The organism is Aurantibrevibacter litoralis (assembly GCF_034651555.1).
Classification (GTDB): Bacteria; Bacteroidota; Bacteroidia; order Flavobacteriales; family Flavobacteriaceae; genus Aurantibrevibacter; species Aurantibrevibacter litoralis.
In genome coordinates this window covers 1-57,671 of record NZ_JAYEEQ010000016.1, presented here as the reverse complement: position 1 = coordinate 57,671, position 57,671 = coordinate 1, and the positions used below count along the sequence as shown (strand labels likewise).

The window sequence follows — 57,671 nt, the reverse complement described above, 5'->3', positions numbered from 1 at the left end:
ATAAAATTAAACGGATAATTGTATTTTACGTGTCCAAAAACGACCACATCATTGGGTTAAAAAATAAAATCAATACTAATCGCATAAAAAGAAATACATGAAATTGATACGATTTGGAGCACCGGGAGAGGAACAACCGGGCGTACAACTAGAAGACGATACCCGGATAGATGTTTCCGGCTTTGGTACAGATTTTACCGAAGATTTTTTTGGTTCTAATGGTTTAGAACGATTACAAAAATGGGTTGCAGAAAACAGAGCAACCTGCCCTGTAATTGGTTCAGAAATACGTCTTGGCGTACCATTGGTAAAGCCTTCTAAAATTGTTTGTGTGGGCCTTAATTATGCCCAACATGCGGCAGAAAGCGGTATGGCCATCCCGTCCGAGCCTATTTTGTTCTTTAAGGCAACTTCGGCTTTGGTGGGTCCAAACGACGATCTCGTTATTCCAAAGAACAGCAAAAAAACGGATTGGGAAGTAGAATTGGCAGTTGTTATTGAAAAGAAAGCATCCTATGTTTCAGAAGAGGAAGCCTTAGACTATGTGGCGGGCTATGTATTGCATAACGATTACAGCGAACGTGCTTTTCAGTTAGAACGTGGCGGACAATGGGTAAAGGGTAAAAGTTGCGATACCTTTGCTCCTGTTGGACCTTTTATTGCTACAAAGGAAGAAATTAAGGATCCTAACAACCTAAATTTATGGCTAAAGCTCAACGGCGAAACCGTGCAGAATAGCAGTACCTCCGATTTTATTTTTAATGTGCAGAAAGTTGTAAGTTATATTAGCGAGTTTATGACGCTTTTACCCGGCGATATTATCTCTACAGGAACTCCGTTTGGGGTGGGTCTGGGTTTTAATCCACCCAAATATTTGAAACCGGGCGATGTAGTGGAGTTGGGCATAGAAGGGTTAGGAACATCCAAGCAAAGAGTTAGGGCTTATACAGAATAGCGTTTTATTGTAATAATACCGAGGTAGAAGGGCAACGGTCATGGATTTATTTTTAAAAAACAAGGTCATTATTGTTACAGGCGGATCCAAAGGGATCGGCTTGGGTATTAGTACTATTTTGGCTCAAGAAGGTGCCATTCCGGTGATTGTAGGCAGAGATGAGGAAAGTATGAAGCAAGCAGTAGCTCATATAAAGCAGTCTGGAGGAACATCGGATTATGTTATAGCAGAGCTTACCGATCAAGAGCAATGTAAAAATGCGGTGCTTCAAGTACTTGAAAAATTTGGCTGCATAGAAGGTTTGGTAAATAATGCGGGCATTAATGATGGGGTTGGTCTAGAAAATGGAACCTATGCCGATTTTCTCCGATCTATCAACAGAAACCTAACGCATTATTACCTTATGGCGCAATTGGTTTTACCGGAACTAAAAAAATGTAAGGGAGCCATTGTGAACATCGGTTCTAAAACTTCCTTTACGGGACAGGGAGGCACCAGTGGGTACACAGCAGCAAATGGTGGAAGAAACGCATTAACGCGGGAGTGGGCTACAGAATTGTTGCCCTACGAAATACGTGTAAATGCAGTTATTGTTGCAGAATGCTACACACCATTGTATGAGAAATGGATAAAGACATTTCCGAATCCTGAGGCAAAACTAAAATCGATCACAACAAAAATTCCTTTAGGAAAAAGAATGACCACCGCAGCGGAAATTGGAGATACAGTGGCATTTTTGTTATCGGAAAGGTCGAGTCATACCACCGGACAGCTCCTTTTTGTAGATGGTGGTTATACGCATTTAGATAGAGCAATTTCATAATCATATCAATATACGCAATCCCAGCTTTTACATGGAAAAACCACCCATTATTCCCAAGAAATTCTTGATTCCTTTTATATTGGTTACCTCATTATTTGCTTTATGGGGATTTGCAAATGATATAACCAATCCCATGGTATCGGCTTTCAAAAAAATTCTGGAATTGTCCAATACGCAGGCATCTTGGGTACAAGCAGCGTTTTATGGGGGGTATTTTACGATGGCACTCCCTGCGGCCTATGTGGCCAAGAAATATTCTTATAAAACGGGCATTATCGTCGGGTTACTCCTATACGCGGTCGGTGCCTTATTGTTTTATCCGGCCGCGGCCAAGGAAAATTATTTTTTCTTTTTACTGGCATTATACATTCTCACTTTTGGTCTGGCATTTTTGGAAACCACTGCCAATCCCTTTATTTTGGATATGGGACCAAAGGAAACAGCGACGCAGCGCCTTAATTTAGCGCAGGCTTTTAATCCCCTTGGTGCGTTATCGGGTTTATTCGTAGCCCAAACTTTTATTCTGGCCGCATTACAGTCTGATGATGTAGATGCCCAAGGAAACAGTATTTACGAAACCTTAACAGATACCGCCAAAGCAGCAGTAAAAACCTCAGATTTAGGCATTATCCGCAATCCGTACGTAGCATTGGGGTTGGTAGTACTAGTCATTTTAGGTGTTTTTTTGCTCGTAAAGATGCCCGAAAAGAAGGTAGAAAATAAAGATCAGGGTACCTTGTGGGATTCCATTGTACGTATTTTTAAAAAGAAATCGTTTGTGGGTGGCGTCATAGCACAAATGTGTTATGTAGGTGCTCAGATTATGTGTTGGACGTATATCTATCAGTATGCCGAAAATTTGGGTATCTCCAATACTACTGCGGTGAATTATGCGTATTTGGCTTTAATTATTTTTCTGTTAGGTCGATTTTTATGTGCCTATTTATTAAAATTCATTCAACCCGGAAAATTATTACTGTTTTTGGCTTTGGCAGCTATGGTTTTTTGTTTAGGTACCATTTTTATACACGGCATGGGTGGACTGTATAGTTTGGTATTTGTTTCTTTATGCATGTCGGCCATGTTCCCCACCATATATGGTATTGCCCTTTATAACTTGGGTGACGATGCCAAGGCGGCTTCGGCGTTTTTGGTTATGGCCATCGTTGGCGGTGCTTTTATGCCCATTTTACAAGGATCTATTTTGGACATTGGAGGTAGCGGATATTCGGACACCCTAATTCTTGGGGTTCCTGAAGTAAATTTTTCGTTTGTTTTACCATTATTATGTTTTTTAATTGTTGCGATGTATGGCTATGGGACACGCAGGGGTGAAAGGGTAACATAAAGATACGGCATGATTGGGTTGGTATATTTTTCTATGGTCTTATAAAATATAATTGTATCTTTTAGTTTTGATATATGTGGAGTATGTTGATGGCGCATGCTATGAGCATGTTGGTATTTGATAAAAAAAAAGCTCCAGAACGGCTGGATTTTTAATGTGTATTGCATTTCAAGTTTTGGTTGTCCAGATGTACCACATAAGATAACCTGCTATTTCGAAGTTTAAAAAGCCCCAAAAAAGGCAATTTATAGGATGAATTCTTAAAATTACAATGAATAAAAAAGGCAACATAACTAGAAGGGGGTTCATAGAGAAGACGGCATTAACTGCCACAGCCCTAATGTCCTTACCGTCTTTCGGGTTTCATATTTTAAAAAAAAGCACGACAATGGATGATACCATCATTGGTCACGGAGACTATACCTATAAGGTAAACCGAAATTGGGCAAAAATAAGCCCCAACTTTAACCCTATTCTAAATTGCCACGAAATGCAAATGGACAGCAAAGGTCGGCTTTTAATGATTGGGGATCACACAGCGAACAACATCTTGATTTTCGACAAGTCGGGTACATTGTTAGATCATTGGGGTACCGGCTATCCCGGGGGGCATGGACTTACCTTGCAAAATGAAGGAGGCGAAGATGTCCTGTTTATTGTCGATTGTGGTTATTTTACGGATAGATTTGGTAAAGGTCAGGCACAAGCGGGTCAAGTTTTAAAGACCACTATAGACGGCCGCCTTATTTTTCCCCTACCACATCCCCAAACTATAGGCGTATATACTTCGGAACAGCCCTACAGACCCACGGAGACTGCCATAGGCCCTAATGGGGATATTTACGTGGCCGATGGTTATGGTTCCGACTATATTTTGCAGTTTAACCACAAAGGTGAATTTATACGCAAGTGGGGCGGAAAAAATAATGCCGATAAAAATTATAATTTGGACAATGCCCACGGCATTGCAGTAGATTACCGCGATAAAAAAGCAGCGGTTTTGGTTGTTACATCGCGAACAGAAAATGCATTTAAGTTTTTTACGCTCGATGGAAAATACCTCAAAACGGTAGCTTTACCCGGTGCTTTTGTGTGTAGACCCGTACTGGATGATGACAATATTTATGCAGGGGTTTGTTGGTCCGAAACACGTTCAGGGGAAAAATGGGTGAGAGATACCGGTTTTGTCACCATTTTAGACGGCAACAACAAGGTAGTATCCAATCCGGGTGGGGAAGCACCACAATACATCAATGGCGAATTGCAGAAAATGCACCATCTAGAAACACCGATTTTTAATCACGGGCACGATGTTTTTGTAGATAATGATAAAAATTTGTACGTATGCCAGTGGAATGCGCACAACACCCCACCTATAAAATTAGAACGGGTTTAAAACGTAAAACAGAATCTAGGCAAAGGGTTACAAGGCACTTTAGTAAGTGTAAGCCGATTCAAAAGCAAAACACCTAGTAGACATTTAAAAAGGATGGACATTGTAACAAACACAAACAAAGCCTTAGCATTGGCTTTAAATTTTTTATGTAGATGAAGCAGGGCATCGTACTAGGTATTATATTAACGAGCGCACTAACATTGCTATATGCAATACATGTGGGTATGTTTCAATCAACCTCCGCGGAATATACCACAGTAAAACTGCCCGACGTTGTCGATTACAATTTTCATATTAAGCCCATTTTATCAGATAATTGTTATACCTGTCATGGTCCGGATGCCAACAAGCGCAAGGCTGGCTTGCGTTTAGATTTGGAGGCGGCAGCCTTATCCGAATTGCCTGAAAGTCCCGGGAAATTTGCCATTGTACCTGGAAAGACCGCACAAAGTCTATTGTACCAACATATTATGGCAGACGATCCCGAACAACGAATGCCGCCTCCGGAATCTAATCTAACCCTTACGCTTCACGAAAAAAGACTATTGGCGAAGTGGATCGACCAAGGTGCTAAATTTGACAGGCACTGGGCCTACATTCCACCTAAAAAAGGAGCACTGCCGAACAATACGTCGTCGGCATGGGAACAAAATGAAATTGATGCCTTTATTTTAGCAAAGATGGAAGCTAACGGACTTGTACCCTCAAAAAAAGCATCTAAAGAGACACTACTGCGGCGCCTAAGTTTAGACCTAACAGGCCTACCGCCAACAGCGGAACAGATACAAAAGTTTTTGACGCCTATAGGAGATACATTAGATATTGCGCAAGTGATCAATGAGTTCCTTGCCATGCCGCAATACGGAGAGCGTATGGCGCAAGTGTGGCTCGATGTGGCTCGGTATGCCGATTCTCATGGCTATCAGGATGATAGTTATCGGACAATGTGGCCCTGGCGGGACTGGGTTATCCATGCGTTTAATAGGAATATGCCTTATGATGAATTTATTACCCTTCAATTGGCGGGCGATTTACTTCCCAACGCTACCCTAGAACAGGTGCTGGCTACGGGTTTCAACAGAAACCATCCCATTACTCAAGAAGGCGGGGTAATACAAGAAGAGTACCAATCGTATTATGTTACCGATAGAACCAATACCTTGGGGAAAGGCATTTTAGGTATCACGTTAGAATGTGCCAAATGCCACGATCATAAATACGATGCTTTTTCGCAACGCGACTATTTTGAAATGTATGCATTTTTTAATAACGTAAATGAAAAAGGGCTTCAGATGGATGCGGTACAAGCTGCGAATCAAAAGTATTTTGCCGATGCACCCTTTATCACCATTACAGATAAGGAAACTGCCGATGTACTCTCTTTTATTAACAAACCCAAGGGAAAGGACGTTAAAGTTATGGTAATGGATGAGGCCATGCCACGCCCTACTTTTATCTTCGATCGTGGCCAATACGATGCGTTGGGAGAGGAGGTAGTACCAGCTACACCCGAAGCCATTTTGCCGTTTCCGGAATCCTACCCTAAAAACCGGTTAGGTTTGGCGCAATGGGTTAGCAGTACCGATAATCCGCTTACGGCTCGGGTTTTTGTAAACAGAACTTGGGCCATGCTTTTTGGGAAAGGGCTGGTAGAAACTGCCGAAGATTTTGGGGTACAGGGTAGTCTGCCTACGCATCCGGAGTTGTTAGATTGGCTTTCGAAGGACTTTATGGAACACGATTGGGACATTCAGTACCTTTTGCGAAAAATCATGAGTTCGGCCACCTATCAGCAAAGTTCTATAGCTACAGAAGAAATTAAATTGGCCGATCCTGAAAACAATTTCTATACCCGTGCATCCCGCTTTCGGATGAGTGGTGAAATGATACGCGATTATGTATTGGCTACGAGTGGTTTGCTTAACCAAACCATAGGAGGCGAAAGTGTATCGCCTTACCAACCGGAAGGCTTGTGGGAAGAAACCAATGCCGGAGGCAATAGAGGCGTTTTAACCAGCTATGTTCAAGACGAAGGAGACAAGTTGTACCGACGTTCGCTGTACACCATTTGGAAGCGCACCCTTCCCCCGCCAACAATGACTCTTTTTGATGCACCCAATCGGGATATTTGCGAAGTGCGCCGACAGAAAACCAACACGCCATTACAGGCTTTGGCATTGCAAAACGATGTGCAAATGTTGGAGGCTGCTCGAGTGCTGGCACAGTATATCCTGTTAGAAAATAAAAATGAAAACGACGTAGTACGCTACGCTTTTCAAAAAATAATGATCAGAAATCCAAAAAAGGAAGAACTCGAGGTTTTAGAAGGTTATTATCAAGATGCCTTGCAAACATTTTTGAATAACCCGGAAAATGCGGAGAAGTTGATAGCGCAAGGTGCTTACCAGCTGCCTAGAACAGATCCATCGAAAACCGCCGCTTTAATGCTTACGGCTCAGGTTATTTATAATCTGGATGAGACCATTACCAAAGAATAGCACTATGCAAACAGACAAAACAAATCCGGAAAACCCATTAAAAGTAAATCGAAGGCATTTTTTTTCGCAGTTAAGTGTGGGTATTGGGTCGCTGGCCTTAGGGTCGTTACTAATCCCCGATCTCTTTAAGAACCCTACACGACTCTTAACCGAACAACCCTTGGGAATACCCCATTTTGCACCAAAAGCGAAAAGGATTATTTATCTTTTTCAATCAGGAGCACCTTCACAATTAGAATCTTTTGATTATAAGCCCACCTTGTTAAAACGAATGGGGGAAGACTTACCAGATTCCATACGAAATGGACAGCGCCTTACCGGGATGACCTCCGGTCAGGATAAATTTCCATTGATGCCCTCGGCTGCCGGTTTTAAGCAATACGGAAAAAGCGGAGCGTGGGTTAGCAATTATTTTCCGCATATTGCCAAGATTGTAGATGATATTTGTATTGTAAAAAGCATCCACACGGAAGCCATTAACCACGATCCTGCCATTACATTTTTCCAAACCGGCAATCAGCAATCCGGAAGACCAAGTATGGGCTCATGGATGAGCTATGGGTTAGGGAGCGAAAATCAGAACTTACCGTCTTTTGTGGTGTTAACCTCAAGAGGAAAAGGAAACAGTCAGGGACTGTATTCTAAATTATGGTCCAGCGGATTTTTAGATTCTAAGCACCAAGGGGTATTGTTGCGCTCGGGAAAGGATCCGGTGTTGTATTTAAATGATCCTGATGGCCTTTCCCGATCAGACAAACGCCATTTGTTAGATCATGTAGCATCACTCAATAAAATGCATCATGTAGAAACAGGAGATGACGAAATAGAGTCCCGTATCGCCCAATACGAAATGGCGTATCGAATGCAAATGTCCGTACCCGATGTAATGGATATTAAAAAAGAACCGGAATCGATTATAAAATTATACGGAGAAGATGCTCAGGTACCGGGAACGTATGCCGCCAATTGCTTACAAGCCCGAAGATTGGCAGAAAATGGAGTACGCTTTATACAGTTGTACCACCAAGGTTGGGACCAACACGGAAATTTACCCAATGAAATGGCCGGGCAAGCCAAAGATGTAGACCAAGCCTCGGCGGCGTTGATTTTGGATTTAAAACAACGAGGTATGCTAGAAGATACCTTGGTTATTTGGGGAGGAGAGTTTGGAAGAACCAATTATTGTCAAGGAAAGTTCGATCCTAGTAATTATGGCAGAGATCACCACCCTAGAGCATTTAGTATTTGGATGGCGGGCGGAGGCGTGAAACCCGGAATTTCATACGGACAAACGGATGAATTTGGGTATAATATTATTGAAAATCCGGTGCATGTAAATGATTTTCATGCCACCATGATGTACAGTCTTGGCTTAGATCACGAAAAATTGACCTATAAATACCAAGGGCGCCGGTTTAGACTCACCGATGTAGCCGGAAACGTGGTAAAGGACATTTTAATATAACCCATGAGAAAGGCAACCTATAACACTTGGGCGAATCTCATTATTTTAGGATTAAGTGTTTTTTTAGTGTTCTGTTTGGTATTTGAATCCTTTTTAGAACTACCCGATATGGTCGTGTGGCTGGGGCATTGGCATCCGGTATTACTTCATTTCCCTATCGTGATCTTATTGGTTTTAGGTGTGATGGGCCTTATAGGAAAGCAGATTAACCATCATGTTTTGGCCTTGACCACCATTATCGCGCTGCTTACTGCCGTAACCGGATTTTTTCTTGGAACGGCACAAGGACCGAAAGCAGATATCCTCTTTTGGCACCAATGGCTGGGAGCATCTCTTGCGTTTTTGGTAGGAGTATGGTACCTGCTTCATGAACAAGCCGGCATAAAAAGCATAGTGCTAAAAGGAATCCAAATAACCATCATTGTCCTTATAGTTTTTACGGGACATTATGGCGGAATGCTTACACATGGAGCCGATTTTTTGGCATTCCCGAGAAAATCGGATACGGAGATATTACCGGACAATCCTCTTATTTATGAAAATATCGTGGCGGGAGTACTAGAAAAAAATTGTGTGAGCTGTCATAATCCCAATAAAAAGAAAGGAGAATTACTGATGACGCGTTTTGAACACCTAAAAAAGGGAGGTTCATCCGGTGTTGTGTTTGTGGCAGGACAGCCGGAAGATAGTGAACTCATTCGCCGCCTTAACTTACCTACAGAGGATGAGGAGCATATGCCTCCGGAAGGTAAGAAGCCCTTGAATGCTACAGAAATACAAATCTTAGAACGCTGGATTGCATTGGGTGCTTCGGATACAATGCGGCTAAGTCATCTGGAGGAAAGCGAACCGCTGGCATCCCTTATTAAAATGCGGTTGAATCGTGAGGCAACCCCCAACTGGGACTTTTTACCCAAGGTGGCGGACAGCACGCTGCATGCGTTGACTTCCGATTATATTACCCTAAAACGTATCGCTGGTGGCTCTAATGCGTTATCGGTATCTGTATATATGCCACCGAACTACGATGAGAATTTGGTTTTGTCTTTACAAAAAATATCCCAAAACATTGTGGAATTGGATCTAAGCGGACTTCCGCTTGGCACCAAGGAAATGGAGCTGGTAGCACTTTGCACAAATCTGGAGCGTTTAGAACTAGATCGTACGGGTATTGATGATACGCACATGGCTTACATCCAACAGCTGGCAAAGCTAAAATCGATAAAATTATATGCCACTTCAGTTTCGGACAAAAGTATCACCGGGCTAGCCGCAATGCCAGTTTTAAAAAGGATTTATCTGTGGAATACCAAAATAAGTGATTTAGGGGTTCAGGAACTAACGAAATCCAGACCGGACATCACCGTGAACTCCGGATTATCTAAAGCACTGGAAACTGATTTTGTTCAAAAAGATAGTTTGTAAAACATCACATAAACCAAGAGAATAGCAGTTTGATGTGAGTCTCATCACTTTACCAATATCCATTTACTAATTTGACGAGCCGTAGTAGAAAGTAATGGACACCCTAATTTTTAATGCAATAGCAAAGGATGCTAGCCTATTTTAAGTGAGACTGACTCCAGGAAATAGTCAGTTTTATGTATTTGCTAATAGCCTATTCTAACGAAAAGGGAAGCGTATACACCCGTTTTCCGGTAAGTTTATAATAGGCATTAGCCAAAGCAGGTGCTAAGGGAGGTACAGGAGGCTCCCCAACGCCGGTGGGCTTTTTGCCGTTTTCAACCAAATGCACATGAACATTTTTGGGTGACTCAGACATGCGAGCCAATAGGTAACCGTCGAAGTTGTGTTGTGCCACTTCTCCGGACTTTAGTGTTATGGCCGAGGTGTTGGCAATACTGGTGCCGAAAATGGCTCCACCCTCAAACTGCGACCTTACCCGATCTGTATTTACAGCGATTCCACAATCTACCGCATAGTGTACTTCAGGAATGGTTATTTTGCCATTGCTGTCTTTCGTTATCGTAACAATGCAGGCTACATAGGTTAGGAAACTTTTGTGTACTGCAAATCCCATAGCACTTCCTGAGGGCAAAGGAGCACCCCAGTTGGCCTCCTTGGCTACGCGACGTATCACCTCTTTAAGTCTTTTAGTTTCCCAGGGGAAATCGTCTAAAGGTTCACCATAATTTTCAAAACTGCCTTTTAGTTCTCCGGCAAAGTCCAGCTTTGCATCATCTGCCAATAATTCGAGTGCATGTGCAACGGGGTCTACGCCCCTTGCTTCGGCAATTTCGTCCATCATGCTACAAATGGCAAAGGCGTGGTGTATGTTACTTACCGAGCGCATCCAACCAATCCGGGTATGCGCAGTAGATTCGTGAGTTTCTATTCGTATATGAGGTACTTCATAAGGAAAATCAATACAGCCCAAACCTAATTCCCCATCCGAGGGCTGCCGTTCTTCGGCACTAGAGGTTGCACCAATGGAAGGAAAAACCGTATGATGGTTCCAACCGGTAAGTTGTTTTTTTGCATCCAGAGTAGCTACAATACGCTGCGCACTGTGCGCATGGTAAAAATCATGATGCAAATCATCTTCCCGTGTCCACTGCACCCGTATAGGTACGCCGGCTTCTTTGGCGAGTAACGCCGCCTCTACCACATAATCGGGTTTCGATTTTCTGCCGAAGCCACCACCTAGTAGCGTAACGTGTATCGTTACATCGGCTACATCTAAGCCGCAAGCCTCTGCGACAGAACCACGAGCCCACTGCGGATGTTGTGTTGGTGCCCATAGTTCCATTTTACCATTTTTATATTCGGCAATGGCTGCCGGGGGTTCAATTGTTGCATGGGCGTAAAAAGGCACTTCATAGGTTCGATCGAGCACTTTGGAAGCTGATTTTTTGGCAGCGGTAAAATTGCCGCGTACACGTCTTTCCTGTCCGTCCGATAGGGTGCTTTTTTTCATAGTTTCCATTTGTACTGCGGAGTCATACGACGCATTAGCACCTTTTTCCCAAACGATTTTAAGAGCTTCACGTCCTTTTATAGCGGCCCACGTATTGGTAGCGATCACTGCCAAACCTTCAAGAGGTTTGTTAAGACCAGGCGGATTCCCGGAACCATTGATCTTCATAATTTTTTCGACACCAGGAATCGCAAGCGCAGCAGTATCGTCGTAGGATGCTAGCGTAGCACCTACTATGGGAGTTCGCTGTATAACTGCAATTTTCATTCCGGGAAGTTGCACATCGGCACCAAAAACAGCTTTTCCGGTTACGATATCGGCTAAATCAATTATGGGGACATCTTTGCCTATTAATTTGTAAGAAGAAAAATCTTTAAGGGTTACGCTTTCGGGATCGGGTAGGGGCAATTGTTGTGCGGCAGTGGCAAGGGCACCAAAAGAGAGTGTTTTGCCACTATCGGCATGGGTAATTTTACCATTTTCAGCAGTACAAGAAGATGGTGAAACGCCCCACTCTTGCGCGGCAGCCTGGAGGAGCAAATATCGGGCCGTTGCTCCTGCCTTACGCATAGGTTCATAAAACATTCGTACAGAAAAAGAACCATCAGTGTTTTGGTTGCCGTAGGTTTCTTCGTCTCCATCGGCTTGTACAACCTGCACCTTGCTCCAGTCGGCTCCCATTTCATCCGCAACAATCATAGGCAAAGAAGTGCGAATGCCTTGACCCATTTCGGAACGATGAGCTATAATGGTAACCCTATTGTCGCTGCTGACACTAAGGTAGACATTGGGCGCAAAGGTGACTTGTTTAACGTCACTTGTGCATTGGAAGTTTACCCCCAAAAGAAGACCGCCGCCTGCCAAGGAGCCAATTTTTATAAAATCTCTTCGAGATGGCACAAAAATTTCGCTATTATCTTGCGTAACCTTATTTTTTTTTAGAAATGTAAAAGTGGGTATCATGGTGCTTCGGTATTAGAGCAAAGTTAATGGTCGTTGTTTGCTGAGATTTGGTTACGGTAACCAAATTTGGTACTGCAGTGTGGCAATGCATAATGAGACACTTTTATCTGTGTCTTTTTTTGAATTGCTTTCACTTTAGCCATAGTATCCATAATGGTTTTGGTTAGCGTACCTGTAGTAGCCTGTTTGGAGTACTTTACAATGCTAAATATACACTATTTAAAGCATAATTGCAGCTCAAAATAAGGCTAATTTTGGTTAACTGTTTTTTAGGTAACAAATTTTTACGTTGCGGCAAATGCAAAAAAGCCGTCCTAAAAATTGAGAATTATTATTCCGTAAATTTGGATCAAACTAATTAAGATAACGGACTATGACTTCTCAAAATTAAATGACAGAGAATTTGAAATTTTAGCAGCATCTGTTATTGCAAAAGAACAAAACATAAAAGTTGAGATTTTTAAGTCTGGAAAAGATGGCGGTGTCGATGGTAGATTCTGGATTGAAGTTAAAAAAGAAGGTATTATACAATGCAAATGTAGCCTACACAATGATGAATACAAAAGCAACAAAGGAAATTATACAATCGGATAGATTATGGGAAAGAAACTAACAGTTTACATGATTGACGGAACTGCTTACGGACCAAGACTCAGCGAAATTGGAAATTGGGTTGGTAAGGCTATTTACAGTCCAAGAGCTTCAGTCAATAAAATCATGCACAGACCAGAATTTGAAAACCCAGGTATTTATTGCTTGAAGGGCGACCCAACGGACGAAGCGTTTGACGAGAAAATATATATCGGGGAAGCAGAAAATATAAAAGCAAGATTAAAGCAACACTTAAGTGACCCTAACAAAGACTTTAAAGAACTCATTTTTTTTGTGAGTAAAGACGAACTACTGACAAAGACGCAAATCAGATATTTAGAGTCGAGATTAGTACAACTTGCTTTGGAAGCTAAGACCGCCCAAATTGACAATGGAAATTCCCCGAGTTTACCAACTCTTCATGAAGCCGACATTTCTGACATGGAGTATTTTTTGGAACAAATAAAGCTCATCCTTCCTGTAATGGGATTTAATTTTTTGATTTCATCGACTGTAACACCGAAAGACTTTCCATTACCTGAATCTAAGTCCGAAATTCACGAAACTTATTTCATCAAGACGAAAACTTTCAAAGCAACAATGACTGAAACTGACCAAGGATACATTGTTGCAAAAGGAAGTGAAGCAAAGAAATCGCTCTCAAATTCATGCACTGAGACGTACAGAAACATGCGAAGAAAATTACTAGAAACGAAAATTATGATTGAAGATGGAGATAAGTTAATCTTCGCTGAAGATGCTGTATTTAATAGTCCAAGTGCCGCTTCAAATATGATTTTAGGACGAAACTCCAATGGGTTTTCAGAATGGGTAAATAAAGACGGACTGACATTTAAAGAAGTACAAGAAAGAATAAATAACTAATGCCAACAATGGCAATACGAAATTGCTTGTCTGCCTGTCGGCAGACAGGTTCTCGCCTACTTCTGAAAATCCGCGAGGTTTTTCAGTTCGATGCGTTCCGCCCGAGGCGGATAATCGCTAAACCACGCAACTACTCATAGCCGAGACCGAAATGTGATACTCGGAATAGCGATGCCATAAAAAAAAGCGATACACCAATAGGGTACCGCTTTTTAAAGCAAATTCAATAAGGATAGTTTTATTCGTTCGAAGCCATGAGCGCAAAGAATTTATCGATATTTGGTAAAATCACAATGCGTGTTCTTCTATTTTTAGCCATATTCTCTTTGGTATCATTAGCAACAATCGGTTGATAACTGCTGCGTCCGGATGCAATGAGTTTTTCTGGAGCTACATTAAAATCATTTTGGAGTTTACGCACTACTGATGTAGCTCGCAACACACTTAAATCCCAGTTATCCGTAATCTTTTCGGTATTAATAGTTCTCGGATCGGTATGGCCTTCTACCATCACTTCAATACTTGGTTCTGAATTGATCACCGATGCAATTTTTCCCAAGATATCATCAGCTTTTTTGTTGATGCCATAGCTGGCTGTATTAAAAAGCAACTTATCCGAAATAGAAATCATAACCACTGTTTCGTCAATATTAATGGCAATATCTTCATCTTCATTAAAATTTGAATTGTCTAATGATTTTTGAAGATTATACGAAACAGCTAAATTCATAGAGTCCTTTAAGGTGTTTGCTTCGCCTAATGTAGCGGGATCTATCTTTTTAAGGGTCTCGCGCATTGTTCTTTTTGTGTTTTCTGAGATCAGTACTATACCGTCGACACTTACTAATTTAGCATCATTTTCTTGCGTAAGCGAATTTATCTTTCGGTTATACTCATCTACGCGCTGTTGAATGGCTGTAAATTTTGCCTCTAATTCTTCTTTTTCAACGGCAGTTTTGGTGAGTTGGCTTTGAATTTCACCCTTTTCCTGTTCTAATTGTACGTATTTTTTCTTGGAAACACAGGAGGCTAAAAGTGCAATAGCCAAAATACTTAATGAAATTTTTTTCATAATATACAGATATTTTTGATTTACATTATGTACGGCCATACTACCGATTTAGATGATCAAAAAATGTTAAAATTGGTATTTCATCGATAAATGCGGTCTTTTGTCGGTAATTAATGTTTCAGGATCCCCCGTCCAAATTCAAGAACCCATCATTGATATTGCGTTGTTCTACCCAATCTTTAGATTCAGACTACAAAAGGCATGTCCAGATTTACGAATTAGAGAATCGCTGTGAGAAGGTTACATAAAAAGTAAAACGCATTACACGTAGAAACGGCATTGTGCTTCTCCTGGGTAAAAGTTAAAAATAAACTGTAATTTTAAACGCATGAGATTACTATATACTGCGGGTGCTGTACAGTTAAGGCGCCGGTGAACCATATAAACCATAAGAAAGAAATGATGTCAAAACAAAATGTATTGCCCATTACAGGTGGGAGATTAATGAGATTCCTACTAGTACTAACGGTACTCGTCGCTGTCTCCTGTAAAGATCATGAACCAGCCCCAACTACCAAAGAAAGACCTAATATTTTGTTTATTATGTCCGATGACCATGCGTACCAAGCTTTAAGTGCGTATAGTGATAAATTACTAAAGACACCTCAAATAGATCGTATTGCTAAGGAGGGCATGCGGTTTACAAATGCATCGGTCACTAATTCCATTTGTGCCCCTTCTAGAGCCACCATACTTACCGGAAAGTTTTCTCACCTCAATGGAAAAATTGACAATCGGAGTCCGTTTGATACGACCCAGACCACGTTTCCGCAGTTGTTTCAAAAGGCAGGGTATCAGACGGCCATTTTTGGGAAATTGCATTTTGGAAATAATCCTAAAGGCGTAGACGAGTCCATCATTTTACCCGGTCAGGGCTACTACATTAACCCGGATTTTATCAAAAAAAATGGAGACACCATAAACATAACCGGTTATGTTACAGATATTATCACCGATCTTACGCTAAATTGGTTACAGCATGAGCGCGATACGCAAAAACCCTTTATGTTGATGTATTTGCATAAGGCACCCCATAGGCCATGGTGGCCGAGTCCGGAAAAATTTAAAGAATTTTCCAAAATGACTTTTCCGGAGCCTGAAACCTTGTTTGATACCTATGAAAATAGGGGAACCGCTGCCAAAACGGCCGAGATGAATCTCTTAAAGCATATGATGTATAGCCACGATAGCAAGGTGCGGCCCGAAATTGTGACAGCCAAGGAAGGTGTTACACCTGAGATTGCGGAATTTGAGAATAGCTTCTACGGGCCTTATGGTCGTGCCAATGCAGAACAAAAAGCCAAATACGATCCTGTGATCGATTCAATCGGTGCGTATTTTAAAACGCATTGGCCTACGATGACGGATACCGAAAAAATGAAATGGAAATACCAACGGTATATGCAAGACTATTTGGGCACCATAGCCTCAGTAGATGAAAATGTTGGTCGCGTGCTGGATTATCTGGATGATAGCGCACTCGCAGATAATACCATTGTGGTGTATACCTCGGATCAAGGGTTTTACTTGGGTGAACACGGTTGGTTCGACAAACGGTTTGCGTACAACGAATCATTCAAGACACCTTTACTAATCCGTTGGCCACATGTAATACAACCCGGAACCACGGAAGATGAAATGGTACAGAATCTAGACTTTGCCCAAACCTTGTTGGAAGCCGCCGGCATTGCAGCTCCAGATGATATGCAAGGCGAAAGTTTGGTGCCTTTACTAAAAGGACACAAAGAAAGCTGGACACGGAACAGTGTGTATTATCATTATTATGAATACCCGGCAGTACACATGGTTAAGCGGCACTATGCCATTGTAAATAAGGACTATAAGCTTATTCATTTTTATTACGATGTAGACGAGTGGGAACTTTATGACAGAAAAGCAGATCCTAACGAAATGAACAATGTATATCACGATCCTGCGTATGCCGAAGTGGTACAGCAATTAAAAACAGAACTTACCGAACTTCGGAAAACGTATAAGGATTCCGGTGAACTTGATCAAAAATTTATTCAAAAATATAAAGATGAAAATTGGCTGGAATAAATGAAGATGGGGTAGGTTTTTTTGGGATCTATTATATTCAGGTCTTGTTAAAAACTTTTTGTATATTTAAAATTCATGCCTAAGAAAAAACATTTTTCACATTTTAATTGTTTTAGGCACATCATATTTTCAGGCACATAATCATGCGCGCAACGACTTGAATGTCTTAGCATATTGAACGAACTATTTTAGCACACTTTATTTTTTGTAAAAAGAAAGCCGTTCAATAATTAAAAGGTATCGAATTATTTTTTGTAAAGCGACTATTTTCTTTTACCTAATTGTATGTTTTTAAAGTAGGAAAATGCCAATTAAAGCAATTGAAATAAAATTATAATAAACGAAAGTAATACTAAATGATCACATCGTATGAAGTGCGCCATAGTTCTAGTCCTAAGGCTATTAAGAAGCATGACGCCAAAAGTTTAAGAAAGGAGTTTCTCATAAATTCCTTGATGGCGGAAAACAAAATACATTTTATCTATACCCATTATGACAGATTTATTGTGGGTTCCGCAGTTCCACTAAAACCATTGCGACTAGAAAGTATAGATCCGCTAAAATCGGACTATTTTCTTGAACGCAGGGAAATGGGAATAATTAATATCGGCGGTAAGGGAACTATTGAAGTGGATGGTGAAATATTTGATATGGATCGTAAAGATGCGCTTTATATTGCCCGTGGTTCTAAGAATGTTATTTTTAAGAGCGATAGCGCAAAAGCACCAGCTAACTATTATTTAAATTCAACACCTGCACATGTTAGTCATGTTACCAAAAAAATTAGTGTGTCTAACGGAAGTTTGTTAGATTTAGGTAACCAGATCACGGCGAACAAAAGAACGGTGAGGCAATTGATTATTGGAGATATTGTTACTACGTGTCAGTTACAGATGGGAATTACAGAATTAAAGGAAGGAAATGTTTGGAATACAATGCCCGCACATGTGCATGATCGAAGGATGGAGGTTTATTTTTATCTGGATGTTCCGGAGGGGCAGTCTGTTTGCCACTTTATGGGTCAACCCGATGAAACACGACATATATGGGTGCAAAATCATGAGGCTGTAATCTCTCCATCTTGGTCTATTCACAGTGGTTGCGGCACATCCAACTACACCTTTATATGGGGTATGGCCGGCGAGAATTTAGATTACAATGATATGGATATTGTAACAATAAATACCTTAAGATAGTTATGAGTATTTCATTGTTCAATTTAACAGGTAAAGTTGCACTAGTCACAGGAAGCACCCACGGTCTTGGGATGTCAATAGCTATGGGGTTAGGAAAGGCTGGGGCGACAATTGTGGTAAATGGAAATTCTGCCCAGCAGCGCATAACCGAGGCGCTTGAGATTTATAAATCTCAGGGTATACATGCTGTGGGCTATCGTTTTGATGTTACCGATGAAAGTCAAGTCATTAAAAGTATAACCCAAATAGAATCGGAAGTAGGCACTGTAGATATTTTGGTCAATAATGCAGGCATTATTAAGCGTACACTATTAGAGGATATGCCGGTTGAGGATTTTAAGCAAGTGCTAGAAGTAGATTTGGTAAGCCCTTTTATTGTTTCTAAACATGTAGTAAAGAAGATGATTGCGCAAAAAAGTGGAAAAATCATAAACATATGTTCTATGATGTCTGAGGTGGGTCGTGATAGCGTGGGAGCCTATAGCGCCGCAAAAGGAGGTCTTAAAATGTTAACGAAGAGTATGGCTACGGAATGGGCGAAATACAATATTCAGGTCAACGGCATAGGACCTGGTTATTTTGCGACATCACAAACTGCACCTTTAAGGACTGTAGGTCATCCTTTTAACGATTTTATCTTAAGTAGAACGCCTGCGGGAAAATGGGGTAATCCTGATGATCTTGCCGGAGCCGCTATTTTCCTTTCGTCTAAAGCAAGTGATTTTGTAAATGGCCATATTTTGTACGTAGATGGGGGTATTCTGGCCACCTTAGGCAAGCCGATAGATGCATCATAAAAGTAAAAAAAATACGTATTAATATGGGTTTACCAAACCTAATGATCCTGTGAATAGAAATACTGCATGTCAGAGAGCATAGTATGTACTGCAAGCGCAGCAATAAATGGCTAGAGTACGTAAAAAGACGGTACCTTAAAAATTGGCAATAGGTGTATAGAATTGATGTGCTATTGGAATGCATTTTACTTTTAAACAAAATAAAATTACTCTGCGGAGTTTAAACTTTTTAGAGATTTTTCCAATTCTTCAATGGTATATTCCTCTGCTGATGCAGGTTTTACGTTTCGCAGTCTTTTAATAGTTTCTGGTGTTAGCATTTTTGGTGTATCAGAGAAGGCATTCGTGATATAAGCTATGATGTCTGAAATATCTTTATCTGTCAAATGTTCATTATTATTTAAACCGGGCATGACGTGATTTAAGTTATAAAGTTTACCTTTTACATGGATGGGTCCTTTTAAACCGTGAAGAATAATAAGTCCCAATCTTTCTTCATGATCAGACAAATATTCCGATTTCATTAAAGGAGGTGCCATTCCATCAATTCCTTCTCCATCGAAACCATGACAGGAAGCACAAATCTGTTGATATAATAACGCTCCATTTGTTCTATTATCTTGGTTAATACTTTTTTCTGTAAATATAGGATTGCGAGTATTATGACTCCTGTTTTCTAAAATAGTTCGTAATTCATTTTGAAAATTAACGCCAAGAGCATCATGATCTACCAAAAGATCATGCAAAAGCGCATCAGAGAGATCCGAGATACCACTCAATAAGGCATCTTGAAAAAGGGGATGATTGCTGTAACGACGGGTTAATTGAAGTAATATAGGAAGAAATTCCTTTTCGTTGGTCGGTATCCAAACACCTATCGTTGCGCTTAGATAAAGGTCGATTGTCAACTCCTCTTTTGCTAGTAAATTTTGGAATAACCGTAGCACTTTGGTTTCATTTATCTTGTTTACAAAGCTTTCTAATAAAACTAAAGCATGGGCTGTAACGTCGGGACTGCTATTTTGAGCAGCGGTGAGAAGCGTTTCCAAAGACAGGCCATTGAGCCCCTCCAAAGTGTACAAAGCGTGAATTTGAGCCAATGGATTCGTCCCATTAGAAACAATACTATTTAATTCCGGAATGGCTGCCTGAACATCTTGTAAAATTAGTTGATGCTGTGCATGGTCTCTAATCCAACCATTACGATCCTTTAATAAGTGTACCAAGTGATTGGCAGGTATTTGCTTCAAGTTTGGCCAATCTTTTTTTGTATTGTTTGAAGGAGACACTTTTAAAATTCGACCATAATTAACTAGGGTATCCAATTGCATATCCTTATATTTTTTCTTTAAATAGGGACTCATATAAGCGTGATGCGCAATTAATCCCCTATGCATATCAACAATATACATGGCGCCATCAGGGCCATTTGAAAGATTAACAGGACGAAAGCCCTCATCCAATGAAGTTAAAAATTCTTTTTGCTCCCAAGCCTGTTTGGCTACTACATGATCTCCATAAAATGTAAGCAGATTCCTCTTAATTAGATTCCCTTCGGGGATACATACAAAAGCGTTTTGATCATACTGCGATCCAAACAAGCCTCCGCGATAAATTAAAGGGCCACATGCTGCAGTTGTATGAATAAGTAGGCTATCTTGATTTAATACTCCATTTGCATAGCCTCTATTAACGGCAGTAGCATGCGCCGGATAAACACGCTGGTCGTCAGTTAGTATGTGGTTAATACCATTTTTTGGCACATGAAATTTGTTGCGTATTACTCTATTTGGTAACACATAATCCCCTAAAAGTTGTCTTGAATTATCATTATAATAAAGTCTACCAAAATCATCATGTGTTATTCCCCATTGTCCTCTAAAACTTGTAGGTTCTTTTTGCCATTGGCCCTGTATTCGGCGGTATCGAAAATGTGATTTCGCATTGTAAATCCAATTGTCGATATTTAAAAGTAGGCCATTGGGTTGATGCTCAGGATTACCCGGAGCTGCATATATAGAATCAACTAAAACAGGATTTATTGGTTTATCGTCTTTAATTTCTACAAACCAAAGATTGGGTGGCTCTGCATATAACAACCCCCCATAAACAAGTGCAAGTGCTCTTGGCATTAACAAACTATCTAGAAAAACTTTTGCATGATCCATTGTTCCGTCGTTGTCTAAATCCTCCAATATTTTGATGCTCCCAGTAGGTGTATCTTCTCCCGAACCTTGTAAATCCGTCATATACCCTGTCAATTCAACAACCCAAATTCTACCTTCCTCGTCAAAATCTATAGCCACCGGCGCATCTAACAAAGGTTCTGAAGCTATAATATCAAGTGTAAAACCTTTTTCAATCCGGTATTGATCGAGGGATATAAGGGGCTCTTTGTAGGTTTTACGGCAACCAAGAAAGGTGAAACAAAGTAAAAAGTAAAATAAGACTCTCATAGCTAAAAGGATTTTTTTTGATGTATATTTTCATTATTCTAAAGTACGCAACCTAGGTAAAATGGTCATTTACATTAAAACGAGAATTTATAATACGCAATATATAGGGAAGCATTTTGCAGGTATTTTTTGAACTATTTTTTTGTAGCGCTCATATAACAAAATAGTTCAAAATTCTCTGTATTCTTTAATTCTAATTTTTCTAAATTTAATAAAACCATCATCTTGGGCTTGTAAACCAATGTACCCCCTTCTCAAGGCCTTATCGTGTATATCAGTGGTTAAAACATCATTTATCCAAACTTGTAAATGTTGCTTTACCATTTTAATTCTAAAAGTGTTCCAAGTATTAATTGTTTCTACATAATTTAAAGGTTTGGCTATTGAAACGACACCACCTGTTCGATAGTCTTGATTGGGATTTAAATCCCAAATATTAATCTCATAACATGTTGACGAGGATATTTCTTTATGTTGACATCGAATAAAAACACCGGAATTGATACTGCTGTCTGGTTTAAAATCCATAGATAAAACGAAATCCTCAAATTGGGTATTCGTCATAATGAAACCTGTACCATTTGTGATGCTGCCCACAAGTTCTCCATTTTCTAAGCCCCATGTGGCCTCGCCAGAAATAAACCATTCCGATTGGTCTTCTTCAAACAACGATTTAGAATTGGAACAGGCATAAAATAGAATTAATGCTACGATGAGGAAAACAAATTTAAGTATACTGTTCATTATATTTTTTTAAATTTTTACCCTTGTTTTTTGATGTGCTCTTTTAGACGTCTCAAACCAATTGCAATTTTTTGAAATTGATATTCTACTTTGAAATTTTTTCAATAATAGCACCCTCTGCAACATCAAAAATGGACGGATCCTTTATTTCCTCTAAAAATTTGATGTCTTTTAAATACCTAATATGATTTTTACTAGCGCCAAGTTTTCCATTTTCCCACACAAAATTTTCCATTTTTCCGGGCATACGAATTCCTTGAACGTTAATCCAATCCGAGTACACTTTTGCGGTGTTTACTGTTGATGAATTGCCTGAAAAATAAGAAATAGAGTAGGTCAGGATTTGTAATTGATACGAATTTGAATCCAAATAGGCAAAATAGACATCATTTGGAGTGAAGCCCACATCTGCTCCAAATGTTATTTTTAAGGATTCATAAGTTCTATCACCTATAAGGACTGAACCTTTATAGTCTACATGAACACCCGGGTCTTTTAGTAAGTATGGAATTCCAATGAAATAAAAATCAAGATTATAATAAAAAGCGGCTGACTGTCCGGAAACTTTTGTCGCATCGGGTTTAGCCCAAGCTACATTCCCGTCAAATCCTACTTCGTAATCCTTAGATTTTATATACGTTTTCCTATTCTTTAAGTTCGTGATTTGATAGACTTCTTTGCCATTATCGTTTAATATATACTCCAAACCCTTAAACCTATTCCATGTGTCAAAGTTACCGTGTGCAGCAATGCATTTATCTAATACTATTTGCCCCATTTTTCTTGCGTCACCTTGTACAGTTTTATTTTCCGTATTGCTGGTAAGCTCTTCCTTATTTTTGTTTTTAGGATTGCAGGATTCTAATAAAATTAAGCATAAAGAAATTAGTAAAAGCCTTTTGCGTACTCTGTGGCAACGATTCCTGAAAAGCATAACTTTTAATATTTAAGGATCTGTTTATTCATTTTAAGTAAAATGTGTAACTGGTACGATCTCATTTTTCCATGGGACTGTCGTCACATAGTAGGTCACCCGCAACATATTGCATCCCGTTAAATAAAAAACCTAATAATTTTTCATTTTCATAACTCTGGGCATTATGGGATGGGGAACAATAAAATACACGACCGTTGCCATATTTTTTTATCCAGGAAATATACTTTATTGGGTCTTTAACTGCTACGCCTTCTTTAAGACCACTTAAGGATTTTGTTTCCATAGAAAGCAATGGTCTAAAATTATAATCAAAATACGCATTATTGAAAAAATAAGGTTCATCTATATGTTCAAAACCTTCACCTTGAAAGGCTTTGGTTAGTGGATGCTCGGGATCCACGATATTCACTTGAATTTTTTGTTGTTTAGGATGATAATCAAAACTTCCACCCACCATTTCACCAAATTTTTCGGACTTATTCTGCATCACTATAGCACCGTGCAAAACCATTAGCCCATGTCCTTCAGCAACATAATTTAGGAGGTTGGATTCGAGTTGCGCCGCCTTATCCAATTTTTCACGCTCCGACAAGGTGTTGTCATTTTTTATTACATCCCAAAAAAGATCTCTTTTATCACCAATAGAGCAATTATTATTTAGGATAACCGCATCATATTTTTCTAAATTTTCCGCTGTAAAAGATGCAATATTATAGGAAACATCAATAGTGTACATCCCAGATTTATCTACCAGAAGCGACATTACCTTTTCGGTATGTGGAATGGCCCAATGCTCAAATCCCGTATGGAGTGAAAAAATAAGGAATTTTTTTTTGGTTGCAACATCCTTTGCTGGGGTTATGGGCGCAAGTTGTTCAATTTGCGTTACCCACTCTTTTGAAACTTTGAAAGCTTCTAATCCCTGTCCGCTTAGGGTATTCAGGAAAAAACACAAACAGATAGTACTGCACAAAATTGGAACTAATTTTTTCATAATTTTCGGTTTTTAATAGCTAGAGGATTCTCTTATGATCAATTTATGGCGTAAAACAATAGAATTTGCCGGCTGAAAATCAATGCTGCCGTTTAATTGGCTAATAACGCTTTGTCCGGCCAATATCCCCATATCGAACCCAGGATAATTTACAGTGCTTAATGATGGGGTTACCAATTTGGATATTGGGTCATTATTAAATCCGATTACTTTAATATCTTTAGGTATGGTATACTTCTCTTTTTTTAATGCCTTCATACAGCCCGCCGCAAATGCATCATTGGCTACAAATAACCCATTAATAGGAACCCCTAAAGATAAGATTTGCGAGATAACTTCTTTGCTTCGTTCGGGATTAAGATCTGTTTCTATAATATCCTGATGCTGTTGTACTATACCATACTTTTCCAAAGCCCTTTTAAAACCCAAATAACGATCTGCATACACATTTCGCTTTAGATTACCTCCTATGTACATCAACTTAGTACAACCCTGAAGAATTAAGTGTTCCGTAGCTTCAAATCCAGCCAATTGGTTGTCAATAATGATCGTGGAACAATCTGCTAAATTATGAACTCTGTCCAAAAATATAATTGGAACTTTATGTTGTAAATATGGAATGAAATGATCAAAATTAACAGTGTCATACGCCAAGGAAACCAATAAGGCATCCACATTACTGTCAAATAAGGTTTTAGCATTTAGCTTTTCCTTTTCCATGGACTCTAGGGATTGACTAATAATTAAATTATAACCTGATTCATTCACTGTTTTTTCTATGCCGGCTAATATGGTAGACATGAAATTGGAATTTAACCTAGGTACAATAATGCCAATAGTGTAGGTCTTTTGGTTGCGGAGATTTGCGGCAAACTTATTGGCTTTATAGCCACATTCACGAGCCATTTCTAATACCCGATCCTTGGTTTTCTGACTAATGGATCTGTGATTGTTAAGACTTCGGCTAACTGTTCCGGCCGAAACGTTTAGCTTATGCGCTAGATCATATATGGTTACTTTTTTCTCTGACATTGTATCTTTATTGCAAATTTTGTTGCACAAATATTGCATAAAAATCTTAAAATACCAGCATTTTTATCAATATTTTTATCAAATTGAGAAAACATAAGCTTTTAGTATACAACAAATCGATTTTTGAATACATCATATTGTTAAATTTTTAAAATAATTGTGCAATCGGTTGTTTCATTGTTAATTTTTTTATTTATTTGAAAATCCTAAGCATACAGGAAATATTTAACATACATTTTTAACGAACCAACCTAATCGCCTATGATTTTAAACAAACATTAACAGAAGTAGGAGGTATACTTCTTAAAATAATTAACTCTTAGATAGGACAGTTTTCTCAGAAACTTTCAAATTATAAACAATCAAACTTAAAACCACTTTATGAAAAATTCAGGCTTAACTTTTGGCAGTAAGCTTTTGCTATTTGCCATGGCAACGATGCTTACGTTTTTATCCGCTAAAGCGCAACAACCTTACACGGTTACAGGATCAGTTACGGAAGATATTGGTGGACCACTCCCTGGAACTACTATTATTGAAAAGGGTACAACCAACGGGACAACTACGGATTTTGATGGCAACTATTCATTAACAGTATCTAACGCCAACGCAACACTTGTTTTTACCTTTATCGGGTATGAAACGCAAGAAATAAATATTTCGGGACAGTCGGTGATTAATGCTGTTATGATCGCAAGTGCTTCTCAATTAGACGAAGTTGTTCTAATAGGGTATGGGGCGGTTAAAAAGAAAGACTTAACAGGAGCAATTGCACAAGTAGACGCGGCGGCCATATCTCATCAATCGACGAATTCGGTTACTGATGTCCTTCGGGCCAATGTGGCTGGTTTAAGTATTGGGTTTTCAGCTGATCCCAAAGGTGTGAGTAATATACAAATTAGGGGAAATAACAGTTTAAATGCGGGTTCTAGTCCTTTGATTGTTGTAGATGGTATCATCTATAATGGAGATTTGTCAGATATTAACCCTGCCGATATTGATAAACTCGATGTGATGAAAGATGCTAGTTCCGCTGCTGTCTATGGTGCTAGGGGAGCCAATGGGGTTATTTTGGTAACTACTAAAAGAGGCTCAAGCGAAAAACCAGTGATAACTATTAACAGTAGTGTAGGTATTGCTTCGGAGGCGAATAAAGAGAAGCCTTATAGTGCAGAAGGCTATGTAGATTGGCGTACAGATGTATTTAAAAGTATCAATGTAGATAATGCGAATTTTCCTGGAAGATGGGACAACCCTAATAATTTACCTCCTGGAGTAACCCTAGAACAATGGTTTGCCTACGATGGTTCAGCGGGCGATCCTACACGAGCTTGGTTAAATAGGATTGGCTTCCAAGATGTTGAAATTGAAAATTTTCTAGCAGGAAACAGTATTAATTGGTATGATAAAATTATGCAAACTGGTTTCCGAAACGACGTAAATTTGAGTATTTCAGGAAGAGAGGAAGGTCTTAATTATTATTGGTCCGTTGGTAGAACAGAAAATGAAGGCATAGTGGTAGGTGAAAAATTTGAAACCATACGATCGCGCTTAAATCTCGATGCTAAGATTAACGATTTTCTCACGGTGGGTATGAATGTGCAGTTCGCCAAAAGGGATGAGGGGTCTATTCCGGCGGATCGGGGTCAGGTATTTTTGTCTTCTCCCTGGGGCTCTCAGTTTGACAGCGATGGAAACCTTTCACTAAGCCCGCAGGGAGATCCCGGGGCAGGAGCAACTAATGCATTTCTGCGCCGTACTTTCAATGATAGAGTAGACCTCGAACATACTTTTAATTCAAGAATCTATGCTAAGGTAAAACTACCGCTTGGGTTTTCATATGAAATAGGCTATACCAATCGTTTAGATTTTTTCGAGTATTTCAACCATTCTTCACAAGCTAGCCCAAATAATAATGTTGGCTCCTCACAAAGATGGAATCAAAAAACAACAGAATGGCAATTAGATAATATCTTAAGATGGGATAAAACCATTGGAAAACATACATTTAATTATACGTTTTTGCTCTACGCGGAAAATTTCCAAACGTTTATCACAGATGCCAGAGCCAATACTTTTGAGCCAGATGATTCTTTAGGGTTTAGCAGTCTTCAATCCGGTGTTGTGCAAACAGCCTTCACTGATGATGAAGAGAGTACTGGTGATGCTTTTATGTCCAGATTAAGCTATAATTATGATTCTAAATACTTAGTTACCGCAACACTGAGAAGAGATGGCTATTCTGCATTTGGAACGAATAATAAGAGGGCGTATTTCCCGTCCATATCGGGTGCTTGGTCTATTTCAGAAGAGGATTTTTTTAATTCATCCGTAATCAATTTTTTAAAGTTACGTGCCTCTTACGGTGAAAATGGAAACAGGGGTTTCGGCGGAAGCAGGGCAACCACTATTAATGCCGATCTTTTTCTAAACCTCTCCGATGATAGAGGGCTTGGTCGGTATGCGGCGCAATCCGAACTTTCAGGAGGAAAGTATCTCAACGTCGATGGCAATGGCAACGTCTTTCCTGTGGCTACCCTTAACAACCGGACTCAGGAAAACAATGATCTCCAATGGGAACGTACCAGAGCTGTTAACCTAGGACTAGATTTTAGCCTTTTCCAAGGAAAGATTGAAGGCGCCATAGATGCCTATAGAAATGTTACGGACGATCTTATAGTAACCCGCCAATTGCCTAGCGTTATAGGTTTTGATCAGGTATTTACAAATTTGGGGGAAATTCAAAATAAGGGCTTGGAAATTGCAGTTACCACAAGAAATGTTACTAAGGAAAATTTTACTTGGAGTACTAATTTTAATTTTTCTTTAAATAGGAACAGAATAAACAAACTTTTCGGTGATTTGGATGAAAATGGGAATGAACTCGATGATATTACCAATAGAAGGTTTATTGGCCAGGCTACTGATGTAATTTGGGATTTTGAGGTAGATGGTGTTTGGCAGGTAGAAGAAGCAGACCAAGCGGCCCAATTTGGCTTATTCCCTGGGGATTTTAAGTTGATAGATAGAAATGGAGATGGTGTTTTTACAGACGAAGACAAAATATTTCAAGGAAATATAGCTCCTCAATACAGGTGGGCTATGGCTAACACGTTTACTTTTTTTAAGAATATAGATTTCTCTTTTGAGGTCTATTCTTCCCTTGGTCAGAAAAGAGTTTTTAATGAAGCTAAAAATCGTAATGGCTTCATAGATCGTGTCAATTCACTTCAAACACCTTTTTGGACACCAGAAAACCGCAGCAATGAGTATGCTAGATTATTTTCAAGTGATGGTAGTGCTGTTTTTAATATATATAGAAGAAGCTCCTTTGTTCGTCTTAATAATGTAACAGTAGCGTATCGCTTTCCGCAATCGATTACGGATAAACTATCGCTTTCAAGTTTAAGAATATATGCTAATGCAAGAAATTTAGCGGTATGGTCTCCAGATTGGGACCTGTATGATCCCGAGGGTACCAGTATTGCAAATATTGGAGACGGTCGTATCCCCACACCAAGATTTTTTACGCTAGGAGTTGATATTAGTTTGTAAACCAATAAATTATACACCAATGAAAAATAATGATAAATTCTATCCGAAGATGATATTAGTGATATCGTCACTTTTTATATTGTCCGTGCTATCTTGTAGTGAAGATTTTTTAGAACAGGAACCCAAATCTTTTTTAACACCTTCTAATGCATTAGACACTCCTGAGGGTTTAAATGGACTATTAGTAAGTGCAGCATCGAATCTGCGCGGCGAATTCTTTGGTGATGGAGCACCTATAATTACGGAAAATTTATTTTCTGAGGTGGCTGTCGAAGGAACCACAGACAAGACCGGTCCTGCCCAAGATCTCAATTTGCTAATTCTTCCTGATGCAAATCTCAATAGTGCAGACTGGAATCGCATCGGATGGTATTGGAGTCAATTTTATGAAGGAATAAAATTTGCAAATACGGTAATTGGGAGACTGGACGATGCTGAATTTGAAAACGTGGAGCAACGTAATGATATCCTTGGAAGGGCTTTGTTTCATAGAGCGTATAGATATTATAGACTTACCCATCAATTTGGTGATATTCCATTAATCTTAGAAGAAGTTACCTCACCAAAATTAGATTTTGTATCAACTTCTAGAGAAACGATTTTAAGAAAGATTCAAGAGGACTTAAACATTGCCGTACCTCTAGTAAAAGAAGTGGCAAATATAGGAGAAGTCAATAGGGCTGCCGTATTACATTTGCTAACTAAAGTAAATCTTGCACTCACTGATTTTGAAGCGGCTATCGCCTCAGCATCGCTTATTATCGATGGAGGTACGCACTCTTTAATGACATCGAGGTTTGGTATAGACGCCAATGATCCAACTAAGGATGTAACATGGGATTTGCATAGAGTAGAAAACAAGAGTATCCCGGGAAATACCGAAACTATTCTAAATGTAATCGATCGATTAGGATTTCAAGGCAATGGCGATTTTGATGGAGGAACCCAAGTTCAAAGGCAGGCTGTTCCACTTTGGTGGCGCTTTATCAATACGCCAGATGGCCAAAACGGAATGTCAGATGCGCCCGGTATTACTATAGATCAGGTTTCAGAATTTGGCCGGGGCATAGGAAGAAATAGAGGCACAAGATACAGTACAAAAGACATTTGGAAAGATGCAAACAATGATTTGCGCCATAAAAAAGGCAACTGGATAGATATGGAAGATTTGGTCTATAATGCCCCAAGTTTGGAGGCGTCCGGCAATCCATTTTTTGGACAAAATTTACAATTAAAGTTGCCAGATGGTACTCCATTGGCATCAGATACCATTAGAAATTGGTATGGATTTCCCCATTATAAATTTAAAGTTCCAGATCCACTACAAACTCGACCAAGAGGAGGTAATGGAGATTGGTATGTGTTTAGGCTCGCAGAAACATATCTGTTGAGGGCTGAGGCCTATTTTTGGCTGGGCAATACGGGTGCCGCTGCCAATGACATTAATGAGGTTAGAAGAAGAGCAGGAGCAGATGAAATCACCGGTGCCGATGTAAATATAGATTATATACTAGACGAAAGAGTAAGAGAGCTGTATTATGAAGAACCAAGAAAGACTGAACTTACGCGGATTGCATATATTTTTGCAAAAACGGGAAGAACAGCCTATAATGGTCAAAGTTATAGTCTAGACAACTTTTCGCAAAAGAATTTCTGGTTCGATAGAATTATGGAAGTTACGGATTTCTACAATCTTGGACTTAAAACAATACACGGTGACGAATACACCATGAGTCCGTTTCATGTATTATGGCCTATACCGGCACCGGCTATTAATGCAAATACACAAGGTATTATAAACCAAAATATTGGCTATCCGGGTGCGGAACGAAATATTCCACCGTTAACTACAATTCCAGATCCCGAACCTTAATTATTTCGTTTCTTTTTAATTGTGTATTTTAGAGAATCGTTAAAATTGTTTAATTATAGATAAATGTATTTAAAAAAAATTAAGATACTTATTTTAATCGGGCTATTGCAATATGCATGTAATCCCGATAAAGAAGATTTAATGTATATTTCGGTAAAACAAAATCCGGATGTGCGGCTACAGCAAGCTGTGGAAGTGAATATTGAGGGGCTGTACTCGGGAGATTTTACAAAAGAAGTAGTGTTAGTGCAAAAAAAGGAAGGAAAAGAAGTTGCAATTCCGTTCCAGATAGACACGCTTCATGGAAAAAGCCTTTGGTTTATTCCACCACATACTACAAATTCTCAAGAGAAAACGGAGTATGTACTCAGAAAAGCCACTCAAAGTCCGCCCGCAACCAAAGGTGCCCTTACATATACCCAAGAGAAGGGAAATGTTACCGTGTATAGGGAGAACAAGCCGGTGCTGTCGTATCGTTTTGAAATGAACTATCCGCCGGATGGAGTAGACTCGTTATTCCAAAAATCGGGATATATCCATCCGCTTTGGTCTCCCAGTGGCGACACGCTAACTAGAATAAATCCACCGGATCATTACCACCATTACGGTATTTGGGGGCCTTGGACGAAAACTAAGATTGAGGAGCGATCGGTAGATTTTTGGAATTTAGGGGAAGGACAAGGTACTGTTATTTTTGATGCGTTTTCCAATCTCCAATCTGGACCTGTATACGCAGCAATATCAGCGACACAGCACCATGTAGATTTTGGGGCGTTACCCGAAAACAAAATTGCATTAAACGAAGATTTAGAAATTAAAGTATGGGATACCGCAAATGATAAAAACCAAACTATCATTGATTATACGAGTACCTTTAGTACTCCCTTGGCTTCGGGGATTTTATTTGAAGCCTACAGGTACGGTGGAGGAATCGGTATTAGAGCCACAGAAAAATGGCATACAGACAATAGTTCCGTACTAACCTCTGAGGGGAAAGATCGTTTTACGGCAGACGGAACCAATGCCCGGTGGTGTATTATCAGTGGAGCGTCGTCGGCACCGTCAAAAAAAAGTGGGATTTTGTTTATGAGTCATCCAAATAACAGGGCACATCCCGAACCCATGAGAGTATGGCCCAGCGAGTTTTATGATGGAAAATCCAATATGTTTTTTGAATTTTCACCCATACGGGATTCGGAATGGATGATTAAACCGAATAACACCTATCAATTAAAATACAGAATGCTAGTGTTTGACGGTGACTTAAGCCCCGAAGAAGCAGAGGCACAATGGCAAGCTTTTGCCACACCGGCAGTCGTTACTATTACGCAACCTTAAAATAAATACCTATGCAACGAAGAAAATTTATAAACAACACACTTTTATCATCTGCGGCTACAGTGGCGTTTCCTACGATAGTTCCTGCCAGTGTTTTTGGCAAGAATGCACCTAGCAATAAAATAAATGTGGGCCAGATAGGATGTGGCAGAATAGGGCGTTACCATGACTTGCCCGATACCATGCAATTTGATGACGCTAGAGTTATGGCTGTTTGCGATTTGGATAGCAATCGATTGAAGGACACAAAACAATTGGTAGATGATTTTTACTTCAAAAAAACAGGTAAAAAAAAGTATGTAGATGCCAAAATGTACGGAGACTACAGGGAACTACTTTTAAACAAAGATATCGATGCGGTAATTATTAGTACCCCGGATCATTGGCATTCACAACCCGCTATTGAAGCGGCCATGGCCGGGAAACATATCTATCTGCAAAAACCAACGTCTTTAACTATAAAAGAAGGGCAGCAATTGGTAAAAGCAGTTCAGGAAACCGGGGTCATTTTTCAAGTAGGTACCCAGCAAAGATCTTCCGCACAATTTAGGGTCGCAGCAGAATTGGTGCGAAATGGACGAATTGGTAAATTACATACCGTAAAAATTGGTCTTCCCGGGGATCCCAGCGGCCCCGATGCCCCTGCCATGCCGGTTCCGGCGAATCTTAACTATGAAATGTGGTTAGGTTCAGCACCCGAGGTGCCCTATACTGAAATTGGAGTACATCCACAAACAGGCTACGACAGGCCCGGATGGTTGCGCTTAGAACAGTATGGCGCAGGAATGATTACAGGATGGGGACAACACCACTACGACTCGGCGGCTTGGGGTATGGATACAGAATTAACCGGACCAATTTCCGTTGAAGCTTTGGCTGAATTTCCAAAAGCTGGACTTTGGAACGTACATGGCGATTTTTTTGTGAAACATGAATACGCCAACGGAATAACCGTTTTTACAAGTGGGGGATATCCTAATGGTATTCGTTATGAAGGTAGTGAGGGATGGATTTTTGTTTCCAGAGGCGATTATAACGCTACGGCAACAGATCCTGTAGATAAAGAAAAAAGTAGTAAGGCCTTGGACGCTTCCGACCCCAATATTTTAACTTCTACGATTGGCGAGAACGAAATACACTTATACCAAAGTGAAGATCATCATGGCAATTGGTTAGATTGCATAAAATCTAAAAAAACCACAATATCGCCGGTAGATATAGCGCACAAGATGTGCTCCGTATGTTTAATAAGTCATATTGCAATGAAGTTTTCAAGGAAGTTAGAATGGGATCCGGTGGCCGAACAATTTGTGAACGATGAGGAGGCCAATGCCCTGCTTAGCAGGGAACAAAGACGACCCTATGGTACAGATTACCTTACGTTTTAATGCGCATCCAATTTAAGGAAGACTTTTATAAAACCCTTCATGAAACCACTTGTTTATATATTCGCTCTAGCTGTTATTCTTTCGTGTCAAACAAAAAAAGAAAAGGAACCTAGTGCGGAATCTGTCCCGGCAAAAAACATAACCTTTATGACCCTAGATCCGGGTCATTTTCATGCCGCTTTGGTGCAAAAAACAGCTTACCCTAATGTAAATGATACCATCTACGTGTATGCCCCCGAAGGCCCTGAGGTAGACGACTTTTTGGATAAGATTGCACAATACAATACAAGGATGGATGCACCAACGAATTGGAAACCTGTTCTTTATATAGGTGCAGATTATTTGGATAAAATGATTTCAAATAAGGCAGGGAATGTGATGGTAGTAGCAGGAAAAAATGCAAAAAAAATAGATTATATATTGGAGGCTGTCCGCGCAGGATTACATGTTTATGCAGACAAACCGCTGGTGATACATCCGGAAGGATTTAAAAAATTGTCAGAGGCCTTTCGAATTGCCGATGAAAAAGGTGTGTTCATTTACGATATAATGACCGAACGCTTTGAGGCTACAACGATGCTTCAGAAGGCGTTCTCAGGCATTCCGTCTGTTTTTGGTTCACTTATAGATGGCAGCCCGGACAAACCGGCCATTAGCAAGGAAAGCGTACACCATTTTTACAAACAAGTTTCGGGAAAACCTTTGGTGCGTCCCGCTTGGTTCTTCGATGTAAATGAAGAAGGGGAAGGCATTGTAGACGTAACAACGCACCTTGTAGATTTGGTACAGTGGGAGCTCTTTCCCAATGAAATTATAGACACCTCAGACATAAAAATGATACATGCCAAGCGTTGGGCTACCACGGTGCGCAAGGATGAATTTACCAAAGTAACGGGGTTACCCGATTTTCCAGAATTTTTGGATAAGGATAGCGATGGCGACCACATCAATGTGTACAGTAATGGAGAAATGGTCTATACCATTAAAGGAAAACATGCCAAAGTTTCCGTAATATGGAATTACGAGGCTCCCGAAGGTGCCGGCGATACGCATTATAGTGTGCTACGGGGTACCAAAAGTGATCTTATCATAAAGCAAGGAGAAGCAGAAAATTACAAGCCTACCTTATATATTAATTTTAAAGAAAATACGGAATCTGTTTCAATGGCGCTAGATGAAGCACTCAACGAGGTGATAGCAACTAATTTTCCCGGCACATCGGCGGTACAAATTTCGGATACTATGTGGCGCATAAATATACCGGACGCGTTTCATATTGGACATGAAGCCCATTTTGCGCAAGTCACTCAAAACTATTTACAGTATCTTAATGAGGGTGCACTTCCGGTTTGGGAAGTGCCAAATATGCTGAGTAAATATTACACGACTGTGGAAGCCTTTAAAATAGCTCGTGAGCAAAAACAGTAAATAATCGTTTAATACGAATTGGGTTACGAATAATTGAGTTAGTTGTTTAGTTGAAAGGGAGTTTGCCGGGCTACCGAACCCGGTGGACTCCTTTAGTTTAATTTTGGGATTATCTAAAAAATCCTGCGATATTTGTTCCATTTTATTTTAATTTTCAATTCTAGCATGTACACTTATGAATCAATTTTCGTCAATTGAGAGTAAATTATATGTTGTCACCGGGGGAACAGGGGTATTGGGTAGTTCTATATCACAATATCTCATCTCAAATGGTGCCAATGTAATCCTTTTAGGGAGGTCTTTGAATAGCTTAGAAGAAACACAAGAAATGCTCAACGTTAAGGCTCCAAATAGGGCTCATATTTTTGTGGGCGATGTAATGAATGAAAAGGAATTAAGGACCGTAAAGCAAACCATTTTAAAAAACTTTGGAACCATAGATGGTCTTATTAATCTTGCGGGAGGTAATACACAAGGAGCTACCTTAACTCCTGAACAAAGTATTTTTGATATTACAATTGAAGATTCAAGAAAAGCAGTAGAATTAAACCTATGGGGCACTGTTATTCCAACTTTAATTTTTAGCGAGTTGATGGCCAAACAAGGCTATGGATCGGTTATAAATATTTCATCAATGGCTTCGCATCAAGCTATATCACGAGTATTAGGGTATTCTATCGCTAAAGCGGGTATCGAAATATTTACCAAATGGATGGCGCATGAATTGGCCTCTAAATTTAGTGATAAGATAAGGGTAAATGCGCTAGCTCCCGGTTTCTTTATCGGAAATCAAAATAGAAAACTATTAACAAATGAGGATGGATCCTATACAGAGCGATCAAAAAAGGTACTTGCAAAAACACCAATGGGACGTTTTGGAGATGCTTCAGAATTGAACGGAATGATCCATTATTTGCTTAGCGACGCTTCTTCTTTTGTTACGGGTAGCGTTTATGAGGTTGATGGGGGTTTTAGTTCTTTTTCCGGGGTATAACGAGTGCATGATTTAAAGTAGATTTTTACAATGGGAAACAGCATAAAGGCATCTATGCCTTATTTAAAGAAAACCTTCAGATGGTTTGGATCTAACTTTGGGGTATCATTAAACGATATAAAGGAAATAGGCGTTGAAGGGATTGTAACCGCATGCCATCAAATACCGATAGGAGAAGTTTGGCCTCATGAGACTATAAAAAATATTAAAGATGAGATAGTTTCACATGGTTTGGAATGGTCTGTTGTGGAAAGTGTTAATATTCATAAGGCTATTAAATATGGTTTTCCAGAAAGGGATAAGTATATCAACAATTATATAGATACACTACATAACTTAGCAGCAAACGATATTTTTATTGTTTGTTATAATTTCATGCAACTCATTGACTGGACAAGAACAGATTTGAGTTACACACTTCCCAACGGAGCTATTAGTTTATTGTACGATCCGATTGCAGTTGCAGCGTTCGACTTATATATTTTGAAACGATCCGAAGCCGAAGGTATTTATGATCATGAAATGCGATTAAAGGCCCATACGTATTTCAAGACACTAAGCATACCCGAAAGGAAGGCTTTGGAAAATGCTATTTTGGCAGGTATGCCCGGTTCTAAGGACACAATTCCTCTAAAGGAATTCAAAACCAACTTAGATGAGGTTAGTAAAATATCTAAAAGGGCGTTGCAGAAGAATTTGTCGTACTTTTTAAACGCTGTTATTCCGGAAGCGGAAAAGTTAGGGATTAAGATGGCAATTCATCCGGATGATCCGCCATTTTCTGTTTTTGGTATTCCCCGTATTGTCTCCACGCATGAGGATTTACAATATGTGATGAATTGTTACCCTTCAGATTCAAATGGCTTAACTTTTTGCTCTGGTTCTTTAGGAGCCATAGCCGCTAACGACCTTGAAAAAATAATAACGGATTTTGGTTCGCAGATCCATTTTATTCATCTTAGAAATATTCAGAGGTTAGAAAATGAAACGTTTTACGAAGCTTCTCATTTGGATGGTTCCATCCCTATGGGTAAATTAATGAAACAGATTCTTATGGAACAGTTGCAAAGGCATAAGAGCGGAAAGGGAGATGTGGCTATACCTATTAGGCCGGATCACGGTCATGTGCTGCTGGACGATAAAAATAGGCAAGATGAATTTTATAGTGGTTATTCCTTGATAGGCAGAGCAAAAGGTATGGCAGAGCTATATGGTTTGGAAAAGGGAATAAGAGAATTTTTGTTTTAGTACCACCCCGTTACAATTGCAATTTTAACGTTCATTTTATGTGTTGGTCAGTTTACGATTGTGTTAGTCCCACCTTGGCCTAATGCCAGGGGCAAATGGAAATTGTAATGATTTATAATAATCCAATGTAGCATCGGGTTTTTCCATTTCCTTAGGAAAATCTTGTTTTGAAAATTCCTGAAAATAGAGCATACAGGCATTTTTCCACCAAATGGCTTCTTTGAGTTGTATGGCTATCAATTGTGTAACGGATGCAAAACGTTCTGAGTCTACATAGGGTTTCATGCGTTCCCAAGTGTGTTGTAAATCCCGCACTTGATTTACGCCTTCTTGATATTTTAAAGCCATCCCATTCCAAAGTGTTTCCCCGTTTTTAAGTGTATAATTCCAGGGTAAGTGGTGAAACCACAATAGGTATTCTTCTGGACACGAATCTACATTAGAAAATAGTTGAGCTACTTCCGGAGCGTATTGAGAAACGGCATTGCTTCCTGAGGCGGTACGGTCAAAGCCTATACCCATACTGTCGGCTTTATGATAGTACGTGGGGTTCCATTCCGGCCTGGAAAGGTTCCCGACCCATGGCCCTGGGCCGTAGTGGTGCCCGGTGTCAAAAATATGATGTAATCCTAGTGGATTCATATAATTTACTACCATTTCCCTCGATTCCAACAAGATGTTTTTCATCGGTACAATAAAATCATCTTCATTAGTAAAGGTAGCCTTCAGCCATTCATCAGCAATAACATCCGCACTCAGTTCGGGACTCCAAGCCAAACGACCATAACCATACCAATTGGCCTGAGCAAAAATGTGTCCTGTCCAGTTTATGTCATTTCCAATATTGGCTACACCCGCAATTCCCGATAATTTGGTATTGTGCAAGCTACCATCGATAACTTTGGCCACAGTAGCACCTTTTCCTTTCTGATAGGTATCGGCATCCAAAACCTCTTCAAATAATTTAGGCAAAAAGACCAAATGTGTACTAAAGCCTAAATATTCTTGAGTAATTTGAAACTCCATCATTAACGGAGTTTTGGGCATTGCACCAAACATGGGATGAAAGGGTTCTCTGGGCTGAAAGTCGATAGCGCCATTTTTTACTTGAATAATTACGTTTTCTCGAAAAGAACCATCAAAGGGAACAAATTCGCTATACGCTTGCTTAGCACGATCTGTAGGATCGTGTTCGGAATACACAAAAGCGCGCCACATAACAACGCCCTTAAATGGCAAAAGGGCATCGGCAAGCATATTGGCACCATCTACATGGTTACGACCATAATTTTGAGGCCCCGGCTGTCCTTCGGAGTTTGCCTTCACCACAAAACCGCCAAAATCTGGGATTGAGGTATAAATTTCTTTGGCTATTTTGGTCCACCATTCTTTAACCTCAAGATCCAAGGGATCGGCAGTTGCTAATCCACCAATTTCTATGGGAGCCGAAAATCGTGCGGTTAAATATACTTTTATGCCGTAGGGTCTAAATAAGTCGGCCAGTGCTTTTACTTTCTGCAGATAGGACGGTGTCAATATTAAGGCATTTGCGTTTACATTAGTTAACACAGTGCCGTTAATCCCAATAGAGGCATTGGCGCGTGCATAATCCATGTATCGTTGGTCTATATAATCCGGTAAGGTGTGCCAATTCCAAATGGAAAATCCGGCATACCCGCGTTCTACAGTCCTGTCTAAATTATCCCAGTGATTTAGTAAACGCAAATTAATTTTCGGATTTTCTAGAATGGCAAGATTTTCTAGCGCTTTATGTTGCTGAAGTAGGCGTAAAAAGTGGAAGACCCCATACAAAAGTCCTATGTCGTTGTTTGCGGTAATTATGAGTTGCGTACCTGTTTTGGTTTGACGGCTGTAAATAAAAAAACCGTCATTCTTAAGTTCTGATAATTTCCGGTCATTATCTTTACGAAGCGGTGTAGTAAGATCATTTTTCTTTGCTATTAGCAAGGAAGCATCCACATTGAAAGTACCAGATGTGGTATACGAGCCGTCTAAAAGACCACTTAACCCTTTTCGAATTTCCTCACGGACAATGCGGAGGGTTTCACTTTCGCCTTTAATGGAAATATCAGTAATGAGATCCTTGTATCTTTCTCGCAATGCACTATCCTCTATGGGATGGTACCGAAGCCATAAGTCATACCCATTTTCCGCCTTTACATTGTAAGCTAAAAAAAGTATTGAAATAAGCGTGTACGCTTTTAAATATCTTCTTAAAAAGTTAAGTTTTACTACCATTTTGGGATGCTAATCGGGTTTATTGCGATGACTGAAACAAATATACAATTATATCAACAATCGATTGCGTTGGCTGTAAGTTTAACAAAATCTATTGTTATTAGGATCTATAAAGAATCTGCTCAAGCATAGTATACTAAAGATGACGAACCTTGAGAAAATTAATACCAACTCAGAAAAAAATGAGGCTTGTACGCACCAATAGAGCAGTGCCTTCCACGCTAAAGACTCATTTTTTCTTTTGAAAAATAAAGTTCATCAGTTTTTTAACACTGATAAAACCCATAACAATGGCTGTAACGGCCAGTACCAACCCCACAATTAAAACGGGTATGTAAAACGGATGATTTTGGTTTTTAAAAGCCTGATAAATCACAATAGGTGCAGTAAACATGAGAAGTGTAGTAATGCCGAAGTACTTGAGGCTTTTAATGAATAGCGAAGGATCTTTTCTCATAAATTAGCAAAGATTATAGGTTTATCAGCGGGGTCAAAACGGTAAAGACATACGGTAACGCACCATTTAGATGTAAAGCACGAGCGTTTATGTTTTTTTCCAAAAATAGGGTGTTAATAGGATGAGTACCGTAAAAAGTTCTAGTCGACCAATAAGCATTAAAAAGCCGCACCACCATTTTCCTAAAGACGACAACTCATTAAAATTTTGTAATGGACCTAGACTTCCAAGAGCCGGACCTACATTTCCTAAACAGGAGGCGGCTCCACCAATGGCCGACTCAAAATCGAGCCCTAAGAATCCTAACCCTAAGGCTCCGATAATAAAAGCTAACATATAGAGTATAAAAAAAGCAATAATGTTATACACAATATGTTCTTGTACGGTTTTGTTGTTGTAGCGCACGGGAATAATGGCATTGCTATGCAGCGTACGTTTAAATTCTAATAATCCGTTTTTAATGATTAACAAGTGGCGCATTACTTTAATACCTCCTGAGGTGGATCCCGCAGAACCGCCCAAAAACATAAGACCAAAAAAGAAAATGGTTAAAAATGGAGTCCAATTGGTGAAATCTGCACTTACAAAGCCCGTGGTGGTTATAATGGCAATTACTTGAAATAAGGCATGCCGAAAGGCACTTTCGGCTTCACCCAAGACCATAGGATGGTATTCCGAAACGGGGACATTCGCCTCAAGATAGATTACGGTACCCGCAATTAAGGTAAAGATTAAAATAAAACCAACATAATAGCGAAACTCCTCATCTCTAAATACTTTTTGTATTTTACCTTTAAAGGCAAAATAGCTCAATACAAAATTACTACCCGCCAAAAACATAAAAACCATTACTATATATTGAATCCACGGTTGCCCATTCCAATGGGCCAAACTTGCATTTTTGGTGGAGAAACCACCGGTAGACAAGGTGGCTAATGCGTGGTTAATGGCATCAAAAAAAGACATCCCGGCTACGGTAAGTAAGAGCGTCTCCGCTACGGTGTACAACAAATAAATGAACCATAACCGCTTTGCGGTATCTGTTATCCGGGGATGTAATTTGTCGGTACTGGGACCCGGTGCTTCCGCGGCAAAAAGTTGCATGCCCCCAATGCCTAGAAGAGGCAGTATGGCAATAGCCAATACAATGATGCCCATACCCCCAATCCAATGGGTTAGACTTCTCCAAAACAGAATACCCTTGGGCATACTTTCGATGTCCTCCAAAATGGAGGCTCCTGTTGTGGTGTATCCGGAAATGGTTTCAAAAAAAGCGTTAGACGCATCCGGAATACTCCCTGAAAAAAGATAGGGCAACATCCCGGAAAAAGACATAATAAGCCAGCCAAAAGTAACGATAATATAACCTTCTTTGCGTTTTACTTCCTTTTTGTGATCCTTGGTATAAAACATGGCGATAACCCCGGCGAGCATTGTAATTATGGCTGCTAGCGCCAAATCCATGGTTATCCCATCCTTATACATACCACTCACAAACGTGGCAATAAACATGAAAAAACCGTTGCAAAGGAGCAATAACCCCATGACATGAATAATAATTTTAAAATTCAACGCCATCTTATATAAAGAGTTTTTCTATTTTGGAAATAGACTCCGGCAAACAACAGACCACAACCCGGTCCCCTTCGGTAATTCTAAAATCGCCCAAAGCGATAATTCCCTTACCGTCACGGATAACACCTCCAATGGTGGCCGATTTTGGAAAGTCTAACTCACGGATAACTTGTCCGTTAACAATGGAGGTGGGTTTTACTGCAAATTCTAAAATTTCTGCATTTAAATTCCCTAGCCGTGTTAAAGCCAACACATCACCTTTTCTAATGTATCTAAATATGGTGTTGGCCGCCAATAACTTTTTATTGATTAGGGTGTCGATGCCAATGGAATGCGATAATTGGAAGTAATCCATATTCTCAACCATAGCGATGGTTTTTTTTATGTGCTTGGATTTTGCCATTAAACAAGACATAATATTGGTTTCTGAATTTCCGGTTACCGCCACAAAGGCGTCCATGGCTTCCAAACTTTCTTCTTGCAATAGTTCCACATTTCTTCCATCGCCGTTTATAATTAGCGTATTGGGAAGATTATCGGACAAGTCAAATGCTTTTTCCTTGTCTATTTCTATGAGTTTCACATTAAATCGGCTGGCACTTAAATCACGTGCGGTTTTAAAACCTACTTTACTTCCACCGAGAATCATGACATTTTTTATTTCCTGTTTCTCCATCCCGATAAGCTTATACAACTCATCTACGCCTTCGTTAGCGGTTATAAAATATACCTGATCGCCCTCCATAAAAATGGTATCTCCCCGGGGAATTACTGTAAATTGGGTGCCTTTTCGTTTTATTGCAATAGGCATAAAGTGTAATTCGGGAAAAATTTGTGCCGCTTCCTTCACCGTTTTGCCTACAAAAGGGGCAATTTTTGGAAGCAAAACACCGATCATTATAAGTTTGCCCTCATCAAATTCGTACGTATCGTTAAACGCAGATTGGTTTAATAATAATTGAATTTCAGTTGCGGCCAACGCTTCGGGAGAAATAAGTTCGTCTATGCCCAATTCGGCAAATCGTATTTCGTCCTTATTGGTGATAAATTCTGTATTAGAAATTCTGGCGATGGTTCTTTTACAGCCCAGTTGCTTGGCCAGCATACACAACGTAATATTAGTGGTCTCGGAAGAAGTAACTCCTATTACTAAATCGGACTGACTCACTTGTGCCTCTTTTAAAATACTAATAGATGTGGAATCGCCTCGTAACACCCTAATATCTAAATGACTATCTGCATGTGATAAACTAGACTTATTGGTATCTATTAATGTAATGTCTTGAGACTCGTACGACAATAGCTTTGCCAAATGGAAGCCTACTTCTCCGGCTCCTGCGATAATAATTTTCATCGAAATTATAAATTGTGTTTGTCTATAAAAATAAATTGGGCACTACATTGTGCGGTCTCACGAATACAGGGATTGTTCATCGGGTTCATTTAGGATTGCAACCTAAGGAATAATACATCGCAAAATTACATAAATAAATTTGCTTTAAGTTTAGGTTTTTTAGGTATCTGTTGCTACCACCTAAGGGTTCATTATTTTACGACATATCTCCTTTGCTAAAGGGGTCGATACACTATATTTGTCAAAAAAAAATAAGCATGTCGGAAAAAATTACGCCGTACAAAACAAGTAACTCCAGTAAGAAAAGCCAGATTGCGCAAATGTTTGATACCATTTCCGGGAATTATGATGGGCTAAATAGGGTCATTTCATTTGGAATTGATATAAAATGGCGCAACCGCGTGGTGGCGATTATTAAAAAAAAGCAACCGCAACGTATTTTGGATGTAGCTACGGGAACGGGCGATTTGGCCATTAATTTAGTAAAAACCGGAGCAGAGAAAATTGTGGGACTGGATATTTCAAAGGGGATGCTCGAAATTAGCAAAAAGAAAATAGACAAGAAAGGTTTAGAAACAACTATAGAAATGATCTTTGGCGATAGCGAAAATATTCCCTTTCCTCCTAATTCTTTTGATGCGGTAACCGTGGCATTTGGCGTTCGAAATTTTGAAAATTTAGAAGTAGGCCTTACCGAAATACTAAGGGTATTAAAACCTACAGGCGTTTTGGTGGTTTTGGAAACCGCTGTGCCTACAAAAACACCTTTTAAGCAAGGCTATGCCATTTATACTAAATATCTTTTGCCTTTCATAGGAAAACTATTTTCTAAAGACCGGGCTGCCTATGCGTATTTATCAGAATCGGCAGCTTCTTTTCCGCATGGAGAAACGTTCAACAATATTTTAAAGAAAATTGGGTTTATAGGTGTAGAGAATAAACCTCAAACTTTTGGGGTGGCTTCTATTTATGTAGCTACAAAGTAACTGGCAATAGCCCAGCGAACATGGCAGAAGTATGACGCATTTAGGCCGATATAAACAAAGCCTCAACAATGGCTTACGATTTTTTGTATAAATGAAAAAAAGGGTGTTGTTTTTGATTTCTCTGACCTTTGGCGGTCAGGTGTTGTGGGCGCAATTTAATGAAAACCCCGTTCTAAATCTGGAGAATATAGATAAACCTTTTTTAAATTGGGGCTATTTCCTTGGGTTTAATCAGTACGATTTTAAGTTTGAATACAAAGAAGATTTGGGCGATAACAATACCGATGTATTGGTCGATAAATCTTTTGGTTTTAATGTGGGGTTGATAGGGGAGATGCGTTTAAACAATTTTTTAGATCTCCGTTTTGAGCCTGGCTTACACTACACCCTGAGAACGCTTGGTTTTCCAGGTTTTAATAACGAAAATGATGCGCTTAGGGAGGTAAAATCCACTTATATAAATTTCCCATTACTCTTAAAGGCAAGTGCTATGCGCTTAGGAAATTGGAAACCATTTCTTATTGGGGGCGTATCTACGTCTTTAAATTTAGGCAGTAATGAAGATAGTTTAGACGACAATAGCAACGGCACATTCCGCATGAAAAAAAATACCTACTATTACGAAATGGGTTTTGGGATTGAATTTTATACAGAATACTTCAAATTTACACCTTCCATACGGGGTGTTTTCGCGATGAGCAATGAATTAATTCCGGACGAAAATCCCAATAGCCCGTGGACGGGAAATATAGAATCTATGAAAACTCGAGGGCTTTTTATAAATTTTACTTTTGAATAATCGTTTCAGAGTATCCCCTGCGAATTTCACCTAAAAAAATGGCGGTTGCCGTAGCCACATTGAGACTTTCGGCTGTTTTTTCTCCAAATTGCGGGATACTTATTTTTTCCGAAATTAGGGCTTGCAGACCATCGGAAATACCCTTAGCTTCATTGCCTAAAACCAATACACCAGACGGTGGTAGTGAAACCTGATACACAGAAGCACCTTGCATAAAGGTACCAAAAACAGGAGTTTTCACCTCTTTTAAAAAGGAATATAAATCGGTATAAACAACATTTACACGACTTATAGATCCCATGGTGGCCTGTAAAACCTTTGGGTTATAACAGTCTACAGTATGTAAAGAACATACTAAATGCCGAATACCAAACCAATCGCACAAACGGATAATGGTTCCCAAGTTTCCCGGATCGCGCACATCGTCTAAAGCAACCACCCAATCGGAAAATTCGATTCGTTCCATCTTTGGGATATAAAACACGCCTAACGCTTTATTTGGAGTTACCAGACTACTCATTTTTTTTAAACTAGCATCCGTAATTAAAACCGGTTTAGTGCTGGGGGCATCAATTATATCGGTTTGGGTTACATAAATTTTTTGAACCGAAAAACCGGCATCCAGTAGCGTCTGAATTGTTTTTACGCCCTCTACTACAAAAAGACCGTTTTGGTTTCGGTATTTTTTTTGTTGTAGATTTTTGATAAATTTTATTTGGCTTTTCACAACCATACAAATAATGTATTTTTGAGCCCTATGAGGACCGGCATGAGTTTTAAGATAGACGTTACAAAACTAAGCTTAATATTGCTTGCCGTGATAATTACTTCTTGTAATGCCTTAAAAAGGGTAGAAGAGGATGAATTATTGCTTACCAAAAATACCTTGCAGGCCAATGGCGAAAAGGTAACCGATGAAACCGTCCAAAGTCTAATTTCTCAAAAACCCAATAGTGGTGGCGTGTTAGGTTATCCTCTGCGTCTGCATCTTTACAATCTTGCCAAAAAAAATCCGGATACATCCTATCAAAAGTGGCTAAAAGAGAAACCGAAAAGAGAAGAGCGATTGGCTGCCCTTTTATCTCAAAAGCAAGTAAACCGGCTCGGGGAATCGTTTATGGTAAAAGGAATAAATACCTGGTTAAAGAATATTGGGGAGGCTCCTGTAATTGTAGATACTTCTAAGTCGAGAAAATCGGCAGACCGCTTAAAAGCGTATTATGGTACCAAAGGATATTTTAATAATGAAGCTCATTTTAGTATAGATACCACGGGTAAAACACAACAACGGGCTATAGTAAATTACACTATTACGCTAGGAAAACCATTTATTATTGATTCGCTAACCAAAAACATTGTATCTCCGGCCATAGACTCTATTTATGACCTTCATGCGAACCAATCTTTTGTGGTACAGGGCAAACAGTTTGATTTGTCTGACTTTACCCTTGAGCGGGAAAGATTAACAACTCTTTTTCGCAATTCGGGCATTTTTAACTTTCAGGAAAGTTCCATTACCTACGACATTGCCCGTGACACCGTAGTGGCATCGGACGACCAAAATTTGGACGTTGCACTGCAAATAGAGAATTTAAAAACGAGAGGAGGCAACGGATTAGCATCTTCGGAGTATAAGGTAAATCGGTTTCAAAGTATTAATATTTATGCCGATCATACTTTTGGAACCAATCCGAATGATCTAAAATCGGTCTCCTATAACAATTACACTATTTATTACGACACTAAAAAGCTAAGGTACAAGCCCAAAGCCTTAACTGATGCTATTTTTTTCACCAAAGATAGTATTTACAGAGACTTAGATCGGGTACGAACCTACAGGCAAATTACCAATCTAAACACGTTTAAGTATCCCAACATTGAATTTATTCAGGACAGCACGCAAACCCAGTTAGTTTCTAACATTTATCTAACTGCCCGACCAAAGTATTCCCTTGGGGTCGATTTTGATTTTACGCACTCTAATATTCAGCGTGTGGGTGTGGGTTTTAGTTCTGCCCTAGTAAGTAGAAACATTTTCGGTGGGGCAGAAACCCTGAGTCTGGCAGGAAGAGGTTCTTTTGGTCTTTTAGGGGATACCTCCTTATCAGAAGATTTCTTTTCTGAGGTTGGTGCGGACATAAATTTGGTATTTCCGCGTATCTGGTTGCCCATTCCGGTATCAAAAAAAATAATACCCTATTATATGCTTCCGCAAACGAAGATCTCTTTAGGAACAAGTTTTCAGAAAAATATAGGATTAGACAAGCAAACCTTTAACAGTCTTTTGGGGTATAGCTGGACACCATCGGATGCTAAAAGACACGCTATAGAATTAGTTAATCTTCAATTTGTTCGCAACGTAAACTCCAATCGTTTTTTTAATGTGTTTCAAAATACCTTTAATCGCTTGGATCAAATAGCTACAAATTTTCAAGACGTTGAGAGCTTGTCTGAGTTTTATGAAGAAACGGAGAATCCGGAAGCCCCTTTGAGGTTAATTATACCCGAAGGCACTACAGGCTTTACCAATGCCATTTTAGAAGGTGAAGTACCATCTTCGGAAGATGATTTTAATGAAGTGCGAAACATTGAAGAGCGGCGACAGCGACTCACCGAAAACAATCTTATTTTTGCAACCAATTACACCTTTACCAAAAACAACAAAAAGGGAATAAATGACAATAATTTTTATCAATATCGTTTAAAATTAGAAAGTGCGGGCAATTTGCTTTCGGGTATTGCGAAAATCATTCCCTTTAATGCAAACAATAATGGCGATGAATTGGTGTTTGGCGTACCCTATTCTCAATATGTAAAAACCGAATTTGATTATATAAAACATTGGTCGGTAAGTCATTCAAACGTATTGGCTGTTCGAAGCTTTATTGGTATTGCCGTACCCTACGGAAATTCTAATAACATTCCTTTTGTACGCAGCTATTTTGCAGGAGGTTCTAATGATAACAGAGCTTGGTTTCCCTACTCCTTAGGGCCTGGTAGGACCAAGGATGTAAACGATTTTAACGAAGCAAATTTAAAACTGGCATTTAATTTAGAATTTAGATTTCCTATTGCAGGAAGTTTCAAAGGTGCTTTATTTGCCGATGCGGGTAACATATGGAATGTGTACGATAATGTGGACGACCCCGATGCTACCTTTAACGGTTTTAGTTCATTGGCCGATATTGCCCTTGGTTCAGGATTTGGTATTCGGTACGATTTTACCTATTTTGTGTTTCGGATAGATTTTGGTTTTAAAACCTATAATCCGGCAGAAGAACCCTCTAAAAGATGGTTCCGGGATTACAACTTTGCCAACATGGTTCCTCAAATAGGGATAAATTATCCTTTTTAGACCTAATAATTTTATTACTTTTGTGGCGTCATAGAACTATAAAATAAATTAAAAGAAAATTATGTCGCACAATATAAAGCCCGGAGTAGCTACAGGTGATGCAGTTCAGGAAATTTTTAGATATGCTAAAAGTAAAGGATTTGCGCTTCCGGCAGTAAATGTTATTGGATCGAATACCATTAATGCTGTTTTAGAAACAGCCGCCGCATTAAATTCTCCCGTAATCATTCAGTTTTCTAATGGCGGCGCACAATTCAATGCAGGAAAAGGATTGTCCAATGAAGGGCAGCAGGCTGCCATTTTGGGCGGTGTGGCCGGTGCAAAGCATGTGCATCAATTGGCAGAAGCCTATGGTGCAACTGTAATTCTGCACACAGATCACTGTGCAAAAAAATTGTTGCCCTGGTTAGACGGTCTTTTAGAGGCCAGTGAAAAGCACTTTGCCGAGACAGGGAAACCACTCTACAGCTCGCACATGATAGATTTGTCTGAAGAACCTTTAGAAGAAAATATCGAAATATGCAAAACCTATTTAGCTCGGATGAGCAAAATGGGAATGACCTTAGAAATAGAATTAGGCGTAACCGGTGGGGAAGAGGATGGCGTAGATAATTCCGATATAGACGATGCTAAATTGTACACTCAACCCGAAGAGGTGGCATATGCCTTTGAAGAGCTTTCTAAAATAAGCCCAAGGTTTACCGTAGCCGCTGCCTTTGGTAATGTGCACGGCGTGTACAAACCCGGTAATGTAAAATTGACCCCGGTTATTCTTAAAAATTCTCAGGAATTTGTATCCAAAAAATTTGGCGTTGGTTCAAATCATATCGATTTTGTATTCCACGGAGGTTCCGGATCTACAGTAGCCGAAATTAGAGAGGCGATTGGGTATGGTGTTATAAAAATGAATATTGATACCGATCTGCAATATGCATTTTTGGAAGGTATTAGAGATTATGTTCAAGGTAAAAAGGACTATTTGCAGTCTCAAATTGGAAATCCAAACGGTGCAGACGAGCCAAACAAAAAATTCTACGACCCAAGAGTTTGGTTACGAGAGGGAGAAAAAACCTTTGTGGAGCGTTTAAAAAAGGCGTTTGAAGATTTAAATAATGTAAATACACTATAAATTTGTTCATCATTTAAACCCAATCCCCTAGACTATGTCATCTTGGTTTAAAAGAAAAGAAAAAGGAATTCAAACGTCCACCGATCAAAAGAAGGATACACCAAAGGGACTTTGGTACAAATCACCAACGGGCAAAATTGTAGAAGCCGATGAATTGGCAAAAAACTTTTATGTAAGTCCGGAAGATGATTATCATGTGCGCATTGGAAGCAAGGAATATTTTGAAATTCTTTTTGATGACAATGTATTTACAGAGCTCGATCCTAAACTTACGTCTAAGGATCCTTTAAAGTTTGAAGATACCAAAACCTATACGGAGCGTTTAAAAGCTGCACAGAAAAAAACAGGATTAAAAGACGCGGTTCGTACCGCAGTGGGCAAATCGTTTGGAAAAGATCTTGTGATTGCGTGTATGGATTTTAGTTTTATTGGGGGCTCTATGGGTAGTGTTGTAGGTGAAAAAATTGCCAGAGCCATAGATTATGCTATAATCAATAAGCATCCTTTTTTGATGATTTCAAAATCGGGAGGTGCACGCATGATGGAAGCTGCACTTTCGCTGATGCAGTTGGCCAAAACATCGGCGAAATTGGCGCAACTATCCGAAGCGGGTCTACCCTACATTTCGTTGTGTACCGATCCTACTACAGGGGGAACCACAGCGTCTTACGCCATGTTGGGCGACATTAATATTTCGGAACCCGGAGCACTCATTGGTTTTGCAGGTCCTAGAGTAGTAAAAGAAGCGACCGGCAAAGAATTGCCAGAAGGTTTCCAAACCGCAGAATTTGTAAAGGAACATGGTTTTTTAGATTTTATAGTGCATCGAAGAAATCTGAAAACAAAAATTAATCTTTATATCGATCTAATTCAAAATAATCCGATTAGGTCGTAAAGAAAATAGTAGTATATTTGCGCCCGGATTGAAAATCAATCCCATACATAAAAATCATTAAATTAATATTGGAATGTATTTAGACAAAGAAGTAAAAGCCGAAATTTTTAAAAAACACGGTGCCTCTGAAAAGAACACGGGATCTGCCGAGGGGCAAATTGCGTTGTTCACTTATCGCATAAATCACTTAACAGAACATTTAAAAAAGAACCGTCACGATTTTAATACAGAACGTTCTTTGGTGAAATTGGTGGGAAAAAGAAAAAGCCTTTTGGATTATTTAATTAAAAAGGACATCAATAGATATCGTGCCATAATTAAAGAATTAGGCATACGAAAATAAGAAATTAACACAGGGGAGGCCATGCCTCCCCTTTTTGTTCATGTATTACACGTACTTCCTTTGATTGTTTCTAAGGAACCCTACAAAAAGCTTACACATAGTTTTTCATTGGTCCACACACAACAACACAACCCTGTCCGTCCGGTAAGACGAGAAGACCATTGTTTAACAAGCCTGTTATGAGTACAGGTTTTAATTCAAATTTATGATTCCAAAAGTATTTAGAGAGGTCATAGACCTTGGGGATGGTAGAAGTATTTCTATCGAAACCGGAAAATTGGCAAAACAAGCCCACGGTTCCGTTGTGGTTCAAATGGGGAAGGCCATGTTATTATGTACGGTAGTTTCATCGTACAAAGAGAGTACGTTAGATTTCTTTCCATTAACCGTGGACTATCGGGAGAAATTCGCAGCAGCCGGTCGTTATCCCGGAGGTTTCTTTAAAAGAGAAGCAAGGCCGAGCGACGGAGAAGTACTCACCATGCGGATTGTAGATCGCGTATTGCGACCCTTATTCCCATCAGATTACCGAACGGAAACCCAAGTCATGATTCAGTTAATGTCCCATGATGAAGAAGTAATGCCCGATGCATTAGCCGGATTGGCAGCCTCAGCAGCAATACAACTTTCTGATATTCCTTTTGAATGTCCTATTTCCGAGGCAAGAGTAGGGCGTGTTAATGGGGAATTCATCATTAATCCAAGTCGAAGTCAGTTGCTAGAGTCGGATATTGATATGGTCATTGGCGCATCTATGGATTCCGTTATGATGGTAGAGGGCGAAATGAAAGAGATTAGTGAAGAGGAAATGGCAGATGCCATTCGATTTGCACATGAAGCTATTAAAATACAATGTGCGGCTCAGGTGCGTTTAGCAGAAGCTTTTGGCAAAAAACCGGTTCGGGAATATACGCCAGGGAAAACTGATGATACTATTGCGTCTAAAGTACGCGAAATAGCGTATCAAAAAGTATACGAAATAGCCAAGGGAGGTTACGGAAAAAGAGAGCGAAGCGAGGCATTTGACGCCATAAAGGAAGAAGTTCTCGCATCTTTTAATGAGGAAGAACTGGCCGAAAATGAAGGGTTGATTAAATCTTATTTCTACAAAACAGAAAAGGAAGCCGTAAGGGAGCTTACGCTTGCCGAAGGTGTACGTCTTGATGGACGTAAAACCACAGATATTCGTCCTATTTGGTGCGAAATTGATTATTTACCTTCCGTGCATGGCTCTGCTATTTTTACACGAGGAGAAACACAGGCACTTGCTACAGTTACCCTAGGTACGTCGCGAGAATCTAATATGATAGATATGCCTACGCATCAAGGTGAAGAAAAATTCTATTTGCATTATAACTTCCCACCATTTTCTACGGGTGAAGCACATCCGCTGCGTGGCACCTCGCGTCGCGAAATTGGTCACGGAAATTTGGCACAGCGTGCATTAAAAGGGATGATACCGGATGAATGTCCGTATACGGTAAGGGTAGTTTCTGAAGTTTTAGAGTCTAACGGATCCTCATCTATGGCGACAGTGTGTGCCGGAACAATGGCACTAATGGATGCCGGCATTCAGTTGAAGAAACCGGTTTCCGGGATTGCCATGGGACTAATAACAGACGGAGACCGTTTTGCAGTACTCTCCGATATTCTCGGAGATGAAGATCATTTGGGTGATATGGATTTTAAAGTTACCGGTACTGCCGATGGTATTACCGCCTGCCAAATGGATATGAAAATTAAGGGAATGCCTTATGATATTTTAATCCAGGCGCTTAAGCAAGCTCGTGCAGGACGCCTACATATTCTTGAAAAATTAATCGAGACTATTGCGCAGCCAAATAGTGATGTTAAGGCGCATGCACCAAAAATTATCACTAAAATTATTCCTGGAAGTTTTATTGGTGCGCTTATTGGTCCCGGTGGAAAAGTAATTCAAGAATTACAAAAGGCCACCAAAACGACCATTGTTATTAATGAAGATCCTATTACTGAAGAAGGTATCGTAGAGATTCTAGGTACCGATCCGGATGGTATTGCAGCTGTATTAGCCAAAATAGACTCCTTAATGTTTAAACCGGAAATGGGTGGCAGCTATACTGTAAAGGTGATAAAGATGCTCGATTTTGGTGCCGTTGTGGAATATATAGATGCTCCGGGTAACGAAACCTTGCTCCATGTTTCTGAACTGGCTTGGGAACGCACGGAGAATGTGAGCGATGTGGTACACATGGGCGATGTTTTTGAAGTGAAATATTTGGGAACAGATCCAAAAACAAGAAAAGAGAAAGTTTCGCGCAAAGCGTTATTACCAAAACCGGAAGGATTTGTAGAACGACCACCGAGGGAACGTAATGATCGAGATAGAAACAATCGCGGCAGAGATTCCAGAGACAGGGATAGAAAACCCCGAAGAGATTAAGACTAATTTTATAGAAAATGAAAGCCCCAACGCAACCGTTGGGGCTTTTTTTTTGACATTTTACCTAAAAAATAGAATTTTAATACCGTAAATGTAACATTTGCTTCATTTTAACGTATAACCAAATGCAGCACTTCGTCTGTAACTTAATTTAGCACGGAAAACGTACATGAGACAGTTAAAAATCACAAAACAGGTTACCAATCGGGAAACCGCCTCTTTAGATAAGTATTTACAAGAAATAGGTAAGGTAGATCTTATTACTGCCGATGAAGAAGTAGAATTGGCACAACGCATTAAGGCCGGAGATCAGGCCGCATTAGAAAAACTAACCAAAGCCAACCTTCGTTTCGTAGTATCTGTGGCTAAGCAGTACCAAAATCAAGGGTTAACTTTGCCGGATTTAATCAATGAGGGAAACCTAGGATTAATAAAGGCAGCACAGCGCTTTGATGAAACCCGAGGATTTAAATTTATTTCCTATGCCGTATGGTGGATTCGTCAATCGATCTTGCAAGCGTTGGCAGAACAATCGCGTATTGTTCGTTTACCCTTAAATAAAATTGGTTCTATTAATAAAATAAACAAAACGTTTGCCTTTTTGGAGCAAGCTCATGAGCGCGTACCCTCCGCAGAGGAAATCGCCAAGGAATTGGATATGACGGTGGAAGATGTGAAGCAATCCTTAAAGAACTCCGGACGTCATGTTTCCATGGATGCACCTTTAATTGATGGCGAAGATTCTAACCTTTATGACGTACTTCGAAGCGGTGAATCTCCCAATCCAGATAGGGAATTACTACATGAATCGCTGCGCACAGAAATTGAACGAGCCTTAGAAACTTTAACCCCAAGAGAGGCAGACGTAATTCGGTTGTATTTCGGATTAGCCGGTCAACATTCCATGACCTTAGAAGAAATTGGCGAGACGTTTGATCTTACAAGAGAGCGGGTACGCCAAATTAAAGAGAAAGCCATTCGTAGATTAAAGCACACTTCGAGAAGTAAAATATTGAAAACCTATTTAGGGTAATTAATAATAAATGTAAAATACCTCTGCTACCTACGAACCACTTATTTAGGTCTTGCACATCTAAATCAAATGTGGTATCTTAGTTACGAGAACAACAGCTATCATGACTGTTCGTTTTTTGATTGATGAATAAACTCCGGCTGATTACCGGAGTTTTTTTAGTAAAAGGACTTGATGTACCATGAATTCTCTTAAAAAGTACTGCTTTCTTTTTCGACCTATCGCCAAAAATACGTTCTAATTTAAAAATTCTTAAAAGGGATCCCCAAGTTTTAGTTGTTATAAACGAACAATAAACAGATCGGGGTAAATAAGAAGAATTTAAACCACACCTATTTATTCAATCGTCACAGATCTTGTAAAAGATTGTACAATAGCAAAGTAACCCAATACAAAATTATCCGGTTGTGCAACGTTGTTAAAAAAATCGATATTATCAATATCGGTCACGTTAAAAATGTTTCCTCTAACAGTAGCTGCCGGAGTTTGAAAAGGGCCTTGATCGCCACTATTGGCTTGTACTATCAATTGCGACACATAATCAAAAAAGGATTTGTCTGCGCCTAGTATACTCACATTTACGGTCTGTCCGGGGATGACTTGTGCGTCTATAAAAAAGGAGAACTCAAAAGGCTGCCCATTAAAAAATTCGTCTTCTACGGTTAAATATTCTCCAAAGCCAAAATCAAAAACGTAGAAATCCTCTTGTGAACCGTCGTCGGTAAACGATACAATGATTTCGGTATCCGTTTCATCAAATAGAGTTTCTGTGCCTTGCTGTACGTTATCTAAAGGCACTGTGGGTATAAATTGTGCAAATGAAAGATATAATTGGTCTTCGTGTGTAAAGGAAAGAATCCATCGTCCACCGGTATCAAAGCCGGCAGAGGAAAGGGGTACTTCATAAACACCAGATCCAGAAATGGTTTCCGTTGGAAAAAAAGCATTACCACTTACTTCGTCTTGTAATTGAAGTCTATCTAAGACAGCAGGTTGCGGTGTTTCAAAAAATGAGGTGCTAGTGGTTGCTTTTATACGCACAATTGTAGTGGGTAAACTGGTATCTACCCGAACCAATGCATCCACAATGAGTCGCGGAGGAGTGTTTGGCACATCTACATCGATGACATCTTCGCAGGAGAGTACAAGGGGTAAGAGTAGTACATATAGGCTTAATTTTCTCATCCTTTAAAATTTAAAATTATAGGTTACTGCAGGAATAATACCAAAAATAGAAGTCCGTAATGCCTCATTGGCACCAGTTTCCTGATTGCGCCTAAAATTTATAGAGGCCGCATTTTTTCTATTGTATAGGTTATAAATGCTAAAAACCCACTCAGCTTGCATTTTTCTGTTTTTATTTTTAGTTGGTTTCAGGCTGGCCGAAACATCGATTCTGTGAAAATCGGGAAGTCTTTGTTGATTGCGAAGTCCAAAAAAAGGTGTTGTAATACCTTGAAAATCAAATTGACCAATGGGGAAATTTGTCGGCTGCCCAGTTTGATATACGAAATTACTATTAATACGCCATTTTTCATTGATATCCCAATTGGCAAAAACGGATATATCATGTGTTTTGTCATAAGGGGTATTATACCATTGGCTAAGATTTATGCCCGTTTCCTGACTGCTGCGCCCCGGCGTACGTTGTTCTGATTTGGATAGGGTATAGGCTAGCCAACCCTGAAACCTCCCTTCGTTCTTTCGCAATAAAAGCTCCCAACCATATGCCCGCGCCGCGCCATTAAGTATTACCTGTTCAATAGCATTATTGGCTATAAGGTTGGCACCGTCTATAAAGTCTATTCTATTTTGGATATCCTTGTAGTAGACCTCTGTTTCCAAAGAAAAACGACCGTCCTTAAAATTCTTGAAATAGCCTAATGCATATTGATCTAATAATTGAGGTTTTATAAAGGGGCCACTGGGTGTCCATACATCCAATGGTGTAGGGGAGTTGGTGTTCGATAACAGATGCAGGTATTGCGATAAGCGAGTATAACTTGCTTTTAAAGAGGTGTTGTCCTTAAGGGTATATGCCAATGAAAGCCGCGGTTCCAAATTACTGAAATTAGCAAGATTTTCCCATCTTCCCGGGTTTGCGGTTCCAATGGGTGTTGCTTCTTGATAGGTCAACAAAAAGGGATCGAAAAAAACAGGATTATTATTTTCATAAACATTAAGTTCTTTTTGTCCAAAGCGGATAAAATGACTAAAACGCAAGCCATACCCTAAGCTTAATTTGGGTGTTATTTCGTGAGCTACATCTACATACAATGCGGTTTCGTTAGCAAATTTTTCAATGAGTTGTTCTTCTAAAATACCTGAGTTTGAATTGCTAGGTTCTATTTTTCCCGGATTAAAAAGATAATACACATTGTTAAGGCCGTAGTTGATTTGCAGCGTATTATTGATATAATGCTTTAAATCGTATTTTAGGTTGAAATTTTCAATACCGGATTTCCAATTGAATCCTACAAAATCTAATTCTAAACCATAGAAATAGTCCGAATAAATCAAGGATAGATTCGAAAACAATTGATCGGAAAACAAGTGATTCCATCTAAAATTGAGTACTGTATTACCATACGTATTTACAAAACTATCATTAATACTGAAAACATCGCGGCCAAAATAGCCCGATAGGAAGATATTATTATTAGCATTAATCTTATAGTTAAATTTGGCATTTAAGTCGTAAAAATAGGCCTTATTGTCTATATCAAAAAGGGGTGTAAACAAATGCGCATAAGAAGATCTGCCGCCAATTAAAAATGCTGCTTTGTCCTTGCGCAGCGGCCCTTCAACCAAAAGTCGGCTCGCGACAGCACCAATACCGCCATTTACCTTTAGGGCTTTGCTATTTCCTTCTTTTTGAAAAATATCGAGAACCGATGAAACTCTACCACCAAATCTTGCCGGAATTCCACCTTTGTAAAGTTTAATATCCTTGATGGCATCCGGATTAAACACCGAAAACAAACCAAATAAATGCGATGAATTAAAGATGATGGCCTCATCGAGTAAAATTAGATTCTGATCTACCGCTCCGCCACGAACATTAAATCCTGAAGCACCCTCTCCTGCATTGGTTACCCCCGGTAAAAGCAATAGGGATTTTATGATATCGGCCTCACCCAAAAGCACTGGTATTTTTTTTATAGTTTCGGCATTTAATCCGTTTACGCTCATTTGAGGTGTTCTAATATTGAGCTTTTCCACGTTTTCGGAGACCACCACTTCATCAAGTGCTTCGGCTTCTTCACTGAGCTGAAAATCGATTTTTGTGTTTTGAGAGAGTACAATGGTTTTAAGGATGTTTTTAAACCCAATGTAACTAACCTGCAACTGGTATTCCCCTTCCTGGAGGGTTAACGAATAAAAGCCATAGGCATTAGTAGTAACCCCTATATTTTTGCCTACCACGATGATAGAAGCGCCAATTAAAGTTTCATTACTACCGGCTTCCGAGATGGTGCCACTAATGGTAAAGCGTTTTTGTGCATTACAAATAGCGGTCGATGCGATAAAAATTAGGAAAAGAAAAAGGTAGGGCAATCTGAAACGGATGTCCATGTAAGCAATTTTTTTTTAAAAATAGACAAAAAAAATTACACTAGAAGGAGCGGTATACAAAGTAAAAAATACTCGGTACTCAGTAGCCTGTTAATACCTTAAAGCGTATACCGTGCTAACAAGGTATAACGTACGCAGTTAAAAATTAAAGATAAGGCAGCAAGCCGCTACCATGAAACATACAATCCACAAAGAATGGTGACCATTTTGATCGTTTTTAGGTTCTATGTTTCATAAGGAATGCTCCCTACAATGCCATTAAGAGTTTCTTGAAACCGACTATCCCAAAGGCACGCCGTAGGGGTGCCCTTTCTATAAATGCCCTAGTGAGCTTAATAAAAAATTTCTTGAAACTGACTATCCCCGAGGCAAGCCATAGGGGTATTTCGGCAGTTTCATTTTGGCCTTTGGGCCAAAAACCGAAATTTTGTATTTAACCTCACCCGGAACTGCAAAAAGACAGTTCCGACCTCTCCAAAGGAGAGGTAAATAGGAAACCCCGACCCAAGGGTC

At 39.6% G+C, this 57,671-nt stretch carries 42 protein-coding genes (1 of these 42 running past the window's edge); 28 read left to right on the top strand and 14 right to left on the bottom strand.

Going from position 1 to position 57,671, the window contains the following annotated elements; genetic code table 11:
- From U1E44_RS12835 to U1E44_RS12800, 8 genes are all read left to right on the top strand, one after another.
- On the top strand, positions 1-18 hold the final stretch of the coding sequence (locus U1E44_RS12835) for an SDR family NAD(P)-dependent oxidoreductase (RefSeq protein WP_322931497.1). The gene continues 762 nt to the left of window position 1, outside the view; the window shows 18 of its 780 coding nt (coding positions 763-780); the start codon falls outside the window, past its left edge; the stop codon is at positions 16-18.
- Positions 19-97: 79 nt separating this feature from the next.
- Positions 98-955, top strand: coding sequence for a fumarylacetoacetate hydrolase family protein (locus U1E44_RS12830; RefSeq protein WP_322931496.1), 858 nt, complete (start codon positions 98-100; stop codon positions 953-955).
- Between the two features lie 40 nt (positions 956-995).
- On the top strand, positions 996-1,778 hold the full coding sequence (locus U1E44_RS12825) for an L-fucose dehydrogenase (protein WP_322931495.1): 783 nt from the start codon (positions 996-998) through the stop codon (positions 1,776-1,778).
- Between the two features lie 31 nt (positions 1,779-1,809).
- Positions 1,810-3,126, top strand: coding sequence for an L-fucose:H+ symporter permease (fucP, locus tag U1E44_RS12820; RefSeq protein WP_322931494.1), 1,317 nt, complete (start codon positions 1,810-1,812; stop codon positions 3,124-3,126).
- A gap of 271 nt (positions 3,127-3,397) precedes the next feature.
- Positions 3,398-4,522, top strand: coding sequence for an NHL repeat-containing protein (locus tag U1E44_RS12815; RefSeq protein WP_322931493.1), 1,125 nt, complete (start codon positions 3,398-3,400; stop codon positions 4,520-4,522).
- Between the two features lie 152 nt (positions 4,523-4,674).
- Positions 4,675-7,020, top strand: coding sequence for a PSD1 and planctomycete cytochrome C domain-containing protein (locus U1E44_RS12810; protein WP_322931492.1), 2,346 nt, complete (start codon positions 4,675-4,677; stop codon positions 7,018-7,020).
- Positions 7,021-7,024: 4 nt separating this feature from the next.
- Positions 7,025-8,485 (top strand): DUF1501 domain-containing protein, encoded by a 1,461-nt coding sequence (locus U1E44_RS12805; RefSeq protein ID WP_322931491.1) that lies wholly within the window; start codon positions 7,025-7,027, stop codon positions 8,483-8,485.
- Positions 8,486-8,488: 3 nt separating this feature from the next.
- Positions 8,489-9,910, top strand: coding sequence for a c-type cytochrome domain-containing protein (locus U1E44_RS12800; RefSeq protein WP_322931490.1), 1,422 nt, complete (start codon positions 8,489-8,491; stop codon positions 9,908-9,910).
- Positions 9,911-10,103: 193 nt separating this feature from the next.
- Here U1E44_RS12800 and U1E44_RS12795 read toward each other — a convergent pair whose 3' ends face one another.
- Positions 10,104-12,386 (bottom strand): xanthine dehydrogenase family protein molybdopterin-binding subunit, encoded by a 2,283-nt coding sequence (locus tag U1E44_RS12795; RefSeq protein ID WP_322931489.1) that lies wholly within the window; start codon positions 12,384-12,386, stop codon positions 10,104-10,106.
- Positions 12,387-12,728: 342 nt separating this feature from the next.
- On the opposite strand from U1E44_RS12795, the gene U1E44_RS16850 reads away from it, so the two are divergent.
- Both U1E44_RS16850 and U1E44_RS12790 read left to right on the top strand, forming a co-directional pair.
- On the top strand, positions 12,729-12,980 hold the full coding sequence (locus U1E44_RS16850; RefSeq protein ID WP_416242059.1) for a restriction endonuclease: 252 nt from the start codon (positions 12,729-12,731) through the stop codon (positions 12,978-12,980).
- A 3-nt stretch (positions 12,981-12,983) separates the two neighbouring features.
- Positions 12,984-13,862: a GIY-YIG nuclease family protein gene (locus U1E44_RS12790; RefSeq protein ID WP_322931488.1), complete on the top strand. Its 879-nt coding sequence runs from the start codon at positions 12,984-12,986 to the stop codon at positions 13,860-13,862.
- 238 nt (positions 13,863-14,100) lie between these two features.
- Here U1E44_RS12790 and U1E44_RS12785 read toward each other — a convergent pair whose 3' ends face one another.
- The gene (locus U1E44_RS12785) at positions 14,101-14,934 is read right to left on the bottom strand and encodes an OmpA/MotB family protein (protein WP_322931487.1); all 834 of its coding nucleotides are present in this window, start codon (positions 14,932-14,934) and stop codon (positions 14,101-14,103) included.
- A gap of 444 nt (positions 14,935-15,378) precedes the next feature.
- Here U1E44_RS12785 and U1E44_RS12780 point away from each other — a divergent pair, with 444 nt between their 5' ends.
- The 3 genes from U1E44_RS12780 to U1E44_RS12770 all read left to right on the top strand — a co-directional run bounded on the left by U1E44_RS12780 (position 15,379) and on the right by U1E44_RS12770 (position 18,988).
- On the top strand, positions 15,379-16,995 hold the full coding sequence (locus U1E44_RS12780) for a sulfatase family protein (RefSeq protein WP_322931486.1): 1,617 nt from the start codon (positions 15,379-15,381) through the stop codon (positions 16,993-16,995).
- Between the two features lie 356 nt (positions 16,996-17,351).
- Entirely contained in the window at positions 17,352-18,191 is an 840-nt protein-coding gene (kduI, locus tag U1E44_RS12775) for a 5-dehydro-4-deoxy-D-glucuronate isomerase (protein WP_322931485.1), read from the top strand.
- 2 nt (positions 18,192-18,193) lie between these two features.
- Positions 18,194-18,988 (top strand): gluconate 5-dehydrogenase, encoded by a 795-nt coding sequence (locus U1E44_RS12770; RefSeq protein WP_322931484.1) that lies wholly within the window; start codon positions 18,194-18,196, stop codon positions 18,986-18,988.
- A gap of 206 nt (positions 18,989-19,194) precedes the next feature.
- On the opposite strand, the gene U1E44_RS12765 is transcribed toward U1E44_RS12770, so the two are convergent.
- The 5 genes from U1E44_RS12765 to U1E44_RS12745 all read right to left on the bottom strand — a co-directional run bounded on the left by U1E44_RS12765 (position 19,195) and on the right by U1E44_RS12745 (position 25,151).
- Positions 19,195-21,444, bottom strand: coding sequence for a DUF7133 domain-containing protein (locus U1E44_RS12765; RefSeq protein WP_463669040.1), 2,250 nt, complete (start codon positions 21,442-21,444; stop codon positions 19,195-19,197).
- A gap of 168 nt (positions 21,445-21,612) precedes the next feature.
- Entirely contained in the window at positions 21,613-22,188 is a 576-nt protein-coding gene (locus U1E44_RS12760) for a 3-keto-disaccharide hydrolase (RefSeq protein WP_322931482.1), read from the bottom strand.
- Between the two features lie 85 nt (positions 22,189-22,273).
- Positions 22,274-22,966, bottom strand: coding sequence for a DUF6503 family protein (locus tag U1E44_RS12755; RefSeq protein WP_322931481.1), 693 nt, complete (start codon positions 22,964-22,966; stop codon positions 22,274-22,276).
- Between the two features lie 217 nt (positions 22,967-23,183).
- Positions 23,184-24,119, bottom strand: a complete 936-nt coding sequence (locus tag U1E44_RS12750; RefSeq protein ID WP_322931480.1) for a ThuA domain-containing protein — start codon at positions 24,117-24,119, stop codon at positions 23,184-23,186.
- A gap of 12 nt (positions 24,120-24,131) precedes the next feature.
- Positions 24,132-25,151, bottom strand: a complete 1,020-nt coding sequence (locus U1E44_RS12745; RefSeq protein ID WP_322931479.1) for a LacI family DNA-binding transcriptional regulator — start codon at positions 25,149-25,151, stop codon at positions 24,132-24,134.
- Between the two features lie 381 nt (positions 25,152-25,532).
- Here U1E44_RS12745 and U1E44_RS12740 point away from each other — a divergent pair, with 381 nt between their 5' ends.
- From U1E44_RS12740 to uxuA, 7 genes are all read left to right on the top strand, one after another.
- Positions 25,533-28,706: a SusC/RagA family TonB-linked outer membrane protein gene (locus tag U1E44_RS12740; protein ID WP_322931478.1), complete on the top strand. Its 3,174-nt coding sequence runs from the start codon at positions 25,533-25,535 to the stop codon at positions 28,704-28,706.
- Between the two features lie 49 nt (positions 28,707-28,755).
- A complete protein-coding gene (locus U1E44_RS12735) occupies positions 28,756-30,579 on the top strand; it encodes a RagB/SusD family nutrient uptake outer membrane protein (RefSeq protein ID WP_322931477.1) in 1,824 nt (607 codons plus the stop codon).
- A gap of 63 nt (positions 30,580-30,642) precedes the next feature.
- The gene (locus tag U1E44_RS12730) at positions 30,643-31,917 is read left to right on the top strand and encodes a DUF6807 domain-containing protein (protein ID WP_322931476.1); all 1,275 of its coding nucleotides are present in this window, start codon (positions 30,643-30,645) and stop codon (positions 31,915-31,917) included.
- An 11-nt stretch (positions 31,918-31,928) separates the two neighbouring features.
- Entirely contained in the window at positions 31,929-33,305 is a 1,377-nt protein-coding gene (locus U1E44_RS12725; RefSeq protein ID WP_322931475.1) for a Gfo/Idh/MocA family protein, read from the top strand.
- A gap of 39 nt (positions 33,306-33,344) precedes the next feature.
- Complete coding sequence (locus U1E44_RS12720) at positions 33,345-34,733, top strand: putative oxidoreductase C-terminal domain-containing protein (protein ID WP_322931474.1); 1,389 nt, start codon at positions 33,345-33,347, stop codon at positions 34,731-34,733.
- Between the two features lie 175 nt (positions 34,734-34,908).
- Positions 34,909-35,727 (top strand): SDR family oxidoreductase, encoded by an 819-nt coding sequence (locus U1E44_RS12715; protein WP_322931473.1) that lies wholly within the window; start codon positions 34,909-34,911, stop codon positions 35,725-35,727.
- Between the two features lie 30 nt (positions 35,728-35,757).
- A complete protein-coding gene (uxuA, locus tag U1E44_RS12710) occupies positions 35,758-36,975 on the top strand; it encodes a mannonate dehydratase (protein ID WP_322931472.1) in 1,218 nt (405 codons plus the stop codon).
- A gap of 63 nt (positions 36,976-37,038) precedes the next feature.
- Here uxuA and U1E44_RS12705 read toward each other — a convergent pair whose 3' ends face one another.
- From U1E44_RS12705 to trkA, 4 genes are all read right to left on the bottom strand, one after another.
- Positions 37,039-39,234, bottom strand: coding sequence for an alpha-glucuronidase family glycosyl hydrolase (locus U1E44_RS12705; RefSeq protein WP_322931471.1), 2,196 nt, complete (start codon positions 39,232-39,234; stop codon positions 37,039-37,041).
- Positions 39,235-39,463: 229 nt separating this feature from the next.
- Positions 39,464-39,691 carry a DUF6095 family protein gene (locus tag U1E44_RS12700; RefSeq protein WP_322931470.1) on the bottom strand — a complete coding sequence of 76 codons (228 nt, stop codon included), beginning with the start codon at positions 39,689-39,691 and terminating at the stop codon, positions 39,464-39,466.
- Between the two features lie 87 nt (positions 39,692-39,778).
- On the bottom strand, positions 39,779-41,269 hold the full coding sequence (locus U1E44_RS12695) for a TrkH family potassium uptake protein (RefSeq protein WP_322931469.1): 1,491 nt from the start codon (positions 41,267-41,269) through the stop codon (positions 39,779-39,781).
- 1 nt (position 41,270) lies between these two features.
- The gene (gene trkA, locus U1E44_RS12690) at positions 41,271-42,620 is read right to left on the bottom strand and encodes a Trk system potassium transporter TrkA (RefSeq protein ID WP_322931468.1); all 1,350 of its coding nucleotides are present in this window, start codon (positions 42,618-42,620) and stop codon (positions 41,271-41,273) included.
- A gap of 257 nt (positions 42,621-42,877) precedes the next feature.
- Between trkA and ubiE the strand changes: the two genes are divergently transcribed.
- Together ubiE and porT are read left to right on the top strand one after the other, a co-directional pair.
- The gene (gene ubiE, locus U1E44_RS12685; RefSeq protein ID WP_322931467.1) at positions 42,878-43,606 is read left to right on the top strand and encodes a bifunctional demethylmenaquinone methyltransferase/2-methoxy-6-polyprenyl-1,4-benzoquinol methylase UbiE; all 729 of its coding nucleotides are present in this window, start codon (positions 42,878-42,880) and stop codon (positions 43,604-43,606) included.
- A 91-nt stretch (positions 43,607-43,697) separates the two neighbouring features.
- Positions 43,698-44,405 carry a type IX secretion/gliding motility protein PorT/SprT gene (gene porT, locus U1E44_RS12680; RefSeq protein WP_323673902.1) on the top strand — a complete coding sequence of 236 codons (708 nt, stop codon included), beginning with the start codon at positions 43,698-43,700 and terminating at the stop codon, positions 44,403-44,405.
- Here the strand turns inward: porT and U1E44_RS12675 are convergent.
- Entirely contained in the window at positions 44,392-45,138 is a 747-nt protein-coding gene (locus tag U1E44_RS12675; protein WP_322931465.1) for a TrmH family RNA methyltransferase, read from the bottom strand. The genes porT and U1E44_RS12675 overlap by 14 nt on opposite strands.
- Positions 45,139-45,174: 36 nt before the next feature.
- Here U1E44_RS12675 and tamL point away from each other — a divergent pair, with 36 nt between their 5' ends.
- The 6 genes from tamL to U1E44_RS12645 all read left to right on the top strand — a co-directional run bounded on the left by tamL (position 45,175) and on the right by U1E44_RS12645 (position 53,582).
- The gene (tamL, locus tag U1E44_RS12670) at positions 45,175-47,760 is read left to right on the top strand and encodes a translocation and assembly module lipoprotein TamL (protein WP_322931464.1); all 2,586 of its coding nucleotides are present in this window, start codon (positions 45,175-45,177) and stop codon (positions 47,758-47,760) included.
- Between the two features lie 61 nt (positions 47,761-47,821).
- Positions 47,822-48,889 carry a class II fructose-bisphosphate aldolase gene (gene fbaA / locus U1E44_RS12665; protein WP_322931463.1) on the top strand — a complete coding sequence of 356 codons (1,068 nt, stop codon included), beginning with the start codon at positions 47,822-47,824 and terminating at the stop codon, positions 48,887-48,889.
- Between the two features lie 34 nt (positions 48,890-48,923).
- Positions 48,924-49,784 carry an acetyl-CoA carboxylase, carboxyltransferase subunit beta gene (gene accD / locus U1E44_RS12660; protein WP_322931462.1) on the top strand — a complete coding sequence of 287 codons (861 nt, stop codon included), beginning with the start codon at positions 48,924-48,926 and terminating at the stop codon, positions 49,782-49,784.
- 73 nt (positions 49,785-49,857) lie between these two features.
- Positions 49,858-50,127 (top strand): 30S ribosomal protein S15, encoded by a 270-nt coding sequence (gene rpsO / locus U1E44_RS12655; RefSeq protein ID WP_322931461.1) that lies wholly within the window; start codon positions 49,858-49,860, stop codon positions 50,125-50,127.
- Positions 50,128-50,332: 205 nt separating this feature from the next.
- Positions 50,333-52,549 (top strand): polyribonucleotide nucleotidyltransferase, encoded by a 2,217-nt coding sequence (locus U1E44_RS12650; RefSeq protein ID WP_322931460.1) that lies wholly within the window; start codon positions 50,333-50,335, stop codon positions 52,547-52,549.
- Between the two features lie 169 nt (positions 52,550-52,718).
- Entirely contained in the window at positions 52,719-53,582 is an 864-nt protein-coding gene (locus tag U1E44_RS12645; RefSeq protein WP_322931459.1) for a sigma-70 family RNA polymerase sigma factor, read from the top strand.
- Positions 53,583-53,918: 336 nt separating this feature from the next.
- Here the strand turns inward: U1E44_RS12645 and U1E44_RS12640 are convergent, their stop codons facing one another.
- Both U1E44_RS12640 and U1E44_RS12635 read right to left on the bottom strand, forming a co-directional pair.
- Positions 53,919-54,767 (bottom strand): DUF4249 family protein, encoded by an 849-nt coding sequence (locus U1E44_RS12640; RefSeq protein ID WP_322931458.1) that lies wholly within the window; start codon positions 54,765-54,767, stop codon positions 53,919-53,921.
- Between the two features lie 3 nt (positions 54,768-54,770).
- Positions 54,771-57,158: a TonB-dependent receptor gene (locus U1E44_RS12635; RefSeq protein WP_322931457.1), complete on the bottom strand. Its 2,388-nt coding sequence runs from the start codon at positions 57,156-57,158 to the stop codon at positions 54,771-54,773.
- Between the last annotated feature and the right edge of the window lie 513 nt (positions 57,159-57,671).

Excerpts from the sequence above, each read along its gene's own strand:
- U1E44_RS12830 (WP_322931496.1), top strand. The coding sequence starts at position 98 with ATGAAATTGATACGATTTGGAGCACCGGGAGAGGAACAACCGGGCGTA.
- U1E44_RS12825 (WP_322931495.1), top strand. The coding sequence starts at position 996 with ATGGATTTATTTTTAAAAAACAAGGTCATTATTGTTACAGGCGGATCC.
- fucP (WP_322931494.1), top strand. The coding sequence starts at position 1,810 with ATGGAAAAACCACCCATTATTCCCAAGAAATTCTTGATTCCTTTTATA.
- U1E44_RS12815 (WP_322931493.1), top strand. The coding sequence starts at position 3,398 with ATGAATAAAAAAGGCAACATAACTAGAAGGGGGTTCATAGAGAAGACG.
- U1E44_RS12810 (WP_322931492.1), top strand. The coding sequence starts at position 4,675 with ATGAAGCAGGGCATCGTACTAGGTATTATATTAACGAGCGCACTAACA.
- U1E44_RS12805 (WP_322931491.1), top strand. The coding sequence starts at position 7,025 with ATGCAAACAGACAAAACAAATCCGGAAAACCCATTAAAAGTAAATCGA.
- U1E44_RS12800 (WP_322931490.1), top strand. The coding sequence starts at position 8,489 with ATGAGAAAGGCAACCTATAACACTTGGGCGAATCTCATTATTTTAGGA.
- U1E44_RS12795 (WP_322931489.1), bottom strand. The coding sequence starts at position 12,386 with ATGATACCCACTTTTACATTTCTAAAAAAAAATAAGGTTACGCAAGAT.
- U1E44_RS12790 (WP_322931488.1), top strand. The coding sequence starts at position 12,984 with ATGGGAAAGAAACTAACAGTTTACATGATTGACGGAACTGCTTACGGA.
- U1E44_RS12785 (WP_322931487.1), bottom strand. The coding sequence starts at position 14,934 with ATGAAAAAAATTTCATTAAGTATTTTGGCTATTGCACTTTTAGCCTCC.
- U1E44_RS12780 (WP_322931486.1), top strand. The coding sequence starts at position 15,379 with ATGAGATTCCTACTAGTACTAACGGTACTCGTCGCTGTCTCCTGTAAA.
- kduI (WP_322931485.1), top strand. The coding sequence starts at position 17,352 with ATGATCACATCGTATGAAGTGCGCCATAGTTCTAGTCCTAAGGCTATT.
- U1E44_RS12770 (WP_322931484.1), top strand. The coding sequence starts at position 18,194 with ATGAGTATTTCATTGTTCAATTTAACAGGTAAAGTTGCACTAGTCACA.
- U1E44_RS12765 (WP_463669040.1), bottom strand. The coding sequence starts at position 21,444 with ATGAGAGTCTTATTTTACTTTTTACTTTGTTTCACCTTTCTTGGTTGC.
- U1E44_RS12760 (WP_322931482.1), bottom strand. The coding sequence starts at position 22,188 with ATGAACAGTATACTTAAATTTGTTTTCCTCATCGTAGCATTAATTCTA.
- U1E44_RS12755 (WP_322931481.1), bottom strand. The coding sequence starts at position 22,966 with ATGGGGCAAATAGTATTAGATAAATGCATTGCTGCACACGGTAACTTT.
- U1E44_RS12750 (WP_322931480.1), bottom strand. The coding sequence starts at position 24,119 with ATGAAAAAATTAGTTCCAATTTTGTGCAGTACTATCTGTTTGTGTTTT.
- U1E44_RS12745 (WP_322931479.1), bottom strand. The coding sequence starts at position 25,151 with ATGTCAGAGAAAAAAGTAACCATATATGATCTAGCGCATAAGCTAAAC.
- U1E44_RS12740 (WP_322931478.1), top strand. The coding sequence starts at position 25,533 with ATGAAAAATTCAGGCTTAACTTTTGGCAGTAAGCTTTTGCTATTTGCC.
- U1E44_RS12735 (WP_322931477.1), top strand. The coding sequence starts at position 28,756 with ATGATATTAGTGATATCGTCACTTTTTATATTGTCCGTGCTATCTTGT.
- U1E44_RS12730 (WP_322931476.1), top strand. The coding sequence starts at position 30,643 with ATGTATTTAAAAAAAATTAAGATACTTATTTTAATCGGGCTATTGCAA.
- U1E44_RS12725 (WP_322931475.1), top strand. The coding sequence starts at position 31,929 with ATGCAACGAAGAAAATTTATAAACAACACACTTTTATCATCTGCGGCT.
- U1E44_RS12720 (WP_322931474.1), top strand. The coding sequence starts at position 33,345 with ATGAAACCACTTGTTTATATATTCGCTCTAGCTGTTATTCTTTCGTGT.
- U1E44_RS12715 (WP_322931473.1), top strand. The coding sequence starts at position 34,909 with ATGAATCAATTTTCGTCAATTGAGAGTAAATTATATGTTGTCACCGGG.
- uxuA (WP_322931472.1), top strand. The coding sequence starts at position 35,758 with ATGGGAAACAGCATAAAGGCATCTATGCCTTATTTAAAGAAAACCTTC.
- U1E44_RS12705 (WP_322931471.1), bottom strand. The coding sequence starts at position 39,234 with ATGGTAGTAAAACTTAACTTTTTAAGAAGATATTTAAAAGCGTACACG.
- U1E44_RS12700 (WP_322931470.1), bottom strand. The coding sequence starts at position 39,691 with ATGAGAAAAGATCCTTCGCTATTCATTAAAAGCCTCAAGTACTTCGGC.
- U1E44_RS12695 (WP_322931469.1), bottom strand. The coding sequence starts at position 41,269 with ATGGCGTTGAATTTTAAAATTATTATTCATGTCATGGGGTTATTGCTC.
- trkA (WP_322931468.1), bottom strand. The coding sequence starts at position 42,620 with ATGAAAATTATTATCGCAGGAGCCGGAGAAGTAGGCTTCCATTTGGCA.
- ubiE (WP_322931467.1), top strand. The coding sequence starts at position 42,878 with ATGTCGGAAAAAATTACGCCGTACAAAACAAGTAACTCCAGTAAGAAA.
- porT (WP_323673902.1), top strand. The coding sequence starts at position 43,698 with ATGAAAAAAAGGGTGTTGTTTTTGATTTCTCTGACCTTTGGCGGTCAG.
- U1E44_RS12675 (WP_322931465.1), bottom strand. The coding sequence starts at position 45,138 with ATGGTTGTGAAAAGCCAAATAAAATTTATCAAAAATCTACAACAAAAA.
- tamL (WP_322931464.1), top strand. The coding sequence starts at position 45,175 with ATGAGTTTTAAGATAGACGTTACAAAACTAAGCTTAATATTGCTTGCC.
- fbaA (WP_322931463.1), top strand. The coding sequence starts at position 47,822 with ATGTCGCACAATATAAAGCCCGGAGTAGCTACAGGTGATGCAGTTCAG.
- accD (WP_322931462.1), top strand. The coding sequence starts at position 48,924 with ATGTCATCTTGGTTTAAAAGAAAAGAAAAAGGAATTCAAACGTCCACC.
- rpsO (WP_322931461.1), top strand. The coding sequence starts at position 49,858 with ATGTATTTAGACAAAGAAGTAAAAGCCGAAATTTTTAAAAAACACGGT.
- U1E44_RS12650 (WP_322931460.1), top strand. The coding sequence starts at position 50,333 with ATGATTCCAAAAGTATTTAGAGAGGTCATAGACCTTGGGGATGGTAGA.
- U1E44_RS12645 (WP_322931459.1), top strand. The coding sequence starts at position 52,719 with ATGAGACAGTTAAAAATCACAAAACAGGTTACCAATCGGGAAACCGCC.
- U1E44_RS12640 (WP_322931458.1), bottom strand. The coding sequence starts at position 54,767 with ATGAGAAAATTAAGCCTATATGTACTACTCTTACCCCTTGTACTCTCC.
- U1E44_RS12635 (WP_322931457.1), bottom strand. The coding sequence starts at position 57,158 with ATGGACATCCGTTTCAGATTGCCCTACCTTTTTCTTTTCCTAATTTTT.